52 protein-coding genes and 3 pseudogenes (1 of these 55 cut by a window edge) are annotated in these 57010 nt (G+C 59.4%); 29 read left to right on the forward strand and 26 right to left on the reverse strand.

The window, feature by feature from the left end:
* Window positions 1-3821, reverse strand: a pseudogene (locus tag OHD58_RS25730) (hypothetical protein); the annotation flags it as partial.
* Window positions 3822-5123: 1302 nt separating this feature from the next.
* Window positions 5124-5588 carry a hypothetical protein gene (locus tag OHD58_RS25735; RefSeq protein WP_263806540.1) on the reverse strand — a complete coding sequence of 155 codons (465 nt, stop codon included), beginning with the start codon at window positions 5586-5588 and terminating at the stop codon, window positions 5124-5126.
* A gap of 1188 nt (window positions 5589-6776) precedes the next feature.
* On the opposite strand from OHD58_RS25735, the gene OHD58_RS25740 reads away from it, so the two are divergent.
* The 3 genes from OHD58_RS25740 to OHD58_RS25750 are packed head-to-tail and all read left to right on the forward strand — an operon-like array spanning window position 6777 to window position 9557.
* The gene (locus OHD58_RS25740; RefSeq protein WP_006205126.1) at window positions 6777-7487 is read left to right on the forward strand and encodes a response regulator transcription factor; all 711 of its coding nucleotides are present in this window, start codon (window positions 6777-6779) and stop codon (window positions 7485-7487) included.
* Entirely contained in the window at window positions 7484-8953 is a 1470-nt protein-coding gene (locus OHD58_RS25745; protein ID WP_263806541.1) for a type II and III secretion system protein family protein, read from the forward strand. The genes OHD58_RS25740 and OHD58_RS25745 overlap by 4 nt, the downstream gene beginning before the upstream one ends.
* Before the next feature lie 10 nt (window positions 8954-8963).
* Window positions 8964-9557 (forward strand): CpaD family pilus assembly lipoprotein, encoded by a 594-nt coding sequence (locus OHD58_RS25750; RefSeq protein ID WP_006205124.1) that lies wholly within the window; start codon window positions 8964-8966, stop codon window positions 9555-9557.
* Window positions 9558-9823: 266 nt separating this feature from the next.
* On the opposite strand, the gene OHD58_RS25755 is transcribed toward OHD58_RS25750, so the two are convergent.
* Entirely contained in the window at window positions 9824-10273 is a 450-nt protein-coding gene (locus OHD58_RS25755) for a hypothetical protein (RefSeq protein ID WP_412177293.1), read from the reverse strand.
* 473 nt (window positions 10274-10746) lie between these two features.
* On the opposite strand from OHD58_RS25755, the gene OHD58_RS25760 reads away from it, so the two are divergent.
* From OHD58_RS25760 to OHD58_RS25775, 5 genes are all read left to right on the forward strand, one after another.
* Window positions 10747-11340: a DUF6088 family protein gene (locus tag OHD58_RS25760; protein WP_040583658.1), complete on the forward strand. Its 594-nt coding sequence runs from the start codon at window positions 10747-10749 to the stop codon at window positions 11338-11340.
* Window positions 11333-11863 (forward strand): nucleotidyl transferase AbiEii/AbiGii toxin family protein, encoded by a 531-nt coding sequence (locus OHD58_RS30800; RefSeq protein WP_412177294.1) that lies wholly within the window; start codon window positions 11333-11335, stop codon window positions 11861-11863. Before OHD58_RS25760 ends, OHD58_RS30800 begins: the two co-directional genes overlap by 8 nt.
* Window positions 11839-12378 (forward strand): nucleotidyl transferase AbiEii/AbiGii toxin family protein, encoded by a 540-nt coding sequence (locus OHD58_RS30805; RefSeq protein WP_412177295.1) that lies wholly within the window; start codon window positions 11839-11841, stop codon window positions 12376-12378. Before OHD58_RS30800 ends, OHD58_RS30805 begins: the two co-directional genes overlap by 25 nt.
* A 156-nt stretch (window positions 12379-12534) precedes the next feature.
* The gene (locus OHD58_RS25770) at window positions 12535-13023 is read left to right on the forward strand and encodes an antitoxin Xre/MbcA/ParS toxin-binding domain-containing protein (RefSeq protein WP_263806542.1); all 489 of its coding nucleotides are present in this window, start codon (window positions 12535-12537) and stop codon (window positions 13021-13023) included.
* Window positions 13020-13526, forward strand: coding sequence for an RES family NAD+ phosphorylase (locus OHD58_RS25775; RefSeq protein ID WP_263806543.1), 507 nt, complete (start codon window positions 13020-13022; stop codon window positions 13524-13526). The genes OHD58_RS25770 and OHD58_RS25775 overlap by 4 nt, the downstream gene beginning before the upstream one ends.
* A gap of 650 nt (window positions 13527-14176) precedes the next feature.
* On the opposite strand, the gene OHD58_RS25780 is transcribed toward OHD58_RS25775, so the two are convergent.
* Window positions 14177-15214: an EscU/YscU/HrcU family type III secretion system export apparatus switch protein gene (locus OHD58_RS25780; protein ID WP_263806544.1), complete on the reverse strand. Its 1038-nt coding sequence runs from the start codon at window positions 15212-15214 to the stop codon at window positions 14177-14179.
* A 263-nt stretch (window positions 15215-15477) separates the two neighbouring features.
* Between OHD58_RS25780 and OHD58_RS25785 the strand changes: the two genes are divergently transcribed.
* Window positions 15478-16410, forward strand: a complete 933-nt coding sequence (locus tag OHD58_RS25785) for an IS110 family transposase (protein WP_263806545.1) — start codon at window positions 15478-15480, stop codon at window positions 16408-16410.
* Between the two features lie 232 nt (window positions 16411-16642).
* On the opposite strand, the gene sctT is transcribed toward OHD58_RS25785, so the two are convergent.
* Genes sctT through OHD58_RS25835 form a run of 10 tightly spaced genes read right to left on the reverse strand, consistent with a single transcriptional unit; the run spans window position 16643 to window position 23994 of the window.
* Window positions 16643-17464, reverse strand: coding sequence for a type III secretion system export apparatus subunit SctT (gene sctT, locus OHD58_RS25790; RefSeq protein ID WP_263806546.1), 822 nt, complete (start codon window positions 17462-17464; stop codon window positions 16643-16645).
* Window positions 17465-17472: 8 nt separating this feature from the next.
* Window positions 17473-17748: an EscS/YscS/HrcS family type III secretion system export apparatus protein gene (locus OHD58_RS25795; RefSeq protein ID WP_006205112.1), complete on the reverse strand. Its 276-nt coding sequence runs from the start codon at window positions 17746-17748 to the stop codon at window positions 17473-17475.
* A 2-nt stretch (window positions 17749-17750) separates the two neighbouring features.
* Window positions 17751-18416 (reverse strand): type III secretion system export apparatus subunit SctR, encoded by a 666-nt coding sequence (gene sctR / locus OHD58_RS25800; RefSeq protein ID WP_006205111.1) that lies wholly within the window; start codon window positions 18414-18416, stop codon window positions 17751-17753.
* On the reverse strand, window positions 18409-19524 hold the full coding sequence (sctQ, locus tag OHD58_RS25805; RefSeq protein WP_412177298.1) for a type III secretion system cytoplasmic ring protein SctQ: 1116 nt from the start codon (window positions 19522-19524) through the stop codon (window positions 18409-18411). The genes sctR and sctQ overlap by 8 nt, the downstream gene beginning before the upstream one ends.
* On the reverse strand, window positions 19524-20057 hold the full coding sequence (locus tag OHD58_RS25810; RefSeq protein WP_263806548.1) for a hypothetical protein: 534 nt from the start codon (window positions 20055-20057) through the stop codon (window positions 19524-19526). The genes sctQ and OHD58_RS25810 overlap by 1 nt, the downstream gene beginning before the upstream one ends.
* The gene (sctN, locus tag OHD58_RS25815; RefSeq protein ID WP_193364574.1) at window positions 20033-21379 is read right to left on the reverse strand and encodes a type III secretion system ATPase SctN; all 1347 of its coding nucleotides are present in this window, start codon (window positions 21377-21379) and stop codon (window positions 20033-20035) included. The genes OHD58_RS25810 and sctN overlap by 25 nt, the downstream gene beginning before the upstream one ends.
* Window positions 21380-21387: 8 nt before the next feature.
* Window positions 21388-22011 carry a type III secretion system stator protein SctL gene (sctL, locus tag OHD58_RS25820; RefSeq protein ID WP_263806549.1) on the reverse strand — a complete coding sequence of 208 codons (624 nt, stop codon included), beginning with the start codon at window positions 22009-22011 and terminating at the stop codon, window positions 21388-21390.
* Complete coding sequence (locus OHD58_RS25825) at window positions 22008-22616, reverse strand: nodulation protein NolU (protein ID WP_263806550.1); 609 nt, start codon at window positions 22614-22616, stop codon at window positions 22008-22010. Before OHD58_RS25825 ends, sctL begins: the two co-directional genes overlap by 4 nt.
* On the reverse strand, window positions 22609-23469 hold the full coding sequence (gene sctJ / locus OHD58_RS25830) for a type III secretion system inner membrane ring lipoprotein SctJ (protein WP_263790871.1): 861 nt from the start codon (window positions 23467-23469) through the stop codon (window positions 22609-22611). Before sctJ ends, OHD58_RS25825 begins: the two co-directional genes overlap by 8 nt.
* 9 nt (window positions 23470-23478) lie before the next feature.
* Entirely contained in the window at window positions 23479-23994 is a 516-nt protein-coding gene (locus tag OHD58_RS25835) for a nodulation protein NolB (RefSeq protein WP_263806551.1), read from the reverse strand.
* Between the two features lie 211 nt (window positions 23995-24205).
* Here OHD58_RS25835 and OHD58_RS25840 point away from each other — a divergent pair, with 211 nt between their 5' ends.
* Together OHD58_RS25840 and OHD58_RS25845 are read left to right on the forward strand one after the other, a co-directional pair.
* A complete protein-coding gene (locus OHD58_RS25840; RefSeq protein ID WP_263806552.1) occupies window positions 24206-24889 on the forward strand; it encodes a secretin N-terminal domain-containing protein in 684 nt (227 codons plus the stop codon).
* 629 nt (window positions 24890-25518) lie between these two features.
* Window positions 25519-27375, forward strand: coding sequence for an HrpF/NolX family T3SS translocon protein (locus OHD58_RS25845; protein WP_318528296.1), 1857 nt, complete (start codon window positions 25519-25521; stop codon window positions 27373-27375).
* 310 nt (window positions 27376-27685) lie between these two features.
* Here OHD58_RS25845 and OHD58_RS25850 read toward each other — a convergent pair whose 3' ends face one another.
* Complete coding sequence (locus tag OHD58_RS25850) at window positions 27686-28744, reverse strand: hemin-degrading factor (RefSeq protein WP_006205101.1); 1059 nt, start codon at window positions 28742-28744, stop codon at window positions 27686-27688.
* Here OHD58_RS25850 and OHD58_RS25855 point away from each other — a divergent pair.
* The 11 genes from OHD58_RS25855 (at window position 28743) to nifA (ending at window position 38965) form a co-directional block, all read left to right on the forward strand.
* Window positions 28743-28955 carry a hypothetical protein gene (locus OHD58_RS25855; RefSeq protein WP_263806553.1) on the forward strand — a complete coding sequence of 71 codons (213 nt, stop codon included), beginning with the start codon at window positions 28743-28745 and terminating at the stop codon, window positions 28953-28955. The genes OHD58_RS25850 and OHD58_RS25855 overlap by 2 nt on opposite strands.
* Window positions 28956-29341: 386 nt before the next feature.
* Window positions 29342-29662, forward strand: coding sequence for an iron-sulfur cluster assembly accessory protein (locus OHD58_RS25860; RefSeq protein WP_263806554.1), 321 nt, complete (start codon window positions 29342-29344; stop codon window positions 29660-29662).
* Window positions 29663-29689: 27 nt separating this feature from the next.
* Window positions 29690-30091, forward strand: coding sequence for a hypothetical protein (locus tag OHD58_RS25865; RefSeq protein ID WP_263806555.1), 402 nt, complete (start codon window positions 29690-29692; stop codon window positions 30089-30091).
* 339 nt (window positions 30092-30430) lie between these two features.
* The gene (gene nifS, locus OHD58_RS25870; RefSeq protein ID WP_263806613.1) at window positions 30431-31648 is read left to right on the forward strand and encodes a cysteine desulfurase NifS; all 1218 of its coding nucleotides are present in this window, start codon (window positions 30431-30433) and stop codon (window positions 31646-31648) included.
* Window positions 31645-32853 carry a homocitrate synthase gene (gene nifV / locus OHD58_RS25875; RefSeq protein WP_263806556.1) on the forward strand — a complete coding sequence of 403 codons (1209 nt, stop codon included), beginning with the start codon at window positions 31645-31647 and terminating at the stop codon, window positions 32851-32853. The genes nifS and nifV overlap by 4 nt, the downstream gene beginning before the upstream one ends.
* Window positions 32850-33230: a nitrogenase stabilizing/protective protein NifW gene (gene nifW / locus OHD58_RS25880; protein WP_263806557.1), complete on the forward strand. Its 381-nt coding sequence runs from the start codon at window positions 32850-32852 to the stop codon at window positions 33228-33230. The genes nifV and nifW overlap by 4 nt, the downstream gene beginning before the upstream one ends.
* Window positions 33231-33406: 176 nt before the next feature.
* Window positions 33407-34258 carry an electron transfer flavoprotein subunit beta/FixA family protein gene (locus OHD58_RS25885; RefSeq protein WP_263790860.1) on the forward strand — a complete coding sequence of 284 codons (852 nt, stop codon included), beginning with the start codon at window positions 33407-33409 and terminating at the stop codon, window positions 34256-34258.
* A gap of 16 nt (window positions 34259-34274) precedes the next feature.
* On the forward strand, window positions 34275-35384 hold the full coding sequence (locus OHD58_RS25890) for an electron transfer flavoprotein subunit alpha/FixB family protein (RefSeq protein ID WP_263806614.1): 1110 nt from the start codon (window positions 34275-34277) through the stop codon (window positions 35382-35384).
* 10 nt (window positions 35385-35394) lie between these two features.
* A complete protein-coding gene (locus OHD58_RS25895; RefSeq protein ID WP_263806558.1) occupies window positions 35395-36702 on the forward strand; it encodes an FAD-dependent oxidoreductase in 1308 nt (435 codons plus the stop codon).
* A gap of 14 nt (window positions 36703-36716) precedes the next feature.
* Window positions 36717-37013: a ferredoxin family protein gene (locus tag OHD58_RS25900; protein ID WP_263790856.1), complete on the forward strand. Its 297-nt coding sequence runs from the start codon at window positions 36717-36719 to the stop codon at window positions 37011-37013.
* A gap of 185 nt (window positions 37014-37198) precedes the next feature.
* Entirely contained in the window at window positions 37199-38965 is a 1767-nt protein-coding gene (gene nifA, locus OHD58_RS25905; protein WP_412177296.1) for a nif-specific transcriptional activator NifA, read from the forward strand.
* Between the two features lie 20 nt (window positions 38966-38985).
* On the opposite strand, the gene OHD58_RS25910 is transcribed toward nifA, so the two are convergent.
* A complete protein-coding gene (locus tag OHD58_RS25910) occupies window positions 38986-39351 on the reverse strand; it encodes a hypothetical protein (RefSeq protein WP_263806623.1) in 366 nt (121 codons plus the stop codon).
* Here OHD58_RS25910 and nifB point away from each other — a divergent pair.
* The 7 genes from nifB (at window position 39254) to OHD58_RS25945 (ending at window position 46336) form a co-directional block, all read left to right on the forward strand.
* On the forward strand, window positions 39254-40678 hold the full coding sequence (nifB, locus tag OHD58_RS25915) for a nitrogenase cofactor biosynthesis protein NifB (RefSeq protein ID WP_263806615.1): 1425 nt from the start codon (window positions 39254-39256) through the stop codon (window positions 40676-40678). The two genes, OHD58_RS25910 and nifB, sit on opposite strands and share 98 nt — an antisense overlap.
* A gap of 34 nt (window positions 40679-40712) precedes the next feature.
* A complete protein-coding gene (locus OHD58_RS25920; RefSeq protein WP_006205089.1) occupies window positions 40713-40907 on the forward strand; it encodes a 4Fe-4S dicluster domain-containing protein in 195 nt (64 codons plus the stop codon).
* Window positions 40908-41006: 99 nt separating this feature from the next.
* A complete protein-coding gene (locus OHD58_RS25925; RefSeq protein WP_006205088.1) occupies window positions 41007-41333 on the forward strand; it encodes a nitrogen fixation protein NifZ in 327 nt (108 codons plus the stop codon).
* Window positions 41330-41542 carry a putative nitrogen fixation protein NifT gene (gene nifT / locus OHD58_RS25930; protein ID WP_006205087.1) on the forward strand — a complete coding sequence of 71 codons (213 nt, stop codon included), beginning with the start codon at window positions 41330-41332 and terminating at the stop codon, window positions 41540-41542. Before OHD58_RS25925 ends, nifT begins: the two co-directional genes overlap by 4 nt.
* A 42-nt stretch (window positions 41543-41584) precedes the next feature.
* A complete protein-coding gene (locus tag OHD58_RS25935) occupies window positions 41585-42469 on the forward strand; it encodes an SIR2 family NAD-dependent protein deacylase (RefSeq protein ID WP_263806560.1) in 885 nt (294 codons plus the stop codon).
* A gap of 118 nt (window positions 42470-42587) precedes the next feature.
* The gene (locus tag OHD58_RS25940; protein WP_065518386.1) at window positions 42588-44429 is read left to right on the forward strand and encodes an ABC transporter ATP-binding protein; all 1842 of its coding nucleotides are present in this window, start codon (window positions 42588-42590) and stop codon (window positions 44427-44429) included.
* Window positions 44429-46336, forward strand: coding sequence for an ABC transporter ATP-binding protein (locus tag OHD58_RS25945; RefSeq protein WP_006205084.1), 1908 nt, complete (start codon window positions 44429-44431; stop codon window positions 46334-46336). Before OHD58_RS25940 ends, OHD58_RS25945 begins: the two co-directional genes overlap by 1 nt.
* A 298-nt stretch (window positions 46337-46634) precedes the next feature.
* On the opposite strand, the gene OHD58_RS25950 is transcribed toward OHD58_RS25945, so the two are convergent.
* From OHD58_RS25950 to nodB, 10 genes and pseudogenes are all read right to left on the reverse strand, one after another.
* Window positions 46635-47939, reverse strand: coding sequence for a dicarboxylate/amino acid:cation symporter (locus OHD58_RS25950; RefSeq protein ID WP_263806561.1), 1305 nt, complete (start codon window positions 47937-47939; stop codon window positions 46635-46637).
* A 649-nt stretch (window positions 47940-48588) separates the two neighbouring features.
* A pseudogene (locus OHD58_RS25955) lies at window positions 48589-48834 on the reverse strand (carbonic anhydrase family protein); the annotation flags it as partial.
* A gap of 136 nt (window positions 48835-48970) precedes the next feature.
* Window positions 48971-49671, reverse strand: a pseudogene (locus tag OHD58_RS25960) (sulfotransferase domain-containing protein); the annotation flags it as partial.
* 259 nt (window positions 49672-49930) lie between these two features.
* Complete coding sequence (locus OHD58_RS25965) at window positions 49931-50983, reverse strand: NADP(H)-dependent aldo-keto reductase (RefSeq protein ID WP_263790843.1); 1053 nt, start codon at window positions 50981-50983, stop codon at window positions 49931-49933.
* Window positions 50984-51018: 35 nt separating this feature from the next.
* Window positions 51019-51807: an ABC transporter permease gene (locus tag OHD58_RS25970; RefSeq protein ID WP_006201685.1), complete on the reverse strand. Its 789-nt coding sequence runs from the start codon at window positions 51805-51807 to the stop codon at window positions 51019-51021.
* Window positions 51808-51809: 2 nt separating this feature from the next.
* Window positions 51810-52724, reverse strand: a complete 915-nt coding sequence (gene nodI, locus OHD58_RS25975; RefSeq protein ID WP_006201686.1) for a nodulation factor ABC transporter ATP-binding protein NodI — start codon at window positions 52722-52724, stop codon at window positions 51810-51812.
* 4 nt (window positions 52725-52728) lie between these two features.
* Entirely contained in the window at window positions 52729-54438 is a 1710-nt protein-coding gene (gene nodU / locus OHD58_RS25980; RefSeq protein WP_263790841.1) for a nodulation protein NodU, read from the reverse strand.
* A gap of 31 nt (window positions 54439-54469) precedes the next feature.
* Window positions 54470-55102: a nodulation methyltransferase NodS gene (nodS, locus tag OHD58_RS25985; RefSeq protein WP_263806562.1), complete on the reverse strand. Its 633-nt coding sequence runs from the start codon at window positions 55100-55102 to the stop codon at window positions 54470-54472.
* Complete coding sequence (gene nodC, locus OHD58_RS25990) at window positions 55102-56454, reverse strand: chitooligosaccharide synthase NodC (RefSeq protein ID WP_263790839.1); 1353 nt, start codon at window positions 56452-56454, stop codon at window positions 55102-55104. The genes nodS and nodC overlap by 1 nt, the downstream gene beginning before the upstream one ends.
* A gap of 43 nt (window positions 56455-56497) precedes the next feature.
* A protein-coding gene (nodB, locus tag OHD58_RS25995; protein ID WP_263806563.1) for a chitooligosaccharide deacetylase NodB crosses the window boundary here: on the reverse strand, window positions 56498-57010 show its 3' portion. Its footprint extends 138 nt past the window's final position; 513 of the gene's 651 nt are visible here — the last part of the coding sequence; its start codon lies off the right edge, out of view — the gene reads right to left on this strand; the stop codon is at window positions 56498-56500.

The raw sequence follows: 57010 nt of genomic DNA on the forward strand, positions 1-57010 counted from the left end.
GCCACGCACTGATCCAGGAACCCTGCCGTCGGGTCCCCGTCAACCGCCGACCTGACCTGCCCGGCGGCAAACGGGCGCAGGTTCGGCTTGTCATAGGGCGAGCGGCCGATCAGCACGCCATCCCTGCCCGTCAACGTCTCGCTCTTGAGCGTCGGCACGTGGACGTGGCCATCACCGGACGGCACGGCGACCGCGCCCGGACCGTCGATGTGTCCGGCCGTCACGGTGCGAAACAGCTCTTCGGACGTCAACGCGCGCCCTTGCTGGCTCTCGAGCCAGGCCCTGGCCTTCTCGCGCGCCTCATCCGCCACCAGTTCGCTGCGCGGATAATGTTGCGCCGCCAAGGCGGGCAGGGACGATCTCCTTCCCTCGCCAAAGGCAGCCACCCGATCGGAATCGCCCGTTTGACCGGCCCGGCGAACCGTTGGCATACGCGCGGCCAGCGAGGCCTTGATGAAGCCGCAGCCGTCATGCGGCCGCAAGGCGATCGGGCCTGCCTTTCCAGTCAGCTTGAAGGGATGCTGCTCATTGGCAGGGCGGTCCGGCAGCAGCGACAGTTTGAAGGCGCCTTCCAGCGCGTAGTCGTGGGGCCCCAGACCTTGAAGGGCAGGAGGCGCGGCAAAGCCCCGGCGCTGCGTGTAATAATAGGCCTCCTTGAAGGGGGCCCAGGCGCGCGATAGCTGCTCGAACGCCGTGCCCGGAGCGGTTTCGGCATAGGGAATGGCCAGCAGCTTTCCCCCGGAGGCCCTTGCTGGCGCCGCGTCCGGGCTGCGGGCTGCGATCTGCGACACCGTCGGTTGCGGTGCTTTCAACTTGCTGCCGCCAAACAGGTCCATGCGGTATGGCACACCCTCGACCGTAACCGTCCGCGCCAGCATGAAGGCGCTCGGCTTGCCCGGCAGTTGCACCGCGACCGCCTTGATGGCTCCCGAGGTCAGGCGATGGAAAGCTGAATAGCGTGTCTCGGGCTCGGTGGCCACGCGCTGCCCCCGTATGTCCACCACCGGCAACTGCATCAGTCCCGCGTCGCCCTGTGGCGGCCTGGGCTCGTGGTCCATGGCTTGCAACACCTGGTGGACATCGAAGACGGACGCTGGATGCTGGGCCTGGACGGTTGCCGCATTGTGCGCCATGAACGTGTCCAGCGCATCGACCGGGCTATCGGCCTCGATCTCCGCGATCACGTTCCAGCTCATGTTGGAAAGGTCGCCTTCGATGAGGTCGCGCGTGCTGGCCAGGATCTGCCTGGTCTCACGCTGCAGCTGTTGCTGGGTCATCCGCAAGTCGGGCTTCCTGCCCTCGACATACGGTCGCCGGTACAATGACTCCAGGACCGCGCGGGCCTTGAGCACCTGATAGATCGACAAGGCGGGACAACGGCTGGAGCACGGTCCGCGTGTCTGCTCGGCACTGCTTGCCTGCAGATGCGCCTCGATCTTGTGCTTCACGACCGGCTGGATGTCCTTCAGCAGGTTGAGCGCCTGCCTGCGGTGCCAGCGCAGCTGCTTGTGCGGGCTGCGCGCCAGCGGCAGCAGAGCGGCGCACAGATTACCCATGCTTTCGAGGTTGTTCTCAGTGGCAAAACCAGGGGCGCGGTGCAATTCCTGAAGCCGATCCAACCCTGCCCGTGCCAGCGAACCGAGATCGTCAAAAAGCCGGGCCTTGGCCAGCGCCCTGAAGATGTTCGTGATGCCCAGAGCGTCGGCCCGCTCCAGCCGATCAGTGGCATAGTGGAGGTGATGGGCCAGCTGATGCAGCCTATCCCTCAGCAGGGCGGTCTCTGTAATCTCTCCGCTGCCCTCTCCCCTCTTGCATTCCCGCGCCAGATCATTGGCGATCGTGCTGAGCGCAGGTGTGGTGAATGCTGCGAAGCGCAGGCCTGCGGAGCCCAGTCTACGCGCAATGTCCATTATCGCCTGGTGGCACGCCGCTTCTTCCGGCCACCTGCTGAACCCGTTCATCAGGTTCGCCAAGTGCTGGGGAATAAAATCAGCGAGCTCATCGGCACGGCCGAGTACTTCGCCGGCGATCGCGACCGTCGCCTGGCGACACTCCACCGCTTCCGGCCATTTGCCGAAGCCGTTGACCAGGTTCGCCAGGTGCTGGGGAATAAAATCAGACAGCTTGTCGACGCGGCGAAGCACCTCACCGGCGATCGCGACCGTGGCATCGCGACAGTCGGTCCCGTCAGACCATTTGCTGAAACCGTTCGCCAGGTTCGCCAGTCCCTGCGGAGCAAAATCAGACAACCGGTCGGCGCGGTCGGCACGGCCAAGGAGCCCAACGCCGAGCGCGACCGCGGCTTGGCGACACTGCGCCCGTTCCGGCCATTTGCTGAAACCGTTCACCATGTCCACCATGTCCTGCGGCGTAAAATCAGACGGCCCACTGGCACGGCGAAGCACTTCACCGGCGATCGCGACCGTGGCTTGGCGACAGTCGGCCTCTTGCGGCCACTTGCTGAAGGCATTCACCAGGTTCGACAGGTGCTGGCGACTAACATGAGACAACGGGTCGTCACGGCGCGTGACCTCACGGGCGATCGCGAGCGTTGCATCGCGACAGTTCGCCTGTTGTGGCCACTTGCTGAAACCATTCACCAGGTTCGTCAGATTCTGGTAACTAAAACCACGGAGTTGGGCGCGGCGGCGAATGACCTCACGGGCGATCACGACTGTGGCTTGATGATAGTCCGCATCGTCCGGACATTTGCTGAACCCGTTCACCAGGTTCGCCAGCTCCTGCGGAGTAAAATCAGCGAGCCCTTGCTCGCGGGCGCGGCGAGAGAGTTCTGTGGCGATCTTGATTGTGGCTTGGCGATAGACCGCTTCGTCTGGCCATTTGCTGAAACCGTTCACCATGTTCGCCAGGTCCTGGTGATTAAAATCAGAGAGCCCGAACTCGCCGGGGGCGACGCGGCGACCGACCTGACCGGCAATCGCTCCGATGACGTGGCGAGCCCACTCCTCTTGCGGCCACTTGCTGAACCCGTTCACCAGGTTCGCCAGGTGCTGCGGATTAAAACCAGGGAGCCGGGCGGTCTGACGGTCGGCGCGACGGAGGACCTCACCGGCCATCGCGCCTGCGGCTTCGCGAGACGCTGCCTCTTGCGGCCACTTGCTGAACCCGTTCACCAGGTTCGCCATTTCCTGCTGAGTGAATTCAGAGAGCCGGGCACGGCGGTTGCGGCGGAGCACCTCGCCCGCGATTGCTACTGTGGCTTGGCAAAAGACCTCCTCTTCCGGGCATTTGCAGAACCCGTTCACCAGGTTCGCCAATCCCTGCGAAGTAAATGCAGAGAACCGGGCATCGGGGACGCCAGCGCGGTGACTGACCTCACTGGCGATTGCAACTAAAGCGCCGCGGCAGTCCTCCGGCCACTTGGCGAAGCCGTTCACCATGTTGGACAGTTCCTGATGTCCAAAATCAGAAAGCCAGACGTTGCGGCGACGGGAGCGACGAAGGACCTCACCGGCGATTGCTGTTAAGGCCTGGCGAGCGTTCGGCTCCGCCCATTTGCTGAAACCGTTCACCAAGGTAGACAGGTTCTGCGAAGGAAAATCAGAAAGCTGGCGAGCGCGGCGACAGATCTCGGCGGCGATTGCAAGTGTCGCCTGGCGGGGCGTGCTTTCCTGGGGCCACTTGCTGAAGCCGTTCACCAGCAGTCCGAGACTTTGACTGTTGAGTTCTTCAAGTATCCCGCTTTCGTCGCGACAAACTTTGGCGATCCTGATCATTCCATTGCGGCATTCCGCTGCCCGGGAATGCCGACCGAATGATGATGCGAAGAGCGAAAGCGCCTTGCCTTCGACTTCGTTCACTAGCGCATCACTAAGCTGCGACACCCGAGCTGCCATGGCTCTGCAAGCTTCGATACCTGCCTGCCCCCCAGCCTCCCGGCTCACTGCGTTGCATGTCGTGGCGTACCCCCATGATTTCCAGGCGCGGACATCGTTCTCCCAGTTTGGGACAAAGTCACGTGCGAACCGGGCGGCCGCCTTTTGCAGAAACATTGCGTGGTTCGCGTGCCCCGCTCTTTGCAGCACCCTGTCATGCTCCACCACCGCACGTGAGAATCGGCCGATGTCGCGCGCGGCATAGATGTCATGCAAAGCCACATTAAGTTGTGTTTCAGAGATTGCGTGTTGGTCATGCTGGGCCGAGACGTCGTCGATACGCCGCTTTCCTGGCCCTGCATCCAGGTTGGACACGATTTGCCCACGAGGTGGGAGAGCGTCTGCTTGCCAGCTCCCGGCTTCTTGATCGGCGAGCCAGGATTCGCCTTCGTAATGCAAAGAGCTTTCTTCTCGGCCTGGCGCTTCATCCTCCGGCAGTGAGGGAAAACGACGACGCCGCCCCCCTATTGCACGCGGCAAAGCCCCGGGAGCCCGACGGGCGGCAGTGGAGGAGCTGGTAGGCCTGTCTCGAACAGCCTCACTGGTAAGGGGCGGATTGCGAACGGAGGACGTCCCCTCATCTTGAGGCTCGGGACGTATCCCCTGGACAATCGAGCTGAACGATCTACTGCCTGCTCCAGGGGCAATGGCTGGTTCTGGGCGCGAACTGCTCGGCCCCCATGTGCCGTCGGCTCCAGCATCCCCACTGTGCGATTTCCCAGATCGGCCAATGCCTGTCATAATTTATCTCCAATGCAGGCGAAAAGTGCGCGGGCAAGGATTCCGCTGGCTGAATTTAGGCAAGTGGAGGGTCCGCATTCGCGGCATGACAACACTCCGAGCCAGGATGATTCACCGTTGCGGCAAATCAGACGCCCTCCGGCAACCCATGCTGCCGCTCATTCCAATCCATTTGATTATTGCTACCATCCACCGACTGCGACACATGGATCTCGCCAGAGCGCGGCTGGCCATCCTTTCGGCAATGGTCGCGCTTTGACCGTCGTACATAGCCATCGCCGCTGACATAAACCTGACTTGCACCCAGCCGACACGACTTTGGCAAACGCGACAACTACCGCAACAGCAGCTGCAGCACTGACTAAGGCATGGCAAGGTCAAGCGTCGGGTGAACATGCTGGGCGAAGAGGTAGCGTGGCTCTCAGACGGCGTCCAACAATTGGGGCTAATGCAAACTTGATGAAGTCCCGGGGCATGCGGCGCCGATCAGGCCGACCTGCAGGAGATCGAGCTTTCCGCGGCGATATCATCTGGCTTCACCAGCTTGAGCTTTGGGATCAGCCCCTCTGTCTGCCTCGTTTGGCCAGGGTTCAGTGTCGCTGCGCCGTCGCCCGTGATGCCGCTGGCGAACGACGCGATAAGGCTTGCACTAGCGTCCGCGATCCAGATCCGGTTGCGGCCCTTGGTCAACGGCACCGTCGCCTGGCGACGGGAATGGAAGTAAAAATCGGAGCACCAGACGGGCGGCGCAATCCGAAGCAAGCGCTCGATAATTGGGCTGCCCGCCGTAGTAGTAGCCGCAATGTCCACGCAGAACGGCGGCGCATTCGTGCTGCGTGACCAGCGGCGCTTGCATGAGCCCCCCAATCTCCCGGCGTCTGGGCGCGAGGTGACAGAAGTTGCGGACCCGAAATTCGTGTCGAGATCACAGATCAAGCCCTTGAAACGCAACGCTTTATCCATCCACAGTATGGATGAGAAACATCGAAACAATCGATTTTACCAATTTTGCAGAAGCCTGCATAAGAAGGTTGCATACGAGGACTCTTATGAGCAGGCACCCGCGATGGTTGTCGATGTTAGCGTTGCGTCCGAGGAGAATTTTCTAATGTAGCCAGCATCAGTCAAAATTCATCTTTCATCGTGACCAAGGTTCCTCCTGTTCTGCGTAAGCTGCATTCGTTTGGCGCGAAACTTAGGCGTTTAACTCAAGATTAGGCAATCGCCATGGGCGAGAGAAGACTGGATCCTGCCATCCAAGATCGAACACCTAAAACAATCTGTGCAGAGTTCATTTTCTCGATAAAGAATAAGATACCCTTGATATCCGGGACAAGAATTTATGATATCCTGATAATGAATTGGAACAAAATTATTTCTGAATTAGAAATCCATTTTTTACTTTAAAACTAAGCTCTTCTTTGATCGGAGCGAACCGCTCGTCAACATGCCCAAGAAGTCCAGAACCTCCCAAATTTCTCGCGATCGACCGCAAAATGAATCGTTGGGAGGTTCGTCAGCTTCTCGAAAGCTAACCGTCCTACTCATGGAATGTGATTCTCTGGACGGAGCCGCCGGATCTATCGAATGCAAGGGCTGAACTCAGGAGGATCGATGCGTAGAGAAATCGCAGACGTGGCACGCGGAATTTTTTGTTGGGCGGCCGGTGATGTTCGGTCCCGTCAACTGGTCGATCACTTCTTGCATGTTGTTGCTCGTGCCGTAGTCCTATGCGTCCCCTCGATTGCAAGTGGGAAACAGTGTCCGGCGCTTCCGAGATCGCGTGACCGGAGACTGCATGATGATACGCACTTCAGCGAAATTTCGAGTTCCCTGCCTCCGGGGCCGCTATACCCGGGCTATGGCGGCTGTCAGCGGAAGACGGTGCACCGGAAATCGGGCTTCTCGTCGGTTCGAACTGGATTCTCGCTTCAAGGAATCCGCAGAGGGATCGTCGCTATGACTTCGCCTCCTGGCTGAACGTGCTGCGGTTGAGCGGCTTGCCTGCGCCTTAGACGATTATCCATCGGAAAGAATGATGGCGAATACGCGACGAGTTGCGCGACTGATCATGTCGCCGCGGTCTCACAGCCGACGGTGACGTCCCAATGGTTTGTCGTGCCTTGATAGGAGATGAAAATGCGAACGCTGCTCGTTGATCATCATACCGATCTTACGCGCTCGGTGCGAGGAGCGCTCGCGGAGTGCGGTTTCACCGTTGATGTGGCTCGTACCCTGGAAGAAGCGTCGACTGCTATTTGTTTCGCGAGCTATGAAATACTCCTGCTAGAGCTCGCCCTGCCGGATGGAGATAGCTTAGATTGGCTGAGGCAGTTAAGGCGTGACGGGCATTCAATTCCTGCCATCATCATGAGTAACCTCAACGATCTCGACAGGCGAATCGCGATTTTCAACGGTGGCGCAGACGATTTCCTGCCCAAGCCCGTCTCTAGTGATGAGCTCGTTGCCCGAATGCGAGCCGTTCTGCGTCGATCAACACAGGTGACCGACCCCATAATTGAATTTGGCAATCTCACCTTCGATCCGATTAGCCGACAAGTTTGCGTTGGTGGTCGGCCGCTAAAGATCGCGCGCCGCGAACTGTCCATTCTTGAGCATCTGCTCAACCGCGCAGGCCGAACCGTGCCTCGCGAGCAGCTGGAAGACAGCGTCTATGCGTTCAACCACGAGGTCTCGGCCAACGCGCTCGAAGTCGGAATCTATCGCTTACGCGGACATTTGACCAAGTCTGCTGCAACGCTACGCATCAAGACCGCGCGTGGCATCGGCTACATCCTTGAATTGACTGGGACGGCATCGGCCCGAGTTGATCGAACTGGAAAGCAATGACTGCCTTGAACATCGTTCGCAAGAATCACTCTGGTGGCGATCGGCGGTCGATCGTCATTAACACCCTGAAATCGGGTGTTTTTCCTTGCCTTCGCCACTTCCTGTGCGCGGTCATTCTGCTATCTCCACTTTCTGCCGTTGCCCAGGTCAAGCAGGATGACAGTGGGGAGACGTCGCATGCCTCTCCTAATAGCATTAGCGGCACGCTGAACCTTTCCTCCTCGCTCGGCAAGACAGTTCATCTGTCCGCGCCCGCCGCAAGCATTTTTGTTGCCGACCCAACGATCGCAGACTATCAGGCACCCTCGAACAAAACCATCTTCGTCTTTGGCAAGAAATCCGGGCGGACGACCTTGTTCGCCCTCGACGAGAACGGAGAGGCTCTCGCCCAGTTGCAGATTGTCGTGGCGCAGCCGATCGAGGACCTGCGCGCCATGTTGAGGGCCCAAACCGGCGACTACCCGATCCACGTCAGCTACACGCCGCGCGGCGCAGTCCTGAGCGGTACGGCACCCAATGCTGAAGTCGTCGACACCGCAATGAAGATTACTGAGCAATTTCTCGGCGCCGGTGCGCAGATCGTCAATAAAATCCAGGTCACCGGGTCGTTGCAGGTTAATCTAAGTGTGCGCGTAGCGGAGGTCTCGCGTAGCGCCATGAAGAAGCTCGGCGTCAACCTCTCTGCTTTCGGTCAAATCGGCAATTTCAAAGTCGGCTTGTTGAGCAGTGGCAACGAGGCTGGTTTCGACAGCGGCAATAAGGCAGGAATCGGATTCAGCGATGGCAATATCAACGTCAGCGCGGTTCTCGATGCGCTCGCCACGGAGCATCTTGCGTCCGTATTGGCTGAGCCGAATCTCACCGCAATGTCCGGCGAGTCCGCCAGCTTCCTGGCTGGCGGCGAATTTCCCATTCCGGTCGTGCAGAACAATGGGCAAGCCTCCGTCGAATTCCGGCACTTCGGCGTCAGCCTGGAATTCGTACCGACCGTTCTCAGCAACAATCAGATCAATATTCGCGTAAAGCCGGAGGCCAGTGAACTATCGTCACAAGGAGCCGTCCAAATGAATGGTATCTCGGTGCCTGCCATCTCCACGCGGCGTGCCGACACGGTTGTAGAGCTCGCCAGCGGCCAAAGTTTCGCAATCGGCGGGCTGATCAGGCGCAGCGTCAACACTGATATCAGTGCCTTTCCTTGGCTTGGTGACGTGCCGGTCCTCGGCGCGCTGTTCCGTTCGTCCTCATTCCAAAAAGAGGAAACGGAACTGGTTATTATCGTCACGCCTTACATTGTACGGCCTGGATCGAGCCCGAGCCAGATGAGCGCACCCACCGACCGCATCGGGTCGCCCTTGGGTGTGGGGGGCACTCCGACAAATTCGTTGGCAACTCCGCCGCCAAGCCACGGTGCTCCTCGCCCCAGCGTATCAAGTCGCGCCGGCGGTGCCGGCTTTATTATCGAATAGCGATCACCCAATGATGTTGAGGATCATAAGCCTTCTAGTCCTGACCGCCAATATAGCTGGCTGCACAACCAGCGCGCCGCTCTATGTCGACCCATCGGCACAAGCGATCCTTGTGCGGCAGGAGAACAACGTCCTGCTGTTGCAGGGCCTTCACGCGGCCGAGCGCCAGCGTCTGCGTGGTTTCATTGCGAGTGCCAGTCGCGGTCGAGTCGACGCGCTCCAACTCCTTATCAGCGGCCCATCTCGGCCCAGCGCACAGATAGCCAGTCAGGCCAGGAAAATGGGGGTCGACGCTTACAACATCCACCTGCTGGACCCCAGTATTGATCAGAACGACGGCGTCTCGGTAAGAGTAGAGGCGATTGTCTACAGTGCCAGTCCTCCCGTGTGTCCGTCGCTTTCCAGCCCGTTAGGCAAAGACAATTCTTTCGACCAGACGCTTGGCTGCTCGACCCGCCACAATCTGGTGGTCATGGTCAACGATCCGCGCGACTTGCTCGACAACCCGGCTGTCAGGCCAAGCAATGGCGATCGTGCCGCTATCCCCGTTGCCAAATACAGGACCTTCGCCACGGACAAGGACGCACCAGAACCAGGAACTTAACAACCCACGCTGATAAAGCACCCCTGATGACAGCGGTTGCGAAACGGGCGGCAAAGGTTGTTGGCTAGCGCGAAACGGTTTGTGATGCGCAGCAACTAATTGGACCACCTTCAGGCGTAGGCGGCCCGCGAGCTAATCGCATTGCATGTAGGGGCGACCACGGCAGAAATTACAGCGCTGTCCGCCATTGGAGTTTGAGTAGCGGATGTCGGTAACTATGTGCAGGCTCAGTGGAGAGCCGGTGTTGAGCAAAACCGCAAGGGTACTCATTCCAGCAGCTTGCCGGTTCTCCATAAGTCCACCATGAAGGACGGTCTTGCCTTCTTGCCCTGTCCCTTGCGGTGGAGCCTAGCGTTGGGATCGGCATGGGCTGGTTCGACAGCTTCTGGCCATCGCCGCCGCATTCTGCTGGCGAATCGCCCAAGCTGTCCTTCGGCATCACACTCTTCATCGAAGCCCAGGCCTCGATCAGCATGCCGTCGACCAAGACGTGATCCGTAGACAGAAGCCCCTTCCCTGGTCTGGGCCAGCTCGGCAGCCAGGACCTTCGCCGTGATGTCGCCCTCCAGCAGCCGGGCGCAGCTGTTGAAGAGCACCGAGTGATCCCCGGGTACATCATCGACGCCGATGCCGACGAACCGCGAAAGAGAAAGTATACTCCTGCTGCTCCATAAAAAGCTGCTCTGAGCGGATCGAGTAGATGCCTGCAACAGCATCGGCCGAAGCCTTCTCGGGCGGGACCGAAGGTCGCCCGATCGGCGAAACAGCGCGGCAAACCTCGCTCGATTATTCAAACTGACCATAAGTAGCTGATTTCACTCGCAATTTCTCAGTTTAGACGACAATAAGCCGACATGGGCCGTCAAAAAGCTACACTGTTGATTTTAAACATATTTTTCAGCGAAAAGTTTTTCGTGTGGCTTCGGTATCTATCGAGGTCGATTGCCTCTGAGAACCGATTTTTAGCGGCTGGGAGCCGCTCCGCTACCAGCGGAAAAGTACCGTCATGCCTCTTATAGCAGCGTTTTGTCGCCCGAACGAGGCCCGTCCGACCCACGTCCCAGAGCAAGCCTACGCAAGGGCCTGACGTACCGTTGTCGCCCCCATTCCGCGCCCCTTGAGTGTCAGAAAAAGATGTACTATTTTCTGACGCATGAAAGCCACTGTCACATCAGTTCCGGATCGGATCATGCGACGCGCCCGCGCTGGCGGGCGTGGCGGCGTCTTCACGCCTCGTGACTTCCTGGACGTGGCGGCGCGCGCAGCGGTCGACCAAGCCCTTTCCCGTCTGGCGAAGACCGGAAAGCTTCGCCGCCTGGCGCGCGGCCTGTATGATTTCCCCAAGGTCCATCCCAAGCTCGGGCCGCTTTCTCCAACTCCGGACGACGTTGCGCAGGCGCTTGCACGCGAGACCGGCTCGCAGGTGCAGATGGCTGGCGCGCGCGCGGCGAACGCGCTCGGCCTCTCGACTCAGGTTCCGGCGAAGAGCACCTATCTGACCGATGGCCCCTCCCGCCGAGTCGTGCTGGGCAAGCGCGTGGTCGATCTGCGTCACGCCTCGCCCAAGCATCTGATTGCTCCGGGCAGCGCGGCCGGCACCGTCGTCCAGGCCCTGCGTCATGTGGGGCAGGTGCGTGCCGCCGACGTCGCACAGATCGCAGCGCGTCGTCTGTCGGCCAGCGACAAGAAGACGCTCGCCTCCACCGCGGTCCAAGCACCCGCCTGGATGCGGCCGACGCTCGTCTCGATCGCAAACGCAGCGTCGGGCGATCTCGATGGATAAGGTCGCTCTACTTCCAGCCACCGATCGGGCGGCTCTTTTTGGCGAGACCGGCGCAGGTCGAGGGGTCGCCGACACGATCATCGAAAAGGACTTCTGGGTCTGCTGGACCTTGAAGCGGCTTTTCGGCCTGCAAGGGAAGGACGCTGCCACCTTGGTCTTCAAGGGTGGCACGTCCCTTTCCAAGGCGTTCGGCGCGATCCGCCGCTTCTCCGAAGATATCGATCTGTCCTTCGATCGCGCCGACCTCGGCTACGTCGGCGACCGTGATCCCGAGAAGGAGGGAATCAGCCGGAAGAAAGCGGCTCAACTCATCGAAGACCTGGTGGGCGACGTCGAGGCGCATATCGCCGAGAAGCTGCTTCCGGGGCTTCGCGCCGCCATCGCGGAGCAACTCGGCGAACCTACCGATGGCGCCTGGTCGCTGGAGATCGACGCAGGCGACGCGCAGACCGTGAACTTCCACTATCGACCGTGCTGCCCGCCGCCGAATATGAGGGCATGGCCTACATTACGCCGCGGGTGAAGCTCGAACTCGGCGCGCGCGGCGATCCATGGCCGACCGAGGAGAAGGTCATCCGCTCCTATGCGGCGGAGGACTATCCCGACTTCTTCGAAGATCCCGACGCCGTCGTCACCGTGCTCGCGGCGCAACGGACCTTTTGGGAAAAGGCCACGGCGTTGCACGCAGAGGCCCATCGCCCCGCTGAATCCGCGACGCCGCAATATTTCTCACGACACTATTACGACCTCGCCATGCTTCTCGACACGGACGAGGGCAAAGCCGCCGCAGGCGATTTCGGCCTTCTGGCGACAGTGGCGAAGCACAAGGCGACCTTCTTCCGATCGGGCTGGGCCAGCTACGACACTGCGCGGCCAGGGACGCTGCGCCTTATACCGAGCAAGGCGCGGATCAGGGACCTGCGTGCAGACTATCGTGCAATGGCGCCGATGATGTTCGACGACAGCCCGCCCGCCTTCGACGCCATACTTGCAAGAATCGAGAAGCTCCAAGAAAACATCAATAGCTATGCGGCGTGAGATGTGCTGGCGCCGGTCGCACGAGATGACCATTCGCCAGAAATGCAACTCTGGACTCCCCATTGAACTGGAGAGAACAGGGGTCTCAGATTATACAGCACTTGAATTCCCGCGCCACCTGTCGTAAATAATACGACACATGACGGAGCAGCGACCATGACCAATCCCCTGATGGCAATTAGAGCGGCGTCGAGCGTCGGAAGCGAGTTTGAAGAGCTCGTGAACCTATTTGGCGGGCCGAACGTCCTAAAGCATCCCGTATCCAATCAGATCGAAGCTCACGAACTAATCCTCCACGGTATTCCGAGTTTGGCTCTTGAGAAACTCGTGACCCATCTCCTCGTCATCGACCCCACCGATGCCTTCGAGAAGGCTTTCGGTATGAGCGAACGCACATTCCAAAGACACAAATCCGACCGCTCCAGGACGCTCAACACTGAGCAGAGCTCTAGAACATGGAACTTCGCGAGAATTTTGACAAAAGCTACCTCTGTCCTCGGTTCCCAAGATGAGGCCGAGAAGTGGATGATTCAGCCTGCGATGGGGTTGGATAATCGAAGGCCGATTGATCTTTTGGCTACTGCGGCCGGCACCGAGCTCGTACAGGAGTTCCTGGAGCGTTTAGACTACGGTGTCTATGCATGACGCCTTTACCAGGCTTGCTCGGAAATAGAGAGATCATAGGCTGGAGGCTCGACCACAACCGTTTCAGGTCCACCTGGGATAGTGGCGAGGGTTCGTTCAAACTGGGTGCAAGATGGAATAGCAGAGGCGTTAGGGCAATCTACGCTTCAATCGATCCGTCTACTGCGATTCTCGAAGTCGCCGTTCACAAAGGGTTTAGAACACTCGACACCGTTCCCCATGTTCTGACGTCTTTTGAAATTAGAGAACCATCCACTATTCATGTCGTGGACATGGGGGACATTCCAAATGCCAATTGGCTAAGGCCAGGCATTCCCAGCGCAGGGCAGCAGCACTTTGGCGATGCTTTACTCGCAACGCATATGTTTGTTCTGATTCCAAGTACGGTATCGCACCACAGTTGGAATTTGGTGTTTGATCCAGCCAGGGCCAGCGGTCTCTACACGCTTCGATCCCAAGAGGATTTCGCGCTGGACACGAGATTGCATCCACCAACGCCATGAACCCACGACTTTGACCTCATCTCAGTCCATGCCTGAAAAGCCCTGCGCCATTGAGTCATCGGCAAAAAATCAGCTTTTCGATGACATTCCGCGGCTCGTGAAGACGCCATCACGGTAGCTTTTTCTACGAGAATATTTACAACATCACCCCGCTCCCACTGATGACGTACATTCGGCCATGATAGAAACCCCGATCTCGAAGTGAGGACGCCAGCGGGCGGAAAGTCCTTTTTTCTTCAATGCCTTATGGGGCAAAAAGTGCCCTCACTAACCTCATTGACTGTTGACGGTACTCAGAAAAGTTCGGGCGGGCAATATGTATGCGACCCGTCAGGCGGTCCCTCACAGCCAATCTCTGCGTACCGATTGTCGCTGATTGTCTTTGGAGTGAGTTATTTTTGTTTTCAGTACGTTACGTCGCAGATTAGCGTATTTTTTCGGCGGCGTTTGAGTGGGTCCGAATCATTCCCGCTCCAACGCACATCGCCGCACATCGCCAGCCCCTCGTTCATGATCGCCCGAATACGCCGCAACGGATAGTCCCGCTGGCCCCGCGCCTTGAGGTCACCCGTTCATCTGCGAATGTCTCTGGAGCCAATCAATCACGCTCCTCAAGTTACCAAGAGCAAATTATTCAACATCCTTCTAATCTAAACTAGGCCGGCGGCATACAATACCTTCGCGACCGGCTCGAAATACTTCTGTGGGACGGGATCCCCCAGCTTTGTCGTGGGGATGAGCTGGCGCGCCAGGACATCATCATCGACAATGGTGAGACGTAGCGCCCGCGCCTCATCAAATAGCTGAGAAGCAGCCTCCCCCTCGCCTCGGCAAACCAGTACCGGCACCCCGGTCTCGCCACGGACGTAACGCAGACCAACCAGTATCGCGCGCCCTCTCAAGATCAATGTGGCGCGATGCACGCCAAGCGGAAGCTCGCTAGCCATTTCGTTGCGGAGGCGACGTCGTTCACGTTTCAATTCTGGCTCGCCTTGCTGATCCTTCAGCTCGCGCTTCATCTCGGTGTCGGTCATGCGCATGTCGCGCAAAAACAACCCGCGCTGAACCAGGAGATCAATCAATCCGCCGATCAGAAAGAAGCCGGCAGCAATCCCAATCAGCAGTTTCACCTCTGCAAACACAAAGCCGACACAGCCCATGCCGCAGATCGGCAGATAGACCATCGTCTTCCACATGCCGAGAACGACGAGGAGAAAGACTGCGCTGAGGACGAAAACCTTCACCAACGTCTTCACAAGCTCGGTTAGAGAGCGCATCGACGCGATGCGCTTCAGCCCTTTGAAGGGGTCAATTTTCTCATATTTCGGCATCATCGGCTCGAAAGAGAAGACCAATCCACGATTAGCGAGAAGTCCCGATAAAACTGCTGCGACGACAATAATCCCGAGGAATGGGCCAACGATTGACACTGCAAGTTCGGTAAAAAGGACCAGCGCCTGCTGAACCGCGCTGTTGAAGGGCATATCTTGCAGCTTGTCTGTTAGTAAAAGCGCTTCCTGGCATTTATCCTCGATGGTGCTCGCTTTTAACCATAGATATCCCAGCCCGGCGCACGTGCTGGCAGCGCGGACGAAATCGGCGCTGCTTGGAATCTGCCCTTTCTTGCGCGCTTGGTTCAGCTTCCTGGGTGTGGGTGGATGTTTCTTTTCTTCGCTCGTGTCGCTCATCAGGCAGCCTCGCGATTGCGCTGAATCCGTTCAAGGGCGGACTGGGCGTTGGTCCCGCGCCGCCGCGAGGACGGCCTTTGCTTGCCCCACGAGGGCCCAAATGAGGCTTGAGGCTTTGCAGTGGCCGGGAGCTCCAGACGGGCTACAGGAAGATGCGCCACGGACACCTCCACCAAGATGTGCCCAGAGCGTCGATTGATCAGCACCTCGTGAGGGCAGCTTCCGGCACCGGGCACCCGACCCCAGTTTGCAAAGGTGCATCCATGACCATTTGGGTTGGTGTCGATTGGGGCGGATCGAACCATGCCGTTTGTATCGTCGACCCTGCCGGCTGGGGCCTGGATCACTTTGCCGTCGCCCACGAGCGGGACGGGCTTGCTGATCTCGCTGCCTGCCTGCGCCGGTATCGCACGCCCGGCGAGACGCCGATCCCCATCGAGCGGCCCAGTGGGCTCGTCGACGTGCTGGTCGAGGCCGGGTTCGTCGACACCCTGCCCTACCCCAATGTCGTCAAGGCGTGCCGGCGCCGCTATCGCGCGGACGCTACCAGCAGCGACCCCGGCGACGCCTGCATCCCCGCCGACATTCTGCGGATCGAGGGCCACCGGCTGGCGCCGTTTCGGCCACAATCTGACGCCATCAAGGCCTTGTGCGCGCTGGTTCGCGGCCGTGACAATCTCATTGCCAGAAAGGTCGTGCTCGCCACTCAGCTCCGCGCCCTGCTCGAAAGCTATTGGCCAGGTCCGTTCGACCTGTTCGCCGACATCGCAAGCCCCATCGCGCGGGCTTTCATTCAGTGCTACCCGCCGGAAGGCGCCGGCCGCCTGGCTGAGAAGCGAATGGCCGCATTCCTCGCCCAGAACCAGTATTGTGGCCGGCTCTGCTCCACTCCCAACCCAACCGCCACGGAGGCTGACGCTAAGGGCGAACTCTCGCGCGTCAGTGCCAGCACACTCGAAGGCCTCGTCGCCCAGATCGCCAAGCTCTCCAGCCGCATCGAGCCCCCCGTTGCTCGACTGCCGGAAGGACGCATCGTCATATCCTTCCCCGGGGCCGGAAAAATCTGCGCCGCCCAAATCACCGGCGAACTGGGCGACGGGCGTGTCCGCCGCCAAAGCGAGGATCATCTCGCTGCGGAGGCGAGCGTCGCTTCCGTCACATACCAGAGCGGCAAATCCCGCAGTGTCGGCTGGTGATGGGCCTGCAACAAACGCTTGCGCGCCGTCATGACCTGCTTCGCCGACAACTCCAGACAGGCAAGCCCATGTGTCGCGAAGGTCCATCAAGACGCCAGAAGACGCGGATACCAGCATCCGCTCACGCATGGATGTGCATTTTCTGGAGAGCATGGCAAGACGACATGCCCTACGATCCAAAAACACCCCCCTGCCTGGCCTCTGCTTGTCGCTGGTTGGCAAAGGACCTCTCTCATTTCAGCAGCTTCTCAAACCACTCCAGCGCGCCGTTCGACCAGACGATTTCCGATTTCATGCCTTCGACGAGATAGACAGTGTAGGTGACCATGATGATCGGAAAGCCGATATTCTTGATCGTCGGGGAGAGATCGCTCGGCTTGAATTGCGGCGCATAGCGCCCGACTATCATCACAGATATATCGACCAGGAGTAGGAAGGCCACCACAGGTCCAGAGACCAACAGAGTCGTGCGCATGATGTGGTCCAGGAGCCCCATCAATTCCGTTGCTCCTTGCGCAGTCAGGGTGGGTTGAAACCGATACACGGGCCAGATCAGATAGCTGCCATAAAGGCTGTTGATCATAACCTCCAGACCTCCCGACGCGACAAAGATCGTTGCCGCAGTGATGCCGAGAAAAACTCCCGTCGCCGAAGCCTGACTGCGCGTAGCGGGATCGTCCGAAGCGACCTGGCTGGTGATGCCGCGCTGGGTGTCAATAATCTCACCGGCCGCCTGCAGGCTCCATAGCGGGATGCCGAGCAGCGTGCCAAGCAGCAGGCCGACAAAAACCTCCTTCAAACCGAGCAGCGTTACCTGAATAAGACGTGTTTCCGGATCAATCGCCTGCAGGTCGACGCTGATCTGCGCCAAGCATGGTAGTGCGAACGCAACAGCCAAGCAGCCGCGGATCAGCCCGCTAATCTGAGATCGCGTAAATATCGGGAGGACCAGCATAATACCGACGGCGCGGGACGCGCCAAGTCCAGCCGCAACGATGAATTCGATGGCGGCCTGGATCAGACTTTGAGAATCAGAAAGTGACAAGCCATACATGGGAATGGCTAGTAGCTGGATGTGATTGCGGGAAACTCAGCAAAGATCTGGTTGGTGTATTCTATAAGCGGGGCGCTCAGCACAGGGGAAAACAGACCAATGACGGCAACAACGACCAGAAGTTTCACGGCGAGTGGCAAGGAATCATTCTGGATCTGCGTCGCCGCCTGGAAGATGCCAATGCCCAGCCCAACAACCACCGCCGCAATGAGTGGTGGCAGAACCCAGATCATGAAAACCACGAACGATTGGCTCATGTGAGTTACAATGCTGGCCTCGTCCATACTCAACCTCCCGGTGTTGTGTAACTCAACACAAGCCCGTGCGTTAGTTGCGACCAACCGTCGATAGTGACAAATAGAAACAGTTTGAAAGGCACAGATATCACCGCCGGGGACACCATTGACATGCCCATGGCCATCAGAATTGTCGTTACGATAAGATCGATGGTGATAAAGGGAAGATAGAGAAGAAAGCCAATTTCGAAGGCACGCTTGAGTTCTGAGATTAGAAAAGATGGTATCAGAATGACGAGGTCATCAGGTGCAGCGCTGGCGCGCATATCCTGTGGCCAGACTTGTTGGGTCGAGGATAGGAAAAACCGGCGTTGTTCTTCATTGGTGAACCTCTTGAGATAATCACGCAAGGGTTCCCGCCCCTCTTTAGCGGCGGTCACCCAGTCATCGAACGTTTGATAATGCAGTTTCGGATCCGTGACGCGAGCATAGGTTTGCTCAATAACAGGCGCGCTAACGAAAACGGTGAGAATCAATGCAGCGGCGTATAGCACGATGTTTGGTGGTATTGTCTGGGTCCCGAGCGCGTTGCGGACGAGGAAGAGGACGACCGATATCTTTACAAACGCCGTGGTCGTGACGACCGCCAACACCAGCAGACCGAGTCCGGCTGTAACCGCAAGTAATGCCAGGATTCCTGGTTGAACGTCAGTCATTGCATGCCAGTCTGCCACGGAGTCTGATGCCCAGCCCGTCGCCGATGCGCACGATGTCGCCGCAGCCGATACGCTGGCCGTTGGCAAGAATATCGACCGGGCCGTCGATCGGCCTACCAAGTTCGAACACATGCCCTTCGCCGGCACTTCTCAATTCTCTTAGCGGCATCGACCAGCGGCCGCATTCAAAGACCAATGTGATCTCGACATCGTCGAGATCGGCTTCCGTCGGCGCTTGCTGTGATTCGGGTTGTGTCGTCATATGTGCATTCTCCAAGCGGCATGGTCGCGGGCGAAAAGGGCGCCGCAGAATTAGGCGGTCCCCGGCAATATCTGCCGCGGCCCATAACCGGCCCGCAGATAGGATGATCTGGCCGCGCCCAAACGGTAATACATCCGGCAACAGCGCATCACCGGCACGTGCGTTGCGAAGAAGCGCGGCCGAAGCGCTGAGCGAGCCGATCTCTGCTGCAACTGTGATGGGGAGCTCTGAAAGCAGGTTGCACGGCTGTCGCTGCAACTGGCCAAGCAATTCGCCCAACGCGCAGAATGCAGATGGGACACGACCGTCGAGAGGCGAGAACAGGAACAGACGAACTTTGCCGTTGACTGGACCGCAGACGATGTCGAATTCCAGATAAGGAGCTGGCGTCATGGGGTCGCCTGTACGAAGGAATTGCACGTTCCGCTGTGTCTGACTCTCCAGTCGAGCGATAAGCGGCTCGAGTGCAAGTTCGAGAACAAGCGAACCAGTTGGTTCGCAAGGTAATGCAAGACCATTCTGCACTGTTGAGATGAGCGCCTCTGCAAGTCGACGGCACAACGACAAGACGATCGTTTCGTCTCCGACGCGCCAAATGCAGTCAAACATTGGAGCCGTAGAAGGTTCCTGCTGCCAGACAATCCGTTCCATCCGCACAGATAGCGGCATATCGCCAAGCCGGCTTTGAAAGGCCATGCGGGGGGTCGCGATTTCGTTGATCCACGAGACGACGGCGCGGGACAGAGTTAGCGATGGTTTGAGCGTAGCGTGTCTGCCCACAGGAGTTACCGGGGGCGGCTCTACAAAACGGCACGACCGCGCCGCGGTAAGAGGATGAGCCGTCATCATATCGGGTCGCCCGACATTTGGGGACGCGAAACCCTCCCATACCGAGGCATGCTTTCGTCATCGGCCTCTATCTCGGCTGCGGACTCCGAATGGGTGTCGACCGCGCGCCGAACGTCGCCCTCGATCTGTTCCCATTTGTGCCTGGCCGCCGAACATTTGACCCAGTGGGCCCTTGTCTCAGACGCCGCCGTCTCGGCCTCTTCTTGAGCGACGTGCGCGTCATCAAGCCTCTGACGTCTCAGGGTGATCTCGGTCTCAAGCCGCTCAATCAGGAGCTTGCCACGATCGAGTGCTGCGACGGACAAGGTATCGAGCGATATTAGCTGTTGATAAAGCTGCACTTCGGCCGCTGCACGGCGGTCCTCTGCGATCGCAAGCTCCTTGGAAGCTTGCTGTGTAGCCAAGGCCGCGATCTGGCGCTTGGCTTCCATATTGGACAGGTTGCTAAGGGCACTGCGCTCTCGCATATCCTTCAGAAGCCTTAGCCTCGAAGCGTGAACACGATTCACGCGGTCAGACGTGACATCCATTCGACGGTTTCCTCAAAACTGGACGTCTCGACTTCGCCCTGGCGCAAAAACTCCTGCAGATCATCGATCGAGGCGATAGCCCGGTCAGTCAGCGGATCGCTGCCATGCTTGTATTCACCGACCTTGACCAAAAACTCGGACTCGGCACTGCGCGAGAGGAGGTCACGGAAGAAGGACGCCGACCTACGATGTGCAACAGATACGACTGCATCCATTACACGGCTGCGGCTCTGCAGCACATCGATAGCGGGGAAATGCTCTCGCGCCGCGATCGTGCGTGAAAGGACGACATGGCCATCGAGAATGCCGCGCGACTCCTCGGCGATTGGATCTCCCACACCGTCACCCTCGACAAGCACGGTATAGAAGGCTGTGATTGAGCCACGCTCCCCCATGCCGGCACGCTCCAACAGGCCTGGCAGCGTGGCAAAGACGGAAGGAGGAAAGCCCCGCCGGGTCGGCGGCTCACCCGCAGCAAGGCCGATTTCGCGCATGGCGCGGCAAAGGCGCGTCAATGAATCCATCATCAGAACGACGCGTCGCCCTTGTTCGCGAAAATACTCGGCGAGTGTGGTTGCCATATGCGCACATTGCGCCCGCTCTATTGCCGAGCGGTCGGAGGTTTCGACGACAACGATCGTACGACGAAGGGCTGCCTCCCCAAGATGCCGCTCAATGAATTCACGAACCTCGCGCCCACGCTCGCCTATGAGCGCGACGATGGTAACGTCGGCTGCCGCGCCTTTTACGATCTGTGACAGTAAGGTTGACTTGCCGCAGCCCGCCTCTCCATAGATTCCGATCCGCTGGCCTTCGCCACATGTCAGTAGACCGTCCAGGGCACGGACGCCGAGTGGGAAGGGCCGCTCGATTATGCGCCTTGTCATTGGGTTGGGGGCTCTGCCGCGCAGCGGACGGGTTTCAGCGGTTTTGACAGCGCCTTTGCCATCGAGCGGACGTCCGAAGCTGTCGATCACGCGGCCGAGCAAATTGGCCCCGACTGGCACTTCATGCATTCGTCCCGTAGCCACCACTTCTGCACGGCTGGACAGGCCGACCAAGTCACCGACCGGCGTGAGCAAAACGCCATTCTGAAACAGACCGACCACCTCGGCTTCCAACGACCACCCGGTCCGCGGATCCTGCAACAGACAGAGTTCGCCGATACGGGCGTCTGGCAAGACGGCATAGAGGAGCGTTCCGATGGCCCGCGTGATCCGTCCGCGTACGACACGCGTGTCGATATGCTTGGCTTTAGACCTCAGACCAGACAGCTCTGTATCCAGAGTTCTCTCTGCAGCGGGATTGCTGTGCTCGGGCATCCGCATGGTCACAGTTCGTTTTCTTCAGAACGCAACCCAAACCCGAGGCGCAGCGCGCGTAGCTGCGCAGTCAGCCCGAGATCGACATTGCCATATTCGCTCCACAGCACGCATTGCTGCGGCGACAGCGCCGGATCGGGGTCAATCCGGACCTTCGGCCGCCCTTCCCTTCCATCGCATTCAGCGAACTCGCGCGCGAGCGCATCGACTTGCGTGGGAGACACATGAAGACAAACTTCGGCGCCACCATATTCCCGCTCGATCGCACGACGAACGGTCTTCACCAGCAGATCGCCTGGATCAAAGGCACCCAGAAGATCGCCTACGATCTCCATCACGAGCTGTGGCAATTCTTGCTCCAGAACGGTCTTTCGCCGTGCCACTTCAGAGACTGTCCGCCCAATCAGTTGGGCCATCTCCTCGGCGCCGTCGTTGAATCCCTCGGTATGACCGCGCGCCCGTTCGCGCCGATAAGCCGCGCGCGCCCAGCCGCGAACCCGCTGCAGATACCGTTCGGCCGCCGAACGCGCCTCCGCGGCATTGTCCCAGATTTCGAGCTCACTTGCCGGTATCAGTGGCCCGACTGGGCGCATCTGCGGAGCAACCGGCGCTGCTGGATCATCGAACGTCATATCGTCGGGGTCTCCGCAACCAAATAGGCTACCACTAAAGAAAACAACTGGCCTGCAGCATTGCGGTGCTCAATCGCGGGCTCATCGGCGGCGGTCCCAACAGGCAGGCGCAGCAGCACGCGGTTCCGGTCAAGGGCTGAATTTTCATCGAGCCAGGCGCCAAGACAGGCATGCCCATCGTGTTCAATCTGTTGGGCGAGTTGCTCTGGATCGTCAATCGGTCCGGTTGCGATGGCATGCGCCAGATGTCGGATGCCAAACGCGTGCGCTTCAGCGCCGATAGATTGGATCAGAACGGTGAGATCAGGCTTTGAAATCAGCTTCAGCAGCGAGCGGGCATGCCAGAGGCTTCCGGCAAGCAGGGCCGCTCGACGCGGATCATGTCCACGCAGAAGGTCCTGACCCCAGCGGCCTTCATTCAAATTCATTTCATCGTCGAGCAACAGTCCTGCCAATCTCACTTGAAGCCTCCGACTCTTCTGCAACCGCACCAAGGTCGCGGCCGACAACGCCGGGTCAAGACGTGCGGCAAGTCGAGTCGGATGAATCGCAGCAGCAAGCTGGCTCAAGCCCACGGAAGCCGATTCGGGCGATCGATCACGCATCGCCGACCATCTTTTTAGCAACAGACTCGATCGCAGGCACACCCGCGCGCCCTTCAAGCTTGGTGGGTTCGCGCGATTGCCTGCGCTGGCGCATACGAGCGCGGCCCAAGACATAGCTTAGAACGCCGATCACGGCCGCGGCGAAACCCACAGCAATCGCCAGCAAAGGCGCCGGAATCGATTTAGATGCCTGGGTCAAAACAGCCGCTGGCTCAGCCCGTTGCTCAAATGCGGGCCGTTCCACTGGCACGAAAACCACCTCCACCTTATCGTAGGATAGGCCCTCGATGCTGTTGGCAATGAGCATCTTGATTTGCGGTAGCAGAATTGAGAGGTTTGCCTTAGCGTCATGTCGGATAAACGCCGACGCCGAGGATGGCGTGGCGCCCTCTCGTAAAAGGTCGTTATGCGGCAGAACGACATGGACGCGCACCGAGATGACGCCGTCGATGTCGCTGATCGTACGCGACAACTCTTCGTTCAGCGCATAGACATAACGCGCGCGCTCTTCGGTCGGCGACGCGATCAGACCCGATCCTTTAAATATTTCGCCGAGGTTCTTGAAAGACTGGTGCGGCAGCCCCTTGGCATTCAGCAGGTTGATCGAGAAGGCAAGCTGCTTTTCTTCGACCTGAATCGTGCTGGTCCCATCCTTTACGGCGACACGGACCGCATCGACGCCACTGTTAAGCAGGAGCGCGAGCATGTCGTTCGCCTCGCGCTCCTGCAATTTCGTGTAGAGATCGGCCTTGCAGCCACTTAGAGCAAACAGAAGCGGCAGCACAGCACAACAAGGCCATAGCCGACCAGGCGGCCGGCTATGGGTGATCTCGCCATGCGTTGCGCCAACCATGGGCGACATTCAACCCGCTGATACCAGTTTATTCACAGATGAGCTGGCGGAGCCGATACCCTTGCAGACAAGGGAAACCTGAGTGACGTCATTGTAGACATCGCGCAGGCCAGCAACCATCGCTTCGAAATCCTTCCCCCCTTGCGGAGCACTTGGCGTCTGTACTCCTGCTGCTCGGGCCTGCAGAGGGAGCTGCGCCGCCGGCCCAGGCAGGGCGCCCGTCACAAGGGTCACCTGGCTGCCGAGCACGGGAGGCGCGACTGCATTATGCTGATGCATCGAAGAAAGCGTTTGAAGCACGCGATCGCCCAGCGGGTTCGCCTGCGTTACAGCCCGCTGAACCTCCAAGGCCGGACGAACTGGCGCCACCCTAGCCGTCGCGGAGGAGGCATCGTTTTTGACCGAGCTCGCCGCCTGCACAAGACTGCGCTGAAACTGCGCCTGGTCGCCGAGCGCTGCCGCCGACCCGACCTTGGACAGACCGTCGGTTAGATTGGTGGAGATCGATGTGACGCCCAACATCATGCAAGGACTCATTTGTTCTCTTTGAGATGTGATGAGTCTAACCCGCCCATCACCCGTTATCGGATCAACAGCATAGAGAGTCGAACTGACGACAAGCTGACGAATTGACCATGGGCAGCGTCTTTTAATCGCCACGTTCGGCGCCTAAGTTAGAATGCGAATTTCAACCTTATGTTCTTCGGGACGAGATGCCGGGAATGCTTGTGAATCCATGATCCTGCACATTTTTAAGAAAGTCCTCTGTGTCGTTTTTGTTGTCTCCACCGGAAACCATTTGGCGCACAGTGCTACTCTGTCACTGCCCTCGACACCCTACAGGTATGCGGTTCTGGATCAGGAACTCGCTGCCGCGTTGCAGGAATTCGGCAACAACCTCAAAATCAAAATCAGCATCAGCGGCGAGGTGAAGGGGCGGATTCGCGGACGCATGCCGGATTTGCCACCGCGCGCGTTCCTCGACCGCTTGACCGATCTCTACAATCTCCAATGGTACTTCGATGGGGTCGAACTTTACGTATCATCTGCAAATGAAGCGCAAACTCGCCTGCTTGTGCTGACCCCGATCCGCTTCGATGCGCTCAAGGCAGCTCTAGATGCGCTCAACATCTCCGATGAACGCTATGTCGTGAGACCGGCGCCGGGAAATGCTCTCGTCATGGTTTCCGGTCCACCACGCTTCGTCGCGCTTGTGGAGCAGACGTTCAACGCTCTTGTGGCGCAGGCGCAGGCGCAGCCACAGGCCGCCGCCGTCGAGAAGCCGCCGCAGGAATCGGTACTGCTGTTGTTTCGCGGCTCCTCCGCCACGGTCATTCGCGATGGACGGCAGGAAGGCCCCTATTCTTCCCTGCCGCGTCAGGACGACATCGTGCGCGAGCCTGAGCCAGCCCAGAAATAACATTGAGAATACGGGCGCTGCGCCCCGCCTCTGCCCAGGAACACAAGTGGGTGTGCGGCGCCCGCGCCCTCAGCATGGATTGACGTTCTTTCTATCTTGTTTGCGCAAGAGATCGGCTTGTGCACAAAACGACATTCGCTCGCTGATTGGTTTGGCGACCTTCCGCTCCGGGTTTTGCAGCAGTGTCCGGTCGGCATCAATCAAGCGGACCCAAGGTCCCCATTCCGGGCCGATCGACACTCCTGAGAGAGAGGAGGTCTCCAGCATTGCCTGGTTGTTCGACCGCCTCTCGCTGACGCGCTGTCGATAGCGGATGGGCGAGGCGATGGCATCACAGAATACACCACGGCCTCCGGGGGCAATATCGCCGGCGATGCTGATTGTGACTCCTTTTGAAAGTCGTCAGCTTGTCGAAAGCTAACCCGCCTAACATGAGTCTCCAGACGGCACTGCCGCCTTTGGCTGTAGTGGGAACAACCGTCGTGCAAGTGACGAGCGGAGCAGTCAAGACCGTGGCTGGTGGCATTTAGGTGGCCGACCGGCGCTGGGACTTGTCACCGTTCGCCGTGAACAGTGGCCCCACATGATGCACATGTGGCGGTTTTCAATCCTGCATCTGGGGATACGCAATGTCGCTCAGCAATCTTTCGCTATACGCTAACTCGAATCTGCCTCAGTCCGCGCAGGGCTTGTCGTTCCGGGGACCTTCTGCGCCAACGCCCGACCAGACCCAACAAAGCGCAACTTCGACCTTTGAGGCGATGTTGTCGACTTGCTTGCAGGAAGACAAAAATGCCCCCCTCGCGCAGCGAGATCTGGTGCCGCCGGATCTGAACACGGTGATGGAACAATTGCAGAAGCACCCTTTGGATCTGCTGTCACCGCAGATGAGGGAGTCAATCAAAGCACTGGATGAGGCCTCGCAGCCCTCCGCAATCGCAGCGCCAGCGCCAGCGCCCGTGCCGACCTCGCCAGTGCCAAGCTCGAGGATCACGTGGAACGGCGGCACGCTGACCGAGACCGAGTTGCAGATCGTAGCAGTGCTGAACCGTCACAAGGACCAATGCCCGCTCAGTTGGCAGTCGCTGGCGGATAAAGCCAACGATCCCACTACGCCGCCTGATTTGAAGGCAGCGATCGAAGGACTGCAGCAGGACCCAGAGCTCTTTTATGCGATCGGCTCCCAGGGCGATGGTCGCTGCGGCGGTAAGATCGCGGCGAAGGATTTGTCGGGCTTCTCGGAGCATCACTCACAAGTTGGCGAATTCCAGGGCCGGCAGGCACAAAGCTATGAGCAAAACTACATCCCATCCGACGGCACTGGAAATGGGCAGCCGCAGGTCATGACCGCGAGCGACGCCATGCGCGAGCTTTACCGATATTCCGACTATCTGCCCAAGAACCTGAGCCTGGCGGATTTCAAGCAGATCGTCGAGGGCGACGCCAAAACCGGCAAATGTCCGCCCCAGGTCATCGCGGCGGCGCAGTACTTCGTCAATCACCCGGATGCGTGGAGGCAGTTGTACGGCGGCGCGATAGATAAGGTTCACAAAGAGGACTTCCTACAAGTCGCTTCAGCTGCGATGAGCCTCACGAAACCCGAGTTGGATGCGCTTGACACAGTTAACAAGAATCAGAGTGCCTTCTTTGGCAGCGGCGACTTGACTCGCGAAAAGCTTGCCAGCATGGCCGACGACAAGAGCCTGAACGCGAGTGTACGGAAAGCAGCTTCGCAGCTGCTTTCAGATCCGCTATTGTTCAGTTTGCTAAACAATTCGATCACGGGCTACAAGACCCACCATGGGTTCTTCGACTTCGGCGGCGGACATACGGTCGATTCCGGGAATATAAGCAACAACGACTTCAGGCATTTCTACAACAACATGTCGGCAGCCAACAGCACCGTTCAGAACGCGAAGACCCATGTTCCCAAAACCGCTGCGGAGCAGGATGCCGTCGCGGACATGATGATGGGCGTGGCGGACCAGCCCAATATCAAGTCTGCCAAGAAGAACGGCGGGGCCTTCATGCACGCAGCCGATAGTGTGCTCAAGGTGGGCTCGGAAGTGCTTGACTGGGGTGCGACAGCGGTGGGGCTGCTGAGCTTCGTTCCAGTCTTGGGTGAGTTGGCAGATGTCGTGTCAATGGGGCTTGAGACGGAGTCGCAAGCCGCAAATCTTCTGCATACGGCCATTAGTGGAGGCAATATGAAGCTGGCGCTGGCAGAAGCCGGCATCAGTCTCGGGGGGCAGGCGCTAAGCTTTGTCGCCGGCCCCGAGGTGAAACTCGCTATTCGCAATGGGCTCGTGAAGAAGGCCCTGGAAGAGGCGTTCACGGCTGGCGTCAATATGCCGATTTCGGTGGCGCAATCCTATGCAGAGGGCTATTTGAGCAACATAAAGGCACGCCTTGAGGCCGGTCCCGTGCAAGGCGTAGGCGCTCCAACCCAATACGACACAACGGCGCGGTCTCAAAACGTCGCTTGACAGGAGACTTGCCCCGACCCAGCGGCCGTGTAAGCCTTGCAGTCACAGCACCCGTTGACCTGATAGAGCGCGTTGCGGCGCAACACCAGAAACGCCGCACGCACGCTGGGAATGCGTGCTGAGAGCGAATGGCGGCAATAGCCGCTGGCGAACTCCACGGCAAGCCCGGCTATGGCTGTCGGTCGTATACTGACGGCCTCAATGCGCCGTCATACGATCTTGCCGGGAACAAGTTGCCGAAAGACTGATGAGGTTTGACTGGCGACCCAAGCCTTTCTCCATAGAACGGAAGACAACATGCATTGGGGTCTTAAGCGGTCGGACTGGGAATGCGCGGCAGTGTCTCGGCCAGGCCCCGCCAGTCGCCGCGCTCGCATTCGCCTTCCTTACGCGTCCCGAAGAACTGGATGATCATTTTGCCATCGGCGCCATAGGCTTCGAGCGACGTGACGTGACCGTCCCTGGTCGGCTTGCGCACGGCCCAGACCTCACGGATGTGGTGGGTGCCGAGATGCAGGCGGAAGGTCTCGTCGAGCACATTGATCCACGGCCCGATCGGTTTGACCGACTTGATCGGGCCGGAATGGATCTGGATGCAGCCACGATTGCCCACAAAGCACATGATCGGAAGCTCGTCTTCGACCGCGTGTTGAAACATGGTGCCGACGGCATCCTTATCGAGCAGCCAAGCGTAATCCTCGCCGACCATACGCATTGCCTGGCAGCGGCGGAGCTTCAGTGTCTTCAACATGTCGTAGAACTGATGCACGTCGGTCAGCTGGCTCCAGTGGTCGCGTAAATCCTCGATCGTGGCGGATTGGTCGCGAACCTCTGCGTCATCGTCGGCACCGGTCGCCTTGACTGAGACGATCGGCGCCTGGCTCGAGGATTCCAGCTTGGCCACCAGCTTCTGATAAGCATAGAGGTTTGAGGCGGGCCTGAGATGCACCTTGTGCACCGCTTGGCCTGTGGCATCAAAGAATTGCAGGCTGCGGCAGATGTCGTCGCCATCGCGCTTCTCGACGGCAAAGCCATAGGCCCACACTTTCGGAAAGATGCGCAGGTCGATGTCGTCGCCGAGTACCATGGCATGCTGGTTGCCGGTGACCACCTTGTCGTAGACGCCTACCTTTTCGTGCACGACACTTTCGTTGCGGGTCAGCGCCATCACCTCGCCGACCGTTTCGAGGCCGGTCAGCAGATCATTGACGCGCGGCTCGATGCGCACCGCGCTGGAACCGCAATGCGCCGCGACCAATTCGGCTTCCGAAATGCCCAATTTGGTGGCGAGATCGTGCTCGCGTATTTTCGGATTGTCTTCTCGCGCCCGCCGGATTTCGTCCGGTGACGGTTTCTCGCGCTGGTCCATGTATTACCTCTGCTTCCACCTACTTGTTGAGGATCAGCTGCGCTGCCAGGCGATCAGCCGAGCGCGCGCCGTGATGCTCGATGCGGCTCTCGTGCTCGCCCATGACAGTGTGTTCCTGGACAGCGTGCGCATCGCCGTCAGGACCGGCTCGAAACCGGGCGTTGCGCCTGAGTGGTGTGCCGCGGATCCCGCGAGCGGAGAGCGGATCTGACCCAGACCTGACACGTTGGTTTCCTCCTTCGTTCCATCGATCGCGGGCACGCGCGACTGATGATCGGTCTCCAGTTCTTGTCGTCTCCGCCAATTGGACGCCTCAAAAGTCGTGCCAATGTCGCCGAAGCAAGTTCAGAAGGGTTCTTCTGCACACCAGTCAATGGTTTACGCGAGAGTTCAGCAGGAACTCAGACCGAACACCCTTGTGGCGGGCTCGACAAACCGGACAGTTACGTGTCGGTTGCCGGACATCTTCCCAGCAATGGCGCACAAGAGGATAGCAGTTTTAGAGAGATTACGTCTGAGTTGAAACGGTTTTTGCCTTTGGCACGGTCCATGCAACGTGAGCCGCAAACACGTCACGGACCGAGGAGAAATCGAGCCATGATAACGCTCACGGACAACGCTGTTGCCGCCGTCAAGACCGCTCTTTCCAGCGCCAGCGAGCCGGCGGAAGGCTTTCGCATCATGGTCCAGACCGGCGGCTGCGCCGGCTTCAAGTACCTGATGGGCCTGGAGAGCGTCCCGCGCGAGGGCGACGCGATCACCGAGACAGATGGGGTCAAGGTGTTCGTGGACGCAGGCTCCCAACCCCATGTCGCCGGCATGACCGTCGACTTCATCACCGGTCTCGAAACTTCCGGCTTTGTCTTCGACAACCCCAACGCGCGGGAGACGTGCGGCTGCGGCAAGTCCTTCGGTTGATCGCCAATGAGAAGGAGTAGCGCCACGTTGACGTTGGACTATCGCAATAGGGTCCAGGAACACTTCTTCAGCCCGAAGAATGCCGGCCTGGAAACAGTCAATGCCGACAGTGAGGTCGGCGCCATCGCCTGCGGCGCCGCGATCGCCTCCTCGTCGGCGCTTACCCAGCCCATCATCGGCAAAGGCAAAACTATCGACGTAGGGATGATAGGGCGGGCCGTCCGTATCAATGGCCTCGCCACAATCGATCAGGTCACTCATCACACCAAGGCTGCCCGCGGCAGGCGCTCATGCTGCGAAGCCATCGAGCACGTGCTTGTGGGGGTCCATGAAGCGATAGCCGCAGACGGACACTCGGCGGCAGACGAGGCTTATATGGCCAGTGCAAGAGATGTCCCCGTCATCAAGGACAAGACATGTCGAAGCTGATTTCGGGACCGCCAATCGCTTCCGGCAGAATGCAGAGAACGTCGGCGCCCGGAACGATTCAGTTCGTGGCGGGACGCGAACTGCTGGCCACCAAACCGCGCCCCTGGAGCAAATTCGGCTTATCGAAATCGCTGTCGTGGGCGGCTCCTTGCCCGCGGGTGGACGGCGGCGGCCTACGAACTTGGCCATGTCGACGGCAACCAGGTCTACGTCAAACTGTGGGGCGCCTGAGCCGGTTGCCAGTTTGGGCCCATCACCATCAACGGCATGCGCCAGAGGCTCAATGAGGCGACCGGCCTCGCGCTTGGCGTCATTGCGGGTCAACTGAGGATCGCACCTATGAGGCCTATTTATCTCGATAACAACGCAACGACCCGGGTCGATCCTGAGGTCGTGCAAGCGATGCTGCCGTTTTTTACGGATCAATTCGGCAACCCTTCGTCGGCGCACGCTTTTGGCGCCTCAGTCGGCGCGGCGGTGAAAAAGGCGCGGCGGCAGTTGCAGGCGCTGATCGGCGCGGCGTTCGACGATGAGATCACCTTCACCTCGGGTGGGACAGAAAGCGACAATACCGCGATTCTTTCGGCGCTCGAGGCGATGCCCAACTCAACCGAGATCGTGACTTCCGCGGTCGAGCATCCCGCCGTGCTGAAGCTGTGCGCGCATCTTGAGAAGACCCGCCGCGTCAAGGTGCACAGGATCCCGGTGGATCGCCTTGGCCGGCTCGACCTCGACGCCTATATAGCCGCCCTCACCCCCCACGTGGCGATCGTCTCGATAATGTGGGCGAACAACGAGACTGGTGTGATCTTCCCCGTGGCCAAGCTTGCTGAGTTGGCCAAGGAAGTCGGCGCCCTTTTCCATACCGATGCCGTGCAGGCGGTCGGCAAGCTCCCGATGGATATCAAGTCGACCGCAATCGACATGCTGTCGTTCTCCGGCCACAAGCTGCACGGCCCGAAAGGGATCGGCGCACTTTACGTAAAACGTGGTGTGCCCTTCCGCTCGCTGATCAAGGGTGGTCACCAAGAGCACGGCCGGCGTGCTGGCACCGAGAACACGCCCGGCATAGTCGGGCTCGGCAAGGCGACCGAACTCGCCATGAAATTCATGGACGACATGACCACACGGGTCAAGTCGCTCCGCGACCGCCTGGAAGGCGGGATTCTCCAGCGCATCCCAGATACCTGTGTCACTGGCGACCCGCTGGAGCGGCTGCCAAACACCGCAAACATCTCCTTCGAACATGTCGAAGGTGATGGAATCCCGCTTCTTCTCAGCCGCGTGGGCATCGCCTGTTCCTCCGGATCCGCCTGCAGCTCCGGCTCGCTGGAACCGAGCCATGTGCTGAGTGCAATGAAAACGCCACACCAGGCGGTCCGCTTCTCCTTCGCACGCGACAACGGTGAAGCGGACGTCGACCGGGTGCTCGAGGTCATGCCGGCAATCTTGGCGAAACTGCGTAGCGCTCCCGGTAGCGCGCCCGGCAGGCGAAGTGCTGAAGACGTTCAATCCGATTCATGCCTGAGCCGCAGCAGAACAGGCTGCCATTCATGAACCGTCATGTCTTTCTCAACGATACCACCTTGCGCGACGGCGAGCAGGCGCCCGGCGTCGCCTTTACGAAGGCGGAAAAGCTGGAGCTCGCCGAGGCTCTTGCAGCTGCGGGCGTCCCAGAGATCGAGATCGGAACGCCGGTCATGGGCGCCGACGAGATCGACACAATTCGCGCCGCGGTCGCGCGGCGTCTCCCGGTTCGGCTCACGGCCTGGTGCCGGATGACGTCGCAGGATCTCGACGCAGCGGTCGAGAGCGGCATCGGTGCCGTCAATCTGTCGCTGCCGGCATCGGACATCCAACTTGCCGCCAGGCTCGGCCTCGACCAAGCAAGAGCGCTGCAGATCATCGATCATATGGTTAAGCGTGCCGCCGCTGCCGGCTTCTTCGTCGCGGTGGGATGCGAGGATGCCTCGCGGGCCGATCGGGATCATCTGGCCCGCGTCATCGAGGCGGCTGCGCACGCCGGCGCAAGCCGTGTCAGACTGGCCGACACGGTCGGCGTTCTCGACCCCTTTTCGACCTTCGAACTTGTCGCCCAGCTGGTGGCGCGCTCTCCAATCGACCTCGAGTTTCATGCGCACAACGATCTCGGTCTCGCTGCCGCCAACACGCTGGCCGCGATCCGCGCAGGCGCACGCCACGCCTCCGTCACCATCCTCGGGCTCGGCGAGCGTGCGGGCAATGCCGCGCTGGAAGAAGTGGCTGCCGCGATGGCCGTCCTCGACGGCGCGGATACCGGCATTGAGCTGACCGCATTGCCCGACCTCGCCGCCCAGGTGGCCTGGGCCGCCGGCCGGCAGACCGCAGCCACTAAGCCAGTCGTCGGCGCCGATGTTTTCTCTCACGAATCCGGCATTCATGTCGCAGGGCTGCTGAAGGACTCGCGTACCTATCAAGGGCTCGATCCGGCTCTCGTCGGCCGCTGCCGTCGTATCGTCATCGGCAAGCATTCCGGCGCCACCGCGATTGCCCATGTGCTGAGCGAAAGCGGTCGTGATCTCGACCCGGATCTGGCAGCCGCGATGGTGGCCCGCGTCCGCCGCAAGGCGGCCGAGATCAAATCGACCGTCAGTGCAACTCAACTGGTCGAGCTCTACGATACGATGTGCAGCGAGCCATGCTTCGCCGATCTCGCGGGTCCAGGCCAGCCGTGCGGCGAACGCACCGACACCACAGTTTTCCGACCAGGGGAAATGCAATGAATTGTTCCGCTGACAGCTCTCCCATCGATGTCACCGACATCCTCGCGCGACTGAGAGGCCTGTCGGCTGCGGAGGAATTCTTCGCCATCCTTGGCGTCTCCTATGACCCGAAGGTGCTGGATGTCTCTCGCCTCCATATCATGAAGCGCGTGGGCCAATATCTTGCCGAACAAGATCTGTCCGGCTTGTGCGATCAGGTGATCGCCGCGCGGGTGCGCGCCACACTCGAACGTGCCTACGAAGACTTCGCGATTTCCTCGCCGCTCTCACACCGGGTCTTCAAGGTGCTCAAAGACCACGACCCGAACAAACCTGCCACGCCGGGCCGAACCTTCGTCCCGTTCGACGCCGTGCTGAAGCGGTTCGAAGAAGAATGAACACGACATGTTTGCGACGCGACAATGTCGAGAAGCCGACAAATCACGAATGCGCCCCTCGACAGGCCATCCGAATTTCCAGGGTTGGGAGCGCGCAAAGCAGTTGGCACGGATGATGCTTTCAAGGAGGTGAACTGCCAGGCCCGCATCGGGACAGAAGCCCAGAGAGACCGCCAATGCACATCGTGATCTGCATCAAGCAGGTGCCGGACTCGGCACAGATACGGGTCCATCCGGTGACGAACACGATTATGCGCCAGGGTGTCCCAACCATCATTAACCCTTACGACCTGTTCGCGCTCGAAGAGGCACTGCGACTGCGCGACGCTTATGATGGCGAGGTCACTGTGCTCACCATGGGCCCGCCCATGGCAGAGGACGCGCTGCGCAAGGCGCTCGGCTACGGCGCCGACCGCGCGGTACTCTTGACCGACCGCTATTTTGCAGGCTCCGACACGCTGGCGACGTCCTACGCGCTCTCCCAGGCAATCGCGAAGGTTGGCGAGACGTTCGGCACGCCAGACATCGTCTTCACTGGCAAGCAGACGATCGATGGCGATACCGCCCAGGTCGGGCCCGGCATCGCCAAGCGCCTCGATCTCCTGCAACTTACCTATGTCGCGAAGATCGCCTCCCTTGATCTTGATCAGCGCGAGATCAAGGTCGAGCGCCGCTCTGAAGGCGGCACGCAGATGCTGAAGAGCAGGCTACCTTGCCTCATCACCATGCTGGAAGGCACCAACGAGATCCGCCGGGGTTCGCTCGTGGACGCCCTGTGCGCCGCGCGCAGCCAGGTCTTGAAATGGAGCGCGGCCGACGCCGGCATTGATGACCTCACCAGATGCGGCCTGCGCGGCTCGCCCACGGTCGTCAAGCGCGTTTTCGCCCCTGCTACACGAGCGGAAAAGGCGGCGCAAATCGACACCACCGAAAAGGCGCTACGCGATATCGCTGACGAACTCATTGCCGCAATCTTCACCCGCCAGCCGGCGCTGGAACATGAGCTCGCCTTCAACGGCGGCGCGTGACGGCAAGGAGCAGACGATGTCGACCGTAAACCGAGAAACCCCTCGCCCTGCCGCCGGCCGTGCCGGCATAAAGAAGGAGCTGCCTGCTCATTTCAAGGACTACCGCCACGTTTGGGTCTTCATCGAACTCGAACGTGGCCAGGTCCATCCCGTATCATTCGAATTGCTCGGCGAAGGCCGAAAGCTCGCCGACAAGCTTGGCGTCGAGCTTGCCGGAGTCGTGATAGGACCGCCGGGAGAAGCCACCCGGCCTGCCGTAGCCGATGCCTTCGCTTATGGCGCCGACCTTGTCTACATCGTCGAGGCGCCGCTGCTTGCCGACTATCGCAACGAGCCGTTCACCAAGGCGATGACGGATCTGGTCGTTACCCACAAACCCGAGATCCTTCTTCTCGGCGCGACCACACTCGGCAGGGATCTCGCCGGCTCCGTGGCCACGACCTTGCTCACAGGGCTCACGGCCGATTGCACCGAACTCGATGTGGATACCGATGGATCGCTCGCCGCGACCCGTCCGACTTTCGGCGGCTCCTTGTTGTGCACGATCTATACGCTCAACTACCGGCCGCAGATGGCGACTGTGCGACCGAGGGTCATGCCCATGCCGCAGCGGACGGACAGGCCGGCCGGGCGTGTCATCCGGCACAAGCTGTCGGTCCCCGAGGACGAGATCGTGACCAAAGTCCTCGGCTTCCTGCCGGATAGCCAGTCGGCAAACGCAAACCTTGCCTATGCCGACGTCGTGGTTGCGGGAGGTCTTGGTCTAGGCTCGGCGGAGAACCTGCAGCTTGTGAAGAACCTCGCGCGAGCAATCGGGGCCGAGCACGGCTGTTCGCGCCCGTTGGTCCAGAAGGGCTGGATGTCGGCGGATCGGCAGATCGGCCAAACTGGCAAGACCATCCGGCCGAAACTTTATATAGCGGCCGGGATTTCCGGCGCCATCCAGCACCGGGTTGGCGTCGAGGGGGCGGATCTCATCGTGGCCATCAACACCGACCCCAACGCGCCGATTTTCGATTTCGCCCACCTCGGGATCGTCACCGACGCGATCCGCTTCCTGCCCGCACTAACTGAAGCCTTCACCCGGCGGCTGTCGCCCCACAATCGCGATAAGCTTGCGAGCTAGCGAGATGGACATGATCGCGGAAAAATTCGACGCCATTGTTATTGGAGCCGGCATGTCCGGAAATGCAGCTGCGTACACCATGGCAAGCCACGGCCTGAAGGTGCTGCAGTTTGAGCGGGGTGAATATCCGGGCTCCAAGAATGTCCAGGGTGCCATCATGTACGCGAACATGCTGGAGAAGATCATCCCGGATTTCCGGGACGATGCGCCTCTCGAGCGGCATTTGGTTGAACAGCGGCTTTGGGTGATGGACGACACGTCCCACACCGGGATGCACTATCGGTCGGAGGACTTCAACGAGGCAAAGCCCAACCGCTATACGATCATTCGTGCTCAGTTCGACAAATGGTTTTCGCGTAAGGTGCGCGCGGCCGGCGCGACAGTCCTATGCGAGACGACTGTGACGGAACTTGTCCGTGATGCCAAGGACAAGGTGGTCGGCGTCCGCACGGACCGGGCCGGCGGCGCGATCTTCGCGGACGTTGTCATTCTCGCAGAAGGTGTCTCGGGGCTGCTTGGCACGCGGGCCGGGCTTCGCGAGATGCCGAAGCCACAAAGCGTAGCGCTCGCCGTCAAGGAAATGCATTTCCTGCCCGAAGATGTCATTGAGCAGCGGTTTGGCCTCAAGGGCGGAGAAGGTTGCGTAATCGAGGCTGTCGGCACGATCTCCCGCGGCATGGCCGGGCTTGGCTTCCTTTACACCAACAAGGAGTCGATCTCACTGGGCATCGGCTGCCTCGTTTCGGATTTCGCCGCGACGATGCAGAGCCCATACGCCCTCCTCGATGCGCTGAAAGACCATCCTTCGATCCGGCCGCTGATCGCCGGCTCGGAGGTGAAAGAATATGCCGCGCATCTCATTCCCGAAGGTGGCTACAAGGCGATTCCGCAGCTCTTTGGCGACGGTTGGGTCGTGATCGGCGATGCCGCGCAATTGAATAACGCCGTTCACCGCGAGGGTTCAAACCTCGCCATGACCTCCGGCCGCATCGCGGCTGAAGCAATCGTCCAGGTCAAGCGCCGCAATGGTCCAATGACCAAGCAGAACCTTGTCCTTTATAAGACCATGCTGAACAAGTCCTTCGTGGTCAAGGACCTGAAGAAATACAAGGATATGCCGGCCCTGCTCCACACCAATTCCCGAAATTTCTTCACGACCTACCCGCAGTTGATGTCGCAGGCGGCCCAGAACTTCATGCGGGTCGACGGCACCCCGAAAATCGAGAAGGAAAAGGCGACCGCTGCTGCCATGATCAAGGCGCGTTCGCGCTGGGGGTTGGTGAGCGACGCGGTCCGCCTGGCGCTCGCCTGGCGTTAAAGGAGGGACGAGAGATGACGGTCGCGGTGACGTTGCGCGTCGAGGAGAAGCTCTACCAGAACCGCTACCTGGTCGATTCGGGGCGCCCGCATATCAAAGTGCGACCGCACGAGCGGCCAAGCGCTAACCTGCTCGGGTTGACCCGCGTCTGCCCGGCCCAATGTTATGAGTTGAACGACCAGGGCCAAGTGGAGATCACCGCCGACGGCTGCATGGAGTGCGGCACCTGCCGGGTCCTGTGCGAGGCCAGTGGTGAGATCGAGTGGAATTATCCGCGCGGTGGCTTCGGTATCCTCTTCAAGTTCGGATGACCCGCGCACGCACGCGCCATTTCGGGCGCGTGCCGATAGCCACCTGCGATTGCCGCGGCTCCAGCCTAACAAGCTTCTCGCAACCAGTTTGCAATTGCAATTCAACTGGGGGTCGTCAATACTGAATCGAAACACAAAAAGCCGCTTCGGGGAGAAGCACGCTGCACAACCCCTGAGGTGTCTCCATGACTCAAATATTGCGCGATCGGGTGGATGAAATAGGCCTTCGGACGAACCGGTCGCCTGGCAAAACCATGCACGAGGCGGATATCTCGCTCAAGGGAATCTACGCGATATCCAAGAGCCTGACCGCCCCTACCCGGCTGGAGATCACGCTCTCCAATGTGGTGAATATTCTCTCCTCGTTTGTGCAGATGCGTCATGGTGCAATAGTCGTCCTGGGCGCTGAAGGAGAGGCGGAGATTACCGCAACTGCCGGCAACGACCACACACGTCAATCAGGCCTGTGCCGCGTCATACCTCAGGGCGTCGTAGACCAAATCGTCGCTGCGGGGACGCCGCTTGTCATCCAGGATGTCAGCAAGTCCGAACTCTTTCAGGCTGACCTTAAAACGTTTTCGAGCGGCGGCACCGTCCCGGTTAGCTTTATCGGAGTCCCGATTAAGGCTGAGGATAAAATCCTTGGGACATTGTCGATCGACCGTGTCGGGGACGGCACCACCAGCGTGCGCTGCGACGAAGACTTACGCTTCCTGATCATGGTCGCCAACCTTGTCGGCCGGACCATCCGCCTGCACCGCATCCTGAACCCAGATGGTCAGCGGCTTAAAGAGGAGCAACGCAGACCGGAAAAATCGCTCGGCGAGCAGAGGACCAACCCCGCCCGGCATTCGCATGTCAAAATCGGCGGGATCATCGGGGAAAGTCCAGCACTCAAGCAGGTGCTCGAAACCGTCTCGGTCGTCGCGAGGACTAATTCCACCGTGCTTCTTCGAGGTGAAAGTGGCACCGGCAAGGAATTCTTTGCACAGGCCATCCATGAGCTTTCACCTCGCAGCAAGAAGGCTTTCGTCAAACTGAACTGCGCCGCACTGCCTGAAAGCGTTCTGGAATCGGAGTTGTTTGGGCATGAAAAGGGCGCCTTCACCGGGGCTATCTCGCAGCGCGCCGGTCGTTTCGAATTGGCGAATGGCGGAACCCTGCTGCTTGACGAAATCGGCGAGATTTCGCCTGCCTTTCAAGCCAAGCTGTTGCGCGTCTTGCAGGAAGGCGAACTGGAGCGAGTCGGCGGCACCAGGACGCTAACGGTCGATGTCCGGCTCATATGCGCCACCAATAAGGACCTCGAGGCGGCAGTCGTGAAGGGAGAGTTCAGGGCCGACCTTTACTACCGCATCAATGTGGTGCCAATCATGCTGCCTCCGCTGCGAGAGCGACCCGGCGATATTCGACGCCTTGCGAAAGCCTTCCTCCAACGCTTCAACAGGGAGAACCACCGCGACCTCGACTTCGCACCCTCGGCGCTCGACCTGATCTCGCAATGCTACTTCCCAGGTAACGTGCGTGAGTTGGAAAACTGTGTGCGAAGGACGGCCACGCTTGCGCGTTCAACGACGGTCGCCACGTCGGATTTCGCCTGCCAGAATAGCCAGTGCCTTTCTTCACGCCTCTGGAAAGGGGCAGACCTTCCGCCCGGCAGCAATGCCCGCGAAGAGCTCGCTCGGGGCAACCGCATGCCGGTCGCATTGCCGCCGTTGCCGTCCACGCGCATCGGCGGCCCCGAAGGCGAGGTACTGCCCGTCCAGGCCTGCGATCCGAACGATCCTGCTTACCCCGCAGCCGGCCCGCGTCTGGCGGACCGCGACCGGCTGATCGATGCGATGGAGAAGTCCGGCTGGGTTCAGGCCAAGGCGGCTCGTATCCTTGGCCTCACGCCGCGGCAGGTTGGCTATGCTCTGCGCCGGTACCGTATCGAGGTGAAGAAGTTCTAACGTGCCGATGACGTCAAACGTCAAGCTGGCGTTGTTGCCCCCTCTTCCGTGCGTGGGATGCGGTGCCGCGATCCAATTTGCCTGTCCATGTCGGAAGCCTGACAAAAATGTGTCGGAACAAACGGCCAGAATCGGAAACGAATACCTAACACATTGAACGAATCGCGCTTTTCAAGTTGGCGCAGCTCTTGCAGTTGAATGGGGACGTTCGCCCTGGCATGGAGCCGTTTGATGTCCGCACCGACGATTTCGCTTGAGGGCCTGGCCAGCACGAAATCCTTCGACCAATTGCTGGCGACTGCGAAATCCGGTGGCTGCGCATCTTCATCTTGCGGCTTGTCCGCAAAGACGGACGACATGGACCCGGCTATCTGGGAGAAGATCAAGGACCATCCGTGCTATTCAGAAGAAGCCCACCATTATTTCGCGCGCATGCATGTGGCGGTCGCGCCGGCCTGCAATATCCAGTGCAACTACTGCAATCGCAAATATGACTGCGCCAATGAAAGCCGGCCTGGGGTCGTCTCGGAAAGGCTGACCCCAGACCAGGCGCTACGTAAGGTGATCGCGGTCGCCAGCGAAGTGCCGCAGCTTTCCGTGCTCGGCATCGCCGGACCGGGCGATGCCTGCTACGACTGGAAGAAAACAAAAGCAACGTTCGAGCGAGTTGCCAGGGAAATCCCCGACATCAAACTATGTATCTCCACCAATGGGCTCGCGCTGCCGGACCATGTTGGCGAGCTTGCCGACATGAATGTCGATCATGTGACAATCACCATCAACATGATCGACCCAGAGGTCGGCGCAAAGATCTATCCCTGGATCTTTTACGACCACCGCCGGTACACCGGCGTCGAAGCTGCCCGGATCCTGCACCAGCGGCAGATGTTAGGCCTGGAGATGCTGACCGCGCGCGGCATCCTTACCAAGATCAATTCGGTGATGATTCCCACCGTCAACGACGAGCACCTGATCGAGGTCAATAGATGGGTCAAGGAGCGCGGCGCGTTCCTGCACAACGTCATGCCGCTGATTTCCGACCCGGCGCATGGCACGCACTTCGGTCTGACCGGGCAGCGCGGTCCAGAGGCGGTGGAATTGAAAGCGCTTCAGGATAGTCTAGGAGGTGGCGCCAAGCTGATGCGCCATTGCCGGCAGTGCCGGGCCGATGCGGTCGGCCTGCTTGGCGAGGATCGTGGCCAGGAGTTCACGCTCGACAAGCTTCCCGACGAAGTTATCTACGACGCCGGCAAGCGCGAGGCCTATCGAGAGGTGGTCGCGTGCGAGCGCGGCGATCATGTGGCAGCCAAGAGTCAAGCGGTCGCGATCGTCAAGGCAGCGGACTCCGGCAAATCGCTCCTTGTCGCCGTGGCGACCAAGGGCGGCGGGCGCGTCAACGAACACTTCGGCCACTCGAAGGAATTCCAGGTTTATGAGGCCTCGCCGAGAGGGATCAGTTTCATCGGGCATCGCAAGGTCGAGCAATATTGCCTCGGCGGCCGGGGCGCGGACGCCACCCTCGATGGCGTTATCGCTGCGCTGGAACGCATCGACATCGTGCTGTGCGCCAAGATCGGAGATTGCCCCAAGGATCGGCTCGCGGAAGCTGGAATCCGGGCAACGGACGTTTATGGCTATGACTACATCGAGACCGCGATCAGCGCGCTTTACGCTGCCGAATTTGGGGTCGAACCAATGGCGGCGACGGCCTGAGCCGTCTCGTTCCAACCGAACCAGGAGTTGAGAAATGGCCTTCAAGATCCTCGCATCACAATGCACGCAATGCGGTGCCTGCGAGTTCGAATGTCCCTCGGGCGCGATCAAGTTCAAGGGCGAGGCCTACGTGATCGATCCTAAGGAATGCACCGAATGCAAGGAGGCCTTCGATACCCAGCAATGCGCCTCGGTATGCCCGGTACCGAAGACCTGCGTTCCCGCCTGACCTCCAATCGGGCTAGCGACACGGGTCGCGGTCACCTCCCGAGGAGGCCTCTACCTCTTTATTGACAACCTGCAGCCGTGACGAAGGAAAGGAACAGGCATGGGCCTTGGACGCGAACAGGAGGTCGAGATCCGCAAACCTCCGCGATTGATGCCGGGGGAGCGGGTCCGTGCCACACGCCACATAAGGAATGACGGCACCTATCCTGGTCGCCAGATCGGCGAAAACCTCGTGCGGAAGGGCGACGAAGGCTATGTGCGCGACATCGGCACCTTTCTCCAGCAGTTCTACATCTATGCGGTCGAATGGGTCGATCGCGGCACCGTCGTTGGCATGCGCGCCCACGAATTGATGAGCCTCGACCAATCCGGGAATCCTTGCGGTGCCGAATTCACTGCTGGCCCTAATAAAGGAACTGCCCGATGAAGGTAATGATCCGCAGGACCGGCGCCGGGCTGTCGGCGTATGTTCCCAAGAAGGATCTCGAAGAGCCCATCGTCAAGGTCGAGAATGAAGACTTGTGGGGCGGGTGCGTAACGCTCAGGAACGGCTGGCGGCTCGTCCTGCCCGAACTTCCGCGGGATACACGTCTGCCGATCACCGTCGAGGCAAGGAAGATCTCCGACAAGGACTGATGCTGCAGGCTGGCAACATGACAACGCCAACCGGAGACGAGCATGAACATGATCTCGGCCTTGAACCATCTCTTCATCATTCGCGACAGTCATGCCTCAAAGCAGCTTGATCTGCTGAAGAAGGCGCTATACGCCGATCAGATCATCCCCTATCTTGGTCCGGGTCTACTCCGGCTCAAGACCGTGGAACCATCCGTACCGCATACGCCGGAAACCGTCGCCGCAGCCCTCAACGCGCGAGCGCCAGCGCCTTCCAAGATCCGCACCAATATGTGGTCGGTCGCCCAATTCATCGAACAGCGCCGGCATCGCCGGACGCTTCAGGCTTGGATGGCTGAGATATTCGCAGGGCCGGTTGCGCCGACTGTTTTCCACGCCTGGCTTGCAACGCTGCCGCTCTCCCTCATCGTCGACAGCTGGTACGACGGCGCCATGCGCGCAGCCCTCGCAGAGACCGGCCGAACGGATGTCATCGAGATTCAAGGCGTCACGCGGGCGGACGCAATCACCGACATTTGGACAAGAACCTACGACTTGGGCGGGAGGGAACTCCAACCCGGATCAGCGGCAACGACGGTTCTCTATACGCCACACGGCAGCATCAGGCCCGCCGCGAATTTCCTCGTCGCAGATTCCGACTATGTCGAGACCCTAACCGAAATCGATATCCAGACGCCTATCCCACAAGTCATGAAGGAACGGCGCACCAACAGAGGTTTCCTCTTCTTCGGCTGTCGCTTCGACGATCAGATGCTGCGCACTTACGCCCGGCAAATCATGAAGCGCTCCCAAGGCCCGCACTTTGCGGTAATCGATTCGGCAACGCTGACCAAAAACGAACGCCGTTTCCTTGCAGCAAATGCAATCACGGTCATAGACATGCCGGCAGGCGAAGCCGCGGCTCGGCTTGCCGCAGCACGCGTCTAGAAGATGATGGCGGGCCATGTATCGCAACGGCCTTTGATCGTGGTCCGGCTCACCGCCCACCCCCGGCCGGACCTGAGTCCGAAATATACGCTTGAGCAGTGAGGCTAGTGGCGGCGTGATGAAGGGCCGGAATTCGCCCGGGCATGTAGAGGCGGCGGGTTGGGGCCGGGGCTTGAACACGATACTGCGCATTACGCGCATGAATTTGCGGCACCCGTGGCAGGTCGCCGTTGCAATTGGCTCGACACTCGTGGCGGTAACCCTCCAATTGCTCATCCCCCAGCTTATCGGCTGGGCCGTCGACCACACCCAGACAGCCATCGGTGGGGGTATTGCCGGCGCGGCAGCGGATGAGGCGCTCCGAACCTCAGCTCTCCTGCTGCTTGCCGTCAGTGTGCTGCGAGGCCTTTTCACACTGGCTCAGAACTATTTTGCCGAGGCGGTAGGACATCACATCGCGTACGAACTGCGGCTTGCCTACTACGAAAAGATCCAGCGCCTTAGCTTTTCCTTTCACGACCAGGCGCATTCAGGCGATCTGATTACCATCGGCATGCTCGATCTCGAAGGCGTGCGAATGTATTTTTCCACCGCTCTGGTTCGCGCCGTCCTGCTCATCATGCTGATCGGGATCGGCGCCTGCATGCTGATATCCACCGACCTGGCGCTTGGTCTCCTCACGCTGAGCTTCGTGCCGTTCGTCGGATGGCGCTCATCGGTCACTCAGCTCAAGCTGCGCCACACCTGGCTCGACCTGCAGGATCGGCTTTCGGTTCTGGGCCGCGTAATGGAAGAAAATCTTGGCGGCATTCGCGTCGTGCGCGCCTTTGCGGCGCAGCCTTACGAGATGCTGAAGTTCGACCACGCCTCGAAGAAAGCGCTTGGTCTCGCCCATGACCGTGTCGATATCCGCGTACGCAACACCTCGGCGATGACTTTCTCCTTCCTTTTTGCCATGGCTCTGGTCCTCTGGATTGGCGGCAACAAAGTTATCGCTGGCGAGACTAGCGTCGGGACGCTTACGATGTTCCTGACCTTCATGATGATCCTGCAAATGCCGGTCCGCCAGATCGGCTTCATGGTCAACGCCTTCGCCCACGCTTCGACTTGCGGTTCCCGCCTATTCGGGCTCCTCGACCTAGATATCGCGATCAAGGACGCACCGGGCGCGAGACCGCTTGAGGTCAGCCAAGGGACCTTACGCTTCGACAATGTTTCATTCGCGTATAACGGCATCGAGAACCGCCCAATTCTGAAGAATATAAGTTTCGAGGCCCGCAAGGGCCAGACGATCGCGATCGTTGGCCCCCCGGGCTCCGGCAAGTCGACGATGGCTCATTTGATCCCCCGTTTTTACGATGTCACTGGCGGCACCATCACGCTCGACAGCCAGGACGTCCGCGAGGTCACCCTTGCCACGCTTCGCAGGGCGGTCGCGGTCGTGCAGCAGGATGCCTTCCTGTTCAGCACGACGATCGAGAACAATGTTGCCTATGGCGATCCCTGGGCCGAGGAACAGCGGATCGAGCGCGCGAGCGAGTCTGCTCAGCTTCACAATTACATTCTCGGCCTGCCGACCAGCTACAAAACAGTCGTGGGCGAGCGCGGCGTCTCCCTTTCGGGCGGCCAGCGCCAGCGCCTGACGATCGCCCGCACGATGATGCTGCGCCCGTCCGTCATCGTTTTTGACGACTCGACGGCGGCAATCGATGCAGCCACCGAACAGCGCATTCGCAGCGCCATGCGACGCTTTGCCAAGGATCGCGTGACCATCATCATCGCCCACCGCCTGAGTTCGCTCATGCATGCCGACAACATCCTGTTTATCGAGAATGGAGAGATCGTCGAGCGTGGCACTCACCAAGAGCTTCTGGCGAAGGACGGACGCTACAAGGCCCTTTACGATCTTCAAGTGCCCCCGGGCGATGACATGCTGCCCAAACAAGAGGGAGGGAGTTGATGGCCCACGCCGGCGAAGTCGAGACGGAACGCAACGATATCCGCGACGACGGCCGGCGCCCTCCGCGTGCGGTCGTCGGGTCCCATCGCGTCGAAGAGGAGTTGTTCGGACGGGCCTTTGACAAAAACGTTGTCCGACGCATTTGGGCATTCGTCCGGCCCTACCGCACCAAGATGATGATCTCGCTAGCCGCAATGTTTGTCTTCACCGGGACGCAGCTTCTCATCCCGCTGATCATCCGCTATGCGATCGACAATGGGATGTCCCCGGGAAGTGGCGATCGCTCAGCCCTGCTTGCAGCCGCCTGCTTCTTCCTTCTTGCCATTTGGGTCAATTCCACGGCCAGCTACACGCAAGAGACGGTGATCGGCAAGATGGCCGAGAATGTTCTCTTCGATATACGCCGCGCCATGTTCGGCCATCTGCAGAAGGTCTCACTTTCCTTCATGGACAAGACGGAGGTCGGACGCCTGATGTCTCGTCTGCAGGGCGACATCAATTCCATGCAGGAATTCCTCGAAACGTCCTTGTTCTCGCTGGGCGACGTTGCCCTTCTCTTCGGCATCGTCTTGGTCATGCTGTGGCTCGACCTTCGGTTAGGCCTCCTTACGCTTTCGGTCCTGCCGGTTCTCTTCATAGTGCGCATCTTCTGGCTGCCGCGCGCCCGCGATGCCTTCATGGCCGCGCACGAGACCAACTCTGTCGCCAATGGCGCGCTGGCAGAGGCCATTCAGGGCGTGCGCGCAGTGCAGTCCATGGACCGCCAGCAGGTCAACTTCAGCCTCTACGATGATAAGGCCGATGCGAATCTCAAGACGCATCTGACGGCTGCCAAATATGCGCAGGTCATGGTGCCGATCGTCGATAGCCTGACGGGCGTTGCCATGGCCGTCGTCGTGATGGTCGGCGGTGCGATGGTCATGAGTGGCGGCATCGACGCGGGTGTGATGGTTGCCTTCCTCTTCTACATCCAGCGCTTCTTCGATCCGATCCGCTCGCTCACTCTGCAATATTCGATCATGCAGCGCGCGATGGCCTCCGGAAAGCGTCTGACCGACGTGCTCGACGTCAAGATTGACATCCAGGACAAGCGGAATGCCAAGGTGCTTTCGCCCGACATGGACGGCTCGGTGGAGTTCAGGAACGTTACTTTCGGCTACGACCGCAAGCATCCGGTATTGAAGAACGTGTCCTTTCGGGTCAATCCCGGCGAGACCGTCGCCCTCGTCGGCCCGACCGGTTCGGGCAAATCCAGCGCGATGGCGCTTGTCCACCGCTTCTATGAGGTCCAGCAGGGTCAAGTGCTGATCGGTGGACACGACGTGCGCGATCTCACCCAGGAATCGCTCGGCCGTCATATCGCCATGGTGCTTCAGGAGCCGTTCCTTTTCACCGGCACGGTCTTCGAGAACATCCGCTACCACAAGACCGACGCCAGGCGCGAAGAGGTGATCGAGGCCGCCAAAGCGGTCGGCGCGCACGACTTCATCGTGAACCTTCCTGGTGGATACGAGGCCGATGTAAGCGAACGCGGCGGCAATCTTTCGCTCGGCCAGCGCCAGCTTATCAGCTTTGCCCGCGCGCTCGTTGCAAACGCCAAGATCCTTATACTTGACGAGGCAACCGCTAATATCGACAGCTATACGGAGAAGCTCATCCAGAAGGCACTGATCAGGCTTCTCAAAGGCCGCACGGGCCTGGTCATCGCCCATCGGCTTGCCACAGTCCGAGGCGCCGACCGCCTCATCGTTCTCCAAAATGGCCAAGTCGTCGAGACCGGCAAGCACGACCGGTTGATCGCCATGGGCGGGCTCTATTCCAAACTCTACAACCTCAACCACGCCTCGTTCGACGACATCCCCGATGAGGAACTCGATACCTCAGCCCAAACCGGCGCAAAGACCTGATTTCTGACCAGCAATCGTCTGCGGCTTGCCGCTGCGAAATGGTTGGCTTGGCGGCTGGTTTGCGAGCTCAACGAGGTTTGTGCGATTGTTGGTAGCAAAATGGATCTCATTCGTGTTTTGGTTTGATGCAAATCAGCATCCGGCGCTGCCCTGGGACGGCATAGCATCTAACTGCCTGCTACCTGCAGACGAAAGCACACCTTTGTGCGGCCAATTTTCATTTCCAGGCCAATCAGCGATTTAACAGGCCGCGCTACTGCGACCTTCCCGGCGGGCGTCTGTATCGTTAGTTGGCCAGCTATGTCTCGGCAAGCTGATGGCCAGACAAGGCGGCTTCCAACTTTACGCGGTCCAATTCGCCCTCCCAGCGAGCGACGACGAGGGATGCCACCGCGTTGCCGACGATATTCGTGAGGGCCCGGCACTCGGACATGAAACGGTCGATGCCGAGGATCAGGGCCATACCGGCCACCGGCACGGAAGGTACGACGGAGAGCGTCGCGGCCAACGTGACGAAGCCGGCGCCTGTGACCCCTGCAGCGCCCTTCGAAGAGAGCATCGCCACAAGGAGCAGCAGGATCTGGTCGCCGATCGACAGATCCGTATTCGTCGCCTGCGCGATGAAGAGGGCTGCCAGCGTCATGTAGATATTGGTGCCGTCCAGATTGAAGGAGTATCCGGTCGGAATGACGAGGCCCACGACCGAACGCGTGGCGCCGGCCTTCTCCATCTTCTCCATGAGCGAGGGTAGCGCGGCCTCTGAAGAGGACGTTGCGAGGACAAGCAGCAGCTCTTCCTTGATGTAGCCGATGAGAGCAACGATCGAGAAGCCGTTGTAACGGCAGACCGCGCCGAGGATGACGAACACGAAGAGGAAGGCGGTGAAATAGAACGTCCCGACCAGCATCGCCAGGTTCACGACCGAGCCGATGCCATATTTGCCGATGGTGAAGGCCATCGCGCCGAAAGCGCCGATCGGGGCAGCCTTCATCAGAATGCCGACGAGCTTGAAGATGGGCGCGATGAGCGCCTGAAGGAAGGAAACGACAGGCTTGCCCGCCTCACCGGCCATCGCCAGCGCGATGCCGAAGAGAACCGAGAAGAACAGCACCTGCAGGATGTCGCCTTGCGCAAACGCGCCGACGATCGTCGACGGAATGATGTTCATCAGGAAGTCCGTCACGGACTGCTCGTGGGCCTTTGCGGCGTAACTGTTCACGGACTGCAGGTCGAGCGAGGCAGGATCGATATTGAGGCCGGCGCCGGGCTGAACGACATTGGCCACGATGAGGCCGACGATCAGTGCGAGCGTCGAGAAACTCAGGAAGTAGACCATGGTCTTGCCGGCGACCCGGCCGACCTTGTGAAGATCGTTCATGCCGGCAATGCCGGTTGCAATTGTCAGGAAGATGACAGGCGCGATGATCATCTTGACGAGCTTGATGAAGGCATCGCCCAGCGGCTTCAGGCTCTCGCCGATCCCCGGACAGAAATAGCCAGTAGCGACGCCGAGGGCGATGGCGACAAGCACCTGCACATAAAGCTGGGCGTAGAGAGGCTTGCGAGGCGCGCGAGGCGCGCTGCGGACTGGTGGAGCTAGCATTTTTCTCTCCCTGACCGGATCTGGGCGGGTTTCGGACCGTCCCGGGCTTCTCCCAAGCAGCGCTCCGGCCGAACGCGGCTGCCACCTTGGGCGCAAGAGCCATGCCAGACCAAATGTTGCGGTTCTCAGGTGTCCAGTGCAGGCCGAACTAACGGCTTTCCTGGCGGAATCTCGCACCAGGCTTCGTCAACGGCCGGCCTGGAGAATACGGTGGCAGAAGATGGCATCGACGAGATCCAGCACGCCCCATGATGCTTCTCGCCAAATCGTCCGTCGGTCGATCTCTCTGGATTGCGATGCTCGGCCCTTAAGGCTTGTCTTCTTGCGACAGGTTGCATGCGCGCGCCAGAAGCAAAGCAGGTCCTATGCGACCGTGTCGTTGCCGCGTCGCCGCCGATACTTTGAAAAGGTACGTCAAGAGACTGATTCCGCCGGTCGCAGCAAGCGACGTGCGGTTCAACAGGTATTTCGGAGTTCGGCCACTGCCAAGGAAGCCGCACTTGATGACACGCTTCGTGCCATCGGGAGCGACGCCCCGCTCTTCTGTTATCAAGCTAGAGAGCGCTGAGTGATCGAGATCGCGAAGCATCTCAACCTGACCCGGCGTCGCAACCCACCGCGGTTGGCTGCACGCCCAAAGGCCTCAGCCTCAGTCACGGCCCAGGGTGAAGCGCCGATTGGGTGCACGAAGCGGCCGCGCGTTCAGGGGGAAGAGCGAGGTAAATCGCTTGATGTCTACAGCGTCGACCTCGACCGGATCCATTGCCAACATCCACTCGACGTTCTCGGTGCAGGGCGTCGTCGTCAATGATCCCTCACAGGTCCAGTAGCCGAGCGAGGCCGGCAAAAGCCCATTGGGATCGACCTCGTCGAGCGCCATCTCATCGCCTGGCCGCGCAGTTCAAGTGAATAGATGCCAAGATCCCCTAGCTTGGTGTCGGCTGTAACATCGTGCCGGTGTCCGAGTAAGCTTTCAGCTTTGGGATGATCTCGGTTGCCGTCCGATCGCTCGCTGCCCTTGCCCGAAAGACGTCATCAACCTCAAAGAACCTCGCGTAAGGTCTGTTCGCGAAGTGAAGCCGCAGCTCATCAAAATTCTCTATCGTTTGATCCAGCGGTCGCGTCTCCTGACGCTGAAGGATGGCGCTGCCAGAAAGCTGAAGCGTTGGGACCCCCAGGAAATCCCAAATCGTTGCCAAGCATGCGGCAGGTTCGCGAAGACGGCTCTCATATTCGATCTCAAGCATGCTGGTCGGTGCAAAGGCGTGCGCCACCCGAGCGTGGAAACCGTCGGCAGTCTTGAAATAGGCCTGGCACTTGGCGATTGACAATCTGATGCGCGGCGGGGAAGCCGCTTGACTGTCCGAGCCGAACTTCAGCCACTGGCCGGATTGCCTCGCCTGCACCAGCGACCACAGCGATTCCAAGGTATTTGTGCGAACCACAAGGATGACCTTGAGGCCGGGCCAACGGACCAGTTCGGAAAAAAGCCCGGGTGATCGTGAAACTGAGGTTCGTTGATCTTGCAACCAACATGCGTCACCTTCTTGTCGCTCCCTGCGGGAAAGCGCAGATAGGCGAGCTTGAGGAGTTCGCGATCGCTGCGTAGCATGCGAGCTTTGTCGAGCCAATTCGTATCACAAGTGTTGAGCAACTCACCGTTGCTCAACACGTTCGGATGCTCGTTCAGCAACGCTTCCAGATAGTGCGTGCCAGTCCTTGGCATCGCCATGCGTCATTGCGTGTTTCCAACTTGCGTGAATTGCAGGCGGTCCGGGTGGCGTCCCAGTACAAGATCCGCTGTCATCTGTGCGCCGGTCCGTTCAACAGTGTTAGGAACCGAAGCGCGGAAACAAACAAGACAGAACTATCAGCGTCTGATCACGCAGACCCGCGTGAGTACCTGTCTCTTCCCGCGTTGCTTTTGATTTTGGGTCTCGAATACGCGACACCAGATCGACGACACGATTTGACAAGAAAGCCAAAACCAATCATGGCACCGGCGTGCCATAGCGCTGGTAGATTGACTGAATGCCGTCGAGCATCTCGCGTGACAGGGTGACTTCCAAACTGGCGATGCTGTGCTGCAATTGCGGCACGGAGGTAGCGCCAACAAGAGTGCTTGCAACAAAAGGCCGGCTTCTAACGAATGACAACGCGCCGTGCACTGGATCGATGCCGTGTTCACGAAAGAGCGTTGTATATGCGAGTGCCGCATGCTGCGCCCATTCGCTGCTGTAGCGGAAGAACCGTCCGAACAAGTTCAGCCGCGAACCGGTTGGCCGCTGCCCCCCCAGGTACTTTCCAGTCAGCGTGCCCATCGCCAGCGGCGAATACGCGAGAAGCCCCACCTGTTCACGCAGAGCCATCTCCGCCAGGCCGTTCTCGAAGTCGAGGTTGAGTAGATTGTATGGATTCTGAATGCTTATCACACGGGCGAGCCCTAGTGTTTCCGCGTGATGCAGGAAGCGCGCCAAGCCCCAAGGTGTTTCATTGCAGAGCCCAATGTGGCGTACGCGACCGCTTTTAACGAGCGCGTCCAACGCCTCCAACGTTTCCAGGATTGGTACCGCATCGTCGTCGAGTTCATACTGGTAGTCGACCAATTCGAATATATTGGTGCTACGGTCGGGCCAGTGCAATTGGAATAGGTCGATATAGTCCGTCTGGAGCCTTTGGAGACTGGTTTCGACGGCCTCGAACAGGTTGGCGCGTGTGTAGCTGACACGGCCGTCGCGCGCATGCGGTAAGTTCGCGTTGCCTGGTCGAGCAGGACCGACGGCTTTGGTCGCAAGCACGATGTCTTGCCTGCGGCCGGTCTGCCGTAGCCAACTCCCGATATAACGCTCCGTAAGTCCATGTGTCTCGGCGCGGGGAGGCACAGGGTACATCTCCGCAGTATCGACGAAGTTTATGCCGGCATCCAGGGCTGCGTCTAACTGCGCATGCGCCTCGGCCTCCGTGTTCTGCTCTCCCCAACTCATAGTGCCCAGGCCGAGCACGCTCACCTTCAGGGCGCTGCGTCCCAGTTCATGATACTGCATTGTCTATCTCCTTCTCGAATTGTTCGTAAATAGCGTCATGGCATCAGGCGCCGACGGAACAGGGCCGTCGACACGAAAAAGGGCAATACTGCGTAGATGGAAAGCGCGCCGATATGCAGGCCAATGCTGTCGGCCGGACGGCCAAGCATCGCCGGGCGAATGAGGTCGATCGCTTGTGCCAGCGGCAAGAAGTGCGCGGCCTGTTGAAAACCCTCGGGCAATTGGGCGACTGGAAAGACCGCGCCGCACAGGAACAGCATGGGGGTGACAACAAGTGTCTGGTAAAACACGAAATAGTCGTAGCTGGGTGCAAGCGCCGTCACCACCATCGCCAGGCTTGCGAAGGCTAGCCCAGTGAGGGCGATGACTGGCAGCGCATAGAGGATGGAAGGCCACGCCGCATAGCCTAGCGTGCCGGCAACAATCGTAATCCCCGTACCGGCGAGAAAGGCCTTGGTGGCTGCCCACGCCAATTCACCGAGAACGATGTCACCGAGCGTAAGCTGGGTGTAGAGGATTGCTTCCCATGTGCGCTGAGCGTGCATGCGAGCGAAAGCCGCATAAATCGTCTCAAATGTCGCAGAGGTCATCGCGCTTGTCGCGACCATGCCGCCTGCCAGAAACGCGACATACGAAGTACCGTCAACGCGACCTACAACAATTCCCAGGCCGAAGCCAAGACCGAACAGGTAGATCAGAGGATCGGCCAGGTTCCCGAGAAGCGACGCAAGCGCGACCTTCTTCCATGCCATATAGTTGCGGCGCCATACCGCGATCCAGTTCCAAGCGTTGGTGGGCAGAGCCGTGGCACAACCTTCACCCATGTTCATTTCTCCATCTCGCGCCCGGTCAATCGCAAAAAGACATCCTCCATGTTCGGCGGACGCTCCAGAAGGCGTAAACCCGCACGCCCGCGCAACTGCAGGCGCACTTGCTCCGGATCGGGCGCGTAGCAAAAGAGTGTCTCGCCGCTCACCTCGATGCGCTGCGCATACGGCCTAATCAACGCATCCAGCTCATGCGGATTGCCGCCATAGATTTCGATCACCTGACATCCGATCTGTTCGTCAATCAGCGTGTGAGGACGGCCTTCGGCAATGTTGCGACCTCTTTCAAGCACGCACAGCCGATCGCACAACCGCTCAGCCTCTTCCATGAAGTGGGTTGTCAAAAGAATAGTCTTGCCCCGCGCGAGCAGCGACCGCAGGCGTTCCCATATCAGGTGTCGCGCGTGCGGATCTAAACCGGTGGTCGGCTCGTCCATTACAATCAGTTGCGGGTCGTTGATCAACGCACGCGCCAGCGTCAGGCGCCGCTTCATGCCGCCGGACAGTTCGGAAACGCGAGCATGCGCCTTGCTTTCGAGGCGGGCGAATTCCAGAAGCGACGGTATGACTGCTTCGATCTCGCGTGTGCTCATGCCGAAATAGCGCCCGAATACCAGCAGGTTCTCGCGCACCGTGAACTCAAGGTCCAGGTTGTCGAACTGCGGGACCACTCCGATGCGCCGGCGTGCCAAGCGAGCGCGTGCCGGAACTGGCACGCCGAGCACGGTGATCTTGCCCGCATCAGGCGAGGTCATGCCGAGGATCATACGCGCAATCGTGCTTTTGCCCGCGCCGTTAGGTCCCAAGAGCCCGAAGCATTCCCCCGCTGCTACGCGGAATGACAGCCTGTCGACAACGACCTTGTCATCATATGTCTTGCTTACGTCAGTAAGATCGATTGCTAGCATGGACATACGTTCATGTTACCGTGCAGGTCGTCTCAACTGGCGATTGCTCCGTTGCCTGCGTTTTCGTCAACAGCAGGCCGTCGCACCATACGCGTTCGATGCGTCCCCACTCGCAGGCTGCAGCAGCGTCCGGGAAGAAGCCACGTCCGTGGTGATTGGCACTCGTGTTGCAAAGCAGCGGAATGCCGGTGAGTTTTTCATATGCGACAAGTAGCTCGGCGACTTCGTGTTGCGATCTTCTCGAGATGGTTTGCAGTCGCGCAGATCCGTCGAGATGTACAACTGCGGGGATTTTGTCCCGCCACTCCGCCCGCGTCTGGTGATCGAACAACATGTAAGGGTCCGGCGTTCCAGGGCTGAAAATATCCGGCGCACGGTCCTCAAGGCATATCGGCGCAACTGGCCGAAAGTGCTCGCGAAGTTTAACGTCGTTGAGATAATCCTTCGTCCTCGGCGAAGTAGCGGCCGCGAGAATGCTTCTGCCTCCCAACGCTCGAGGTCCAAGTTCGGCACGCCCGGAAAGGAAAACCACGGGTTCGTTTCTGGCGAGAATGGTCGCAAGTTCCGGCATGCTGCACGGCGTGGCCTCCCATCCTGGCGGCACATCGCCACTTTGTAGGACCGGACCGCTGTAGACTGACCATTCCAGCGGGACGAATCCTTGCTGCGCCACCATTGCAGAGCAAGCGGCTCCGATTGCCGAGCCGCTGTCATTGGGAAAGGGCGGTACCCAGACATCGTCGAAAAGGCCGGTCTCGCGTAGTGCACTGTTCCATTTGATATTGAGCCCGCAGCCGCCGGCTATACACAAATATTGCGGTCCCGCAAACGAATGGCGCTGCAAGGCAATTGTCATTTCCTTGACGAGGAGACGCTCGAGGAACATATGAAAAGACGCAAGTACATCTTCGGGTGCCTCAGCTTCCAATCGGAGCGCGGCGGCGTCGAAGAACTCATGTACAGCCGCAAGCGTGGACTCTGCACTGACGATGTTCGCGCGGTAATGATGGGCGAGCTCCGCGTCGCCCGCAAAGCGCTCCTCGTATAGCTCCTGAAACACCGCCACGATGTCTTCATGCACCGACCCGAGCGCGATGTAGGCCATCAGCTTGCCGGCAACACCTAGATCCCAGCCGGCGCGGCCCGCTTGCTTATAAGGTCCGAAATGATGGCCCGCGGCAGCGTAGACATGACCTATCACCGGGAACAGACATTCCAGGAAGCGGGCACCTCGCTGTTCCACATGGTAGAGACGCGGAAAGATGCAGCCGTCCCACACCAAGCAGAACGCGGGTTGTCCGGCCCTGGCAAAGGGGCTGGTGCAGTAAGCGGAGGCCACATGGCCCGTCACGTGCGGGTAGCTTTTATACGGGAAAACCCGGCCGTCGAGCATCAGGCCGGAGCTGTTGAGCGAAGTTAGAAGGCCCTCGGCATCGCGTTCGATATAAGGCGCCCCTTTAAGGATGACAGGAGTTTCCCCACTGAGGACCTGAAACTGCGACTCCACCTCCCCGTCCCAGCCGTCGATAACAAACTGTTCAACGTCCCGCGCATCCATACCGTGCTCAGCCAATGCGGTTACAACAGTGTCGAGATTGTCGATGGCTTTGTATCGTCGGTTGTTGTCTCGCTTCTCCTGCTCAACGCAAAAGACGAGCCGTCCGTCTTCTATGAGGGCAACCGCCCCGTCATGCGTCAGATTGATGCCGCAGATGCGCATAGTATCTCCATATCTAAGGTCGGCAATTCGCTTAATTTGGAAGCCGAACCGGGTTCCTAAAGCGGGCGAGCAAGCAGTCTTCGTTGTCGGACTCACCGCGGCACTGCAGACGCTCGACCTCGACCAACGATTCATTCAGAATGGCCAAGACCGTCTCGGCCCCGGCAGCGTGACCCCAGCGCCGGCAAAGGGCATCGCGCGCCGATCCGAAAACCAGATGCCCGCCTGGCGCAAGCAGCCGCACCAGATTGCCGATGGCCGCGCGCATCTCGGCTATGCCCTCGACGTAGTAGAGAACTTCCGCCACGACGATCAGATCGAACAGCTCGTCAGTCGAAAACTGTTGAACGTCGGATACTATCCAGCTGATGTGCGGTAGCTTGTTCACCCGTTGGCGCGCTAGATCAATCGCTCGCGGCACGACATCGACCACGGTGAGCCGTTGGCAGTAGGGCGCGAGTTTTTCCGTGAATGCGCCTGCCGCGCACCCGACTTCGAGCGCATTCATGACAGGACCTTGGGAGAACGATAGCTGAAGCATTTGCATGTAACGCTCTTGCTCGAACGGATTGCCGTCGAGCCGCCACGGGTCGTCCGCGGCCAGATCCTGCTTCAACAATTGATAGTTCTTGTCCTGCTTCAATTCATCCACCTCGATAACCATCATTCGTCACAGCAAACGCTGTCAGATGTCACCAACATCGCTGAATCCCGCGCTAACCTGCGAAGCGACGCCGCATTTCCCGTAAATTCTGTAGTGTTTGATCCAGTGATCGGGTTTCGGATGTGGACCTGTTTTTCGCCCATATCTGGTACGGCGGTAGCAGAACTGCGCGAAAGCCAATCACTATTGCTCAATGTGCACAACGCATAGGCTTTCAAGGGAAGTAAGAGCAAGATGTTGATGAATGTATGCAGAGAAAAGCCAAGAAATCGAAGCTGACGAGTACGAATCGCTACAACGCTGCAGCGAATGATGGTCATGGATGCAATCATCAGGACTGTCCACCAAGGCACTGTGGCTGTCAGTGCGAACTGCGCGAGCCCGGTTAGCACCGATAGCGCGAGGAGTAGCGGACCGAGATTCTGTCCGATCACGTCCAATGTGAGAAAGCGATCGAGGCCGGGCAGCAGGCGCAACGCAAGCAACGTGTCCCGAAAAGTGCTACGTGCCCAGCGCAGTTGTTGGCGCAAATATGGCCCTAGCCTGTCAGGAACAACTGTCGACGCGATGGCGTCCGGGACGTACTCGGTTTGAAGGCCTGCTTTGAGCATGAGGATCGTGAGATGGCGATCCTCGCCGAAGTCGCTTGGCTTTCCCCGAAAGAATTGCGATTCGTACTTATCCAGCAGCAAAAGAAGCGCGGATCGGCGATACATGGCACATGGGCCGCAGCAGCACATCACGGCACCGAAGCGAGCCTGTGCCGCACGCTCCTCGTTGCAAGCCAGCCAGTACTCCATATCGATCATCCGAGTCAGCCAGGTGTCGCTCCGGTTGCTAGCCGTCAACTGGCCCATGGCCGCGCCGATCGTTGGATTGCGCATCTTCAACGCAAGCTTTGCGATGACGTCGGACGCGAGTATCGTGTCAGAGTCAACGTTAAGCACCAAATCTCCAAATGAGCGGCGTATCGCCGCGATCTGCGCCTTGCGCTTCCCGACATTCTCGGGAAGCAGAATGATATTGAACATAGGGTTGCGGGCGTAGGCTTCGTGAACAGGTCCTACTGCAACGCGATTTCCAGAACCGTCATCAACCACATAGACCCGGAGTTTTCCGGCATATTCTTGGTTTGCAATGGAAGCCAGGCATTCCGAAAGCGTGCGCGGGTCCTCGTTAAAGCAGGGGACAATGACATCCACGCTCGGCATTTGGCCAGAGTCGGCCAGACCCTCCAATGCCGATGAAGTGTTATTCGGCCGAGCGTAAGCGATCTGCATGCTTCTATAAGCAGTCGAAAGTATCGCATATGTCGAAATGGCGACGGTGCTGACTGTATCAAGAAGGTACATAGGGTATTGCCTTCAGCTTCATAGCAAATTTCTCTCAGTGATATTAAGGGAGCAAGCGGAGTACGAACCCGCGACTATGCAAAGCAGGAATTATTTGGGATACTGCCATGATCGTCTGACGCCGGAGACTGACGTCTGCGCTCGCTGGCAACTCGTCGGGAGGACATCCGTCGTGCAAGAGTACAATTGCGCCCGGCTGGACAGAATCGAGCACTGCATCGACAATGGCGTCGACCCCAGGTTGCGACCAGTCTCGCGGGTCTATCGACCAGTGGACGGCGGCCAGTCCAGCGCTCACCGAAGCAGTGAGTACTTCTTCGGTCCAGTTTCCAAACGGCGCGCGCATGTGCCGCACAGAGGCCTGGGGGCAGGCCGTCATGATGGCCCGGTTCGCCTCAAACATTTCACGCTGAACTTCGCCGGGTCCGCATCTGGACAGATCCGGATGTGTCATTGTGTGGTTAGCGACCTGGTGCCCTTCTGCTACCATTCGTTGAATTAGTTCGGGCTGGTCTGCCGCGTACGCGCCGATGACGAAGAAAGTCGCCGGCACGCG

The sequence above is a fragment of the Mesorhizobium sp. ZC-5 genome, from assembly GCF_025753855.1.
In the GTDB taxonomy this organism is placed as follows: Bacteria; Pseudomonadota; Alphaproteobacteria; order Rhizobiales; family Rhizobiaceae; genus Neomesorhizobium.

Bases quoted from the DNA above. Each gene is read 5' to 3' on its own strand.
- sctR (WP_006205111.1), bottom strand. From the start codon at position 18,416: ATGACTGACGTTCAACCAGGAATCCTGGCATTACTTGCGGTTACAGCC.
- OHD58_RS25750 (WP_006205124.1), top strand. From the start codon at position 8,964: ATGATGTTGAGGATCATAAGCCTTCTAGTCCTGACCGCCAATATAGCT.
- OHD58_RS30800 (WP_412177294.1), top strand. From the start codon at position 11,333: ATGGATAAGGTCGCTCTACTTCCAGCCACCGATCGGGCGGCTCTTTTT.
- OHD58_RS25770 (WP_263806542.1), top strand. From the start codon at position 12,535: ATGACCAATCCCCTGATGGCAATTAGAGCGGCGTCGAGCGTCGGAAGC.
- OHD58_RS25885 (WP_263790860.1), top strand. From the start codon at position 33,407: ATGCACATCGTGATCTGCATCAAGCAGGTGCCGGACTCGGCACAGATA.
- OHD58_RS25850 (WP_006205101.1), bottom strand. From the start codon at position 28,744: ATGGACCAGCGCGAGAAACCGTCACCGGACGAAATCCGGCGGGCGCGA.
- OHD58_RS25860 (WP_263806554.1), top strand. From the start codon at position 29,342: ATGATAACGCTCACGGACAACGCTGTTGCCGCCGTCAAGACCGCTCTT.
- OHD58_RS25920 (WP_006205089.1), top strand. From the start codon at position 40,713: ATGGCCTTCAAGATCCTCGCATCACAATGCACGCAATGCGGTGCCTGC.
- OHD58_RS25835 (WP_263806551.1), bottom strand. From the start codon at position 23,994: ATGATGTTGGGCGTCACATCGATCTCCACCAATCTAACCGACGGTCTG.
- OHD58_RS25925 (WP_006205088.1), top strand. From the start codon at position 41,007: ATGGGCCTTGGACGCGAACAGGAGGTCGAGATCCGCAAACCTCCGCGA.
- nodI (WP_006201686.1), bottom strand. From the start codon at position 52,724: ATGTCCATGCTAGCAATCGATCTTACTGACGTAAGCAAGACATATGAT.
- OHD58_RS25940 (WP_065518386.1), top strand. From the start codon at position 42,588: ATGAAGGGCCGGAATTCGCCCGGGCATGTAGAGGCGGCGGGTTGGGGC.
- nifV (WP_263806556.1), top strand. From the start codon at position 31,645: ATGAACCGTCATGTCTTTCTCAACGATACCACCTTGCGCGACGGCGAG.
- OHD58_RS25745 (WP_263806541.1), top strand. From the start codon at position 7,484: ATGACTGCCTTGAACATCGTTCGCAAGAATCACTCTGGTGGCGATCGG.
- OHD58_RS25890 (WP_263806614.1), top strand. From the start codon at position 34,275: ATGTCGACCGTAAACCGAGAAACCCCTCGCCCTGCCGCCGGCCGTGCC.
- nifT (WP_006205087.1), top strand. From the start codon at position 41,330: ATGAAGGTAATGATCCGCAGGACCGGCGCCGGGCTGTCGGCGTATGTT.
- nifW (WP_263806557.1), top strand. From the start codon at position 32,850: ATGAATTGTTCCGCTGACAGCTCTCCCATCGATGTCACCGACATCCTC.
- OHD58_RS25785 (WP_263806545.1), top strand. From the start codon at position 15,478: ATGACCATTTGGGTTGGTGTCGATTGGGGCGGATCGAACCATGCCGTT.
- OHD58_RS25935 (WP_263806560.1), top strand. From the start codon at position 41,585: ATGAACATGATCTCGGCCTTGAACCATCTCTTCATCATTCGCGACAGT.
- sctQ (WP_412177298.1), bottom strand. From the start codon at position 19,524: ATGACGGCTCATCCTCTTACCGCGGCGCGGTCGTGCCGTTTTGTAGAG.
- OHD58_RS25795 (WP_006205112.1), bottom strand. From the start codon at position 17,748: ATGGACGAGGCCAGCATTGTAACTCACATGAGCCAATCGTTCGTGGTT.
- OHD58_RS25965 (WP_263790843.1), bottom strand. From the start codon at position 50,983: ATGCAGTATCATGAACTGGGACGCAGCGCCCTGAAGGTGAGCGTGCTC.
- OHD58_RS30805 (WP_412177295.1), top strand. From the start codon at position 11,839: ATGGCCTACATTACGCCGCGGGTGAAGCTCGAACTCGGCGCGCGCGGC.
- OHD58_RS25840 (WP_263806552.1), top strand. From the start codon at position 24,206: ATGATCCTGCACATTTTTAAGAAAGTCCTCTGTGTCGTTTTTGTTGTC.
- OHD58_RS25845 (WP_318528296.1), top strand. From the start codon at position 25,519: ATGTCGCTCAGCAATCTTTCGCTATACGCTAACTCGAATCTGCCTCAG.
- sctJ (WP_263790871.1), bottom strand. From the start codon at position 23,469: ATGGTTGGCGCAACGCATGGCGAGATCACCCATAGCCGGCCGCCTGGT.
- OHD58_RS25945 (WP_006205084.1), top strand. From the start codon at position 44,429: ATGGCCCACGCCGGCGAAGTCGAGACGGAACGCAACGATATCCGCGAC.
- OHD58_RS25810 (WP_263806548.1), bottom strand. From the start codon at position 20,057: ATGGATGTCACGTCTGACCGCGTGAATCGTGTTCACGCTTCGAGGCTA.
- nodU (WP_263790841.1), bottom strand. From the start codon at position 54,438: ATGCGCATCTGCGGCATCAATCTGACGCATGACGGGGCGGTTGCCCTC.
- sctL (WP_263806549.1), bottom strand. From the start codon at position 22,011: ATGACGTTCGATGATCCAGCAGCGCCGGTTGCTCCGCAGATGCGCCCA.
- OHD58_RS25855 (WP_263806553.1), top strand. From the start codon at position 28,743: ATGTATTACCTCTGCTTCCACCTACTTGTTGAGGATCAGCTGCGCTGC.
- sctT (WP_263806546.1), bottom strand. From the start codon at position 17,464: ATGTATGGCTTGTCACTTTCTGATTCTCAAAGTCTGATCCAGGCCGCC.
- OHD58_RS25740 (WP_006205126.1), top strand. From the start codon at position 6,777: ATGCGAACGCTGCTCGTTGATCATCATACCGATCTTACGCGCTCGGTG.
- nifA (WP_412177296.1), top strand. From the start codon at position 37,199: ATGACTCAAATATTGCGCGATCGGGTGGATGAAATAGGCCTTCGGACG.
- OHD58_RS25775 (WP_263806543.1), top strand. From the start codon at position 13,020: ATGACGCCTTTACCAGGCTTGCTCGGAAATAGAGAGATCATAGGCTGG.
- nifS (WP_263806613.1), top strand. From the start codon at position 30,431: ATGAGGCCTATTTATCTCGATAACAACGCAACGACCCGGGTCGATCCT.
- OHD58_RS25970 (WP_006201685.1), bottom strand. From the start codon at position 51,807: ATGGGTGAAGGTTGTGCCACGGCTCTGCCCACCAACGCTTGGAACTGG.
- nodS (WP_263806562.1), bottom strand. From the start codon at position 55,102: ATGGTTATCGAGGTGGATGAATTGAAGCAGGACAAGAACTATCAATTG.
- OHD58_RS25755 (WP_412177293.1), bottom strand. From the start codon at position 10,273: ATGCTGTTGCAGGCATCTACTCGATCCGCTCAGAGCAGCTTTTTATGG.
- sctN (WP_193364574.1), bottom strand. From the start codon at position 21,379: ATGCCCGAGCACAGCAATCCCGCTGCAGAGAGAACTCTGGATACAGAG.
- OHD58_RS25900 (WP_263790856.1), top strand. From the start codon at position 36,717: ATGACGGTCGCGGTGACGTTGCGCGTCGAGGAGAAGCTCTACCAGAAC.
- OHD58_RS25950 (WP_263806561.1), bottom strand. From the start codon at position 47,939: ATGCTAGCTCCACCAGTCCGCAGCGCGCCTCGCGCGCCTCGCAAGCCT.
- OHD58_RS25760 (WP_040583658.1), top strand. From the start codon at position 10,747: ATGCGACGCGCCCGCGCTGGCGGGCGTGGCGGCGTCTTCACGCCTCGT.
- OHD58_RS25895 (WP_263806558.1), top strand. From the start codon at position 35,395: ATGATCGCGGAAAAATTCGACGCCATTGTTATTGGAGCCGGCATGTCC.
- OHD58_RS25780 (WP_263806544.1), bottom strand. From the start codon at position 15,214: ATGAGCGACACGAGCGAAGAAAAGAAACATCCACCCACACCCAGGAAG.
- nodC (WP_263790839.1), bottom strand. From the start codon at position 56,454: ATGTACCTTCTTGATACAGTCAGCACCGTCGCCATTTCGACATATGCG.
- OHD58_RS25825 (WP_263806550.1), bottom strand. From the start codon at position 22,616: ATGCGTGATCGATCGCCCGAATCGGCTTCCGTGGGCTTGAGCCAGCTT.